The sequence below is a fragment of the Butyrivibrio sp. genome, assembly GCF_015056685.1.
Classification (GTDB): Bacteria; Bacillota; Clostridia; order Lachnospirales; family Lachnospiraceae; genus Butyrivibrio.
The window spans coordinates 1-49,800 of record NZ_SVFW01000029.1; the positions used below are offsets into that span (position 1 = coordinate 1).

Genomic DNA, 49,800 nt, shown 5'->3' on the forward strand with positions numbered 1-49,800 from the left:
AATTAATAAAAGTCCCGTAATCCGCTACCAGAGCGGGATACAGGACTTTTTTCTTTAAAAAGCTGTCAAAGACAGGATTTAAAGTGCAAGAGCAAAATTCATTTTTATTTTTTTTTATTACAGTTAGCTAATATATGTCGCAATCAGCCTTACTCCCCGCCTTCATCAGAGCTTTCATCTGAGTTTTCCTCCGAGTTTTCATCTGAATTCTCCTCCGATTCATCTGAGTTTTCTTCAGATTCTTCTGATTCATCAGAATTCTCCTCATTTTCAGATTCCGAAGATGATTCGCTTTCTTGATTATCGGAGCTGTCATCGGAGTTTTCTGTTTCCTCGACTTCCTGCTCTTCTTCCTCTTCTTTCTCTTTTACTATCCAGCGATAGAAGAATGCATGATTACCAATCATCTCATATTCAGCAATTCCATAATAATCTGCCCAGTATCTGGTCATGAAAAAGAGATAGTCACCTACACGGGCTCCATCCAAAACTTCCTGAGCCGCGCGGATACAAGTGGAATTAGGACCATTTGATATGATAAGTTCAACCTTACCGGAACGATAAGAAGCAAACTGCATATTCTGCGTTATTACGCCCACAACTGTGCTCGGGAAAGCAGAACTCTTAACTCTGTTCATGATAACAGAGCCTACAGCAAGCTTACCTGTATATGACTCTCCATCTGCCTCAGCCTGTATTGTTGCCGCCAGCCAGGTAAGTTCATCTGCACTTGCAGCATATGAGCCTGATGTATCTTCCTTAGTCATAGCAAGTCTCTCTGCTATCTGTTTAGCAAGAGCTGCCTGTGCCGCTGCCGTTTTAGCTTCCAGGGCTTTCATCTTGGAATCGAGTTCAGTAAGCTGTTTGTCATAATCAGCAAGTTTATTCTTTTCAGAAGAAAGAGTACTCTTGGTATTGCTAAGCTGTCCTCTTACCGTATCTGTAAGATCAGCCAGTTCATCATGCTTCTCATCGAGCTGTATCTGATACTGATCAAGTTCTGCCTCTTTCTCTTCCACCACAGCTTTTTTACTCTCAATATCAGCCTGCAATTCCTGATACTCACTGATCTTTCTCTGATCATATTCAATGATGGCATTCAAATATTCAAATTTAGTAAGAAATTCCTGAATCGAACCTGATTCCAAAAGGATTTGAAGAAGTCCTGCACCTGACCCTTTTTCGTAGGTGGACTTAAGTCGTTTCTTTAAAAGATTATATCTGTCCTGTTCCTCAGCCTTTGCCTGCTGAAGTTCAGAATTTAGCTTAACGATTTCTGAAGACACTTCAGCCATTGCGACTTCTGCTTCAGAAATCTCTTCGTTAAGCGAATTAAGTTTATTAGAATATCCATTAATTGTACTCTGCAGCGCACTGCTCTGGGTCTCCAGATTGGTTACGTTGCTTTGAGTCTGAGCTTTCTGTCCCTGAAGAGCGCTGATAGCATCCTTAGTTTCCTTAGTCTGCTTTTCAAGATCAGAAATTTCCGCCTGAGTTTGTGCTTCCTGCTGCTGCATTGCAGCAATAGTATCATCATATTCATCAGCATAACTGACAAATGGAATGTTTCCCGCTATTATTGCTATGAGCAAAATTCCCAATAAATACTTCTTTCGCATAAACTCCTCGTCTTACTCTTCTACAGCCCCGCATTCTCATCCTGTGCATTTTCAGAAATTCCCTCATTTTCTTCTGACACACTAACCGTTTCATTCTGTATTTCTTCAGTATCGTTTTTATTCTCTTCCGTACTTACTACGTCTGCCTGAACAACTTCAGCCTTCAAAACATCCCCAGTCTCGTTTTCCTGCATTTGTTCCAGGCAATTTTCATTTTTCTCTATAGGAAATACTATTCCATTAGTCTTTCTGATAAAATCCATCATATTAAGGATCTTAAGGCTCTCAGAATGCGGCATTTCAGGACACTCAATCCACTTCTCATTAAGCGCTCTCACACATGCCTCAACCTCATACTCATAACCAGTCTTCTGCTTAGGCCGTTTATAATAAGCAGTCTTTTTGTGGTCAGAGTCGTAAACCGTGATTCCCTCAAAATTATTTATATTATCTACAACAATATATCCTTTTGTTCCATAGATAACACCGCTTCTGTCACTTACAGAAAGACCTGACGCATTAAGCACGGCCATTTTGCCATCTCTGTATCTAAGCGTAATACTGTCGTGAAGGTCCATCCCTAAATTGTTAAAAGAGCACATGGAAACAATATCTGTCACATCATTTCCAAATACCATTGACGCAAAATTAAGAACATATACTCCAAGATCAAGTAGAACACCACCACCAAGCTCAGGTTTGGCAATTCTCTCTTTGTGCGCAATGTTATATCCAAGATTTGCTGTAAGCATCGTAGGCTCGCCAATAACACCTCCGGCCAGAACCTCCATGAGCTTATTTCTCATAGGCATAAATCTTACCCACATAGCTTCTACTACAAGGAGATTTTTCTCTTCAGCCAGATCAAATATGGTTTTAGCCTGCTGTTCATTCAGCATAAAGGCTTTTTCACATAATACATGCTTTCCATTTAAAAGAGCCAGCTTCACATTCTCAAAATGCTCAGAATGTGGAGTCGCAACATAAACAAGGTCAACCTTCGGATCCGCTACAAGACTTTCATATGATCCATAATATCTTTTTATTCCATATTTGGATGCAAATGCTTTCGCCTTTTCTTCAGTTCTGGAACCCACAGCATAACAGGTAACTCCCTTGGCATTCTTAAGGGTTTTGGCCATGATCTCTGCAATTTTGCCAGTACCCATGATAGCAACTCTTGTTCGTCCAAACATATAGCTTGCCTCCTTATTCGGGTCTAATTACTCCAAAAACTCAGATTTGATATATCCTGTATTTCCATTATACTCTACTTTTGCCCAGCCATTAGCGTATTGTTCCACTACGTTGACAGTTGAACCGGAATAGATCATCGCTAAGATATCAGCCTCAGTGCTCTCAGACTTACGAAGCCTTACTGATTCCTTAACAGTCATCTTACCAGTTTTGGCAGAAGTATCCTTTGTGGAGGTTGTCTCCTCAGTTTCTGTTTCAGTCTCAGTATTATCAGCTGCAACTGTTTCTTCACTTACAACCTCAAAAAACTCGGTCTTTACATAAGCTACTCCGCCATTATATTCTATCTTGCTCCATCCGTTTGCAAGAGCTTCAAGTTCCTTAAACTCCTGTCCCTTTGAAGTCTTGGCAAGAACATCCGCTGTTTCACTATCAGACTTTCTGATGTTTATGACATCTGTTGCCTTGATAGTGCGAACCGTCGTTGTCTCAGGCTCTGTCTCCTGTGCTGCCTCGCTGACTTCTTCTGAGCTCTCATCACTTGCCTCTGCATCATCTGCAGTTGATGAGCTCGCCTCAGAAGATGCAAGAGCCTCTCCTACTGATACCTGGATACCTGATCTCATCTTGGTCAAAAGCTCTGCAAGCGCTTCATCAGAATTGACCATCTCATTATAGCTTGATGCTACCTTGTTGTTTAAGTCAATAACATCAGCCTGTACATTCACGTTCTTTATATATTCGATCTCGTTGGCATCAGCAATGTCTCCATTGATATAAAGATTACCATCCTCATCAGTACAGATATACATAGTCTCAAGTCCGGGAATGGCTTTTTCATACTCATAGAGCTTAACCTCGTTATATACGTAAGCCACATAGCTTCCGGTCAAAGGACCGGGTTTTGTATATACGACAATGTTCTCGAAATCCTCTATATAATCTGCAGCTGCAACTGCCTTAAGAGCTTCTGTCTCATCAAGTCCCTTGTAGATAGACTTGATAGTCTCTGAATCACCCTCAGCCATTGCAGTGTAATAAGTATCAACAAGAGCATTCACATCAGGATATGCATTCTCTTCCATAGTTACATTCTGAATCTCAAAAGTCGCTGCCACGTCAGAATCGGCCGGAGCTTCAGCAAGCATCGCAGCCCTGCGGTTTGCACTGATAGCAATGCCAACAGTAATAGCAACAGCAAGCACCAAGATAACAGGCATGAGAATCTTTTTATTGTCGCCTAGAATTGCAAATATATCCTTTTTTTCATTTCTCCATGAATTAAAGTCATTTTTCTTTTTCATTATAAAACCTCTGAATAAGTAATAGTCCCCACTATACTAGTAAACATGCACCCGACTGGACTCGAACCAGCAACAAAGGCGTCGGAGGCCTACGTTTTATCCATTAGACTACGGGTGCATACATACCCGAATATAATATCATATGCGCACTCTAAAGTCCAATTTAAATAGCCATTTCCTCTTGCAAAACCCCCATTTTGCCAGTGTTTTTGTCATAAAAATAAACGTTGTCACTTAGCACTTCTCCATCCTCCACAACAGTACAATTTACTTCTTTTACCATCTTGTAAAGATAGCCTGGATCTACTGCCATTTTTTCAGAAGGAATAACTATCACCTCATGTACAGATGAGGGGATCACGATCAAACTGCTTTGCAGAGCTTTTGAAGTTGCCTCCATTACCCCCGGATACAAAAAGACTCCTGCTCCGTTGATCTTTGAACTGTTTGAGAAGACAAACATTTCAGGAAGGACTCCATCAAGGGGCATTTCTTTCAGAGCAGGCACATACTCTGCCATATTACCGAAAGTAAGTGGCAGAATTTTGGGTGCATTCTCATAGACATTCTCCCATAGCTCGTCAAATGATACCTCCCACTCCTTCAAGTGCTCATTTTTTATAGTAATGATCCCCCTTCCAAGCCTTTCATCATGAACAAGGCAAAACGGAACCAGGGCAAGATCTGCAAATCTCTTATGCGGGATATCTCTAAGGATTTCTTCATTTTTGTAGAAATTTATGACCTTAAACGCTAAAAGACCTGCCACTTTCGAAAAGTCGGTAAAAAATGACACATCAACGCTCTCCCCCGGGGCATACTGGTTATACAGCTCTACAATCTCATTCACAATACTCATGATCACCTTCCCATCCTTAAATTTATCATAGAGATCATCGATGTAGATTGTAGGAGCTACATTTTCTGCCTGTTTTCTGATAATAAGTGCGTGATTGACTATACCATTATTCTTGGTAATCTCCTTAAATTCCACATCTACAGCATTTCCAAGCGCATCCTTTACTTCCTCTGTCATTATCTTTCCAAATTCTAATATATTCATTTTCATATCCTCTCCATTTCAATTTTTTGATAAAAGTAAAAAAATAAGACAATAGCTCAAATAAACTATTGTCTTACATTCGTTTCTATAAAATTATGATCTAAATGAATCAGATACGGTTGTATACAGATTAAACTCTTGAAAGGTACTCACCTGTTCTAGTATCAATCTTGATAACATCTCCTTCGTTAACAAAGAGAGGAACATAAACTGTAGCACCAGTCTCAACCTTAGCAGGTTTTGTAGCACCTGTAGCTGTGTCGCCCTTGAATCCAGGCTCTGTCTCAGAGATTGCAAGCTCTACGAACATTGGAGGCTCAACTGCGAATACGCTTCCATTGTAAGAATTGATCTTGCATACTTCATTCTCTTTAACGAACTTAAGAGAATCTCCAACCTGCTCAGATGTAAGTCCGATCTGCTCATAAGTCTCTGAATCCATGAAGTTGTAGATATCGCCATCCTGATAGAGATACTGCATATCTTTTCTGTCGATACGAGCTGCTGGGAACTTCTCAGTAGGACGGAATGTTGTCTCTTTAACACCGCCATTGATGATATCCTTAAGCTTTGTTCTTACGAAAGCAGCGCCCTTACCAGGCTTAACGTGCTGGAATTCAATAATCTGACATACGTTGCCATCGATTTCGATGGTCATACCATTTCTGAAATCACTTGCAGAAATCATAAAAAATCCTCCTAAAAAACGTCACTATCTGCGTTTAAGAAAGTAACAATATAAATTTTTACATCAAACAACTAGTATAGTTTAAACTATAGACTTGTTTTTTTCAACTATTTTTTTACGGGATAGTCTATCTAATTATAATATGTCAATATGTTCTCCAGCAAGTGCTTTGTTCATGCTCCTGACAGCGCAGAATTTACCGCACATAGAGCAGGTATCATCAAATTCAGGTGCTCTGTCGGCTCTTATAGCCTTCGCAGTTTCAGGGTCGATGGCACACTCCCACTGTTTATCCCAGTCAAAATTCTTTCTGGCATCAGCCATTTCATTGTCGATGTCCATGGCATGCGGGATCTTTTTTGCTATATCAGCAGCATGTGCTGCAATCTTAGAAGCGATTATACCCTGTTTAACATCATCTACGTTTGGAAGTGCAAGGTGTTCTGCCGGTGTCACATAGCAAAGGAAAGCTGCGCCTGCTGCCCCTGCGATAGCACCACCGATTGCAGATGTGATATGGTCATATCCGGGAGCAATATCTGTAACAAGTGGTCCAAGTACATAGAAAGGAGCTCCCATGCAGATTGTCTGCTGCATCTTCATATTTGCCTCGATCTGATCCATTGGCACATGTCCCGGTCCTTCAACCATGACCTGAACATCTTTTTCCCAGGCTCTCTTTGTCAGTTCTCCAAGTCTTACCAGCTCTTCAATCTGGCATACATCGCTGGCATCCGCAAGGCATCCCGGTCTGCAGGCATCTCCCAGGGAGATTGTCACATCATGTTCTCTGCATATTTCAAGGATCTCATCAAAGTATTCATAGAAGGGATTTTCTTCTCCTGTCATGCTCATCCATGCAAAAACAAGGGAGCCGCCCCTTGACACAATATTCATTTTTCTCTTATGTCTTTTTATCTGATCAATGGTCTTTCTGGTTATTCCGCAGTGAAGTGTCACGAAATCAACACCATCCTCAGCATGAAGCCTTATAACATCGATAAAATCTTTGGCTGTCAGTTCGGAAAGATCCATCTGATAGTGGATAACACTGTCATAAACCGGCACTGTTCCCAGCATTACAGGGCATTCTTCAACAAGCTTTTTTCTAAAGGGCTGTGTGTTTCCGTGAGAAGATAAGTCCATAATGGCGTCAGCACCCATGTTTACAGCCGCCATCACTTTTTCCATCTCAACATCATAATCCTTGCAGTCCCTTGAAACTCCAAGATTTACATTTATCTTTGTTTTTAGCATAGAGCCTACTCCCTTAGGTTTTAGGCACTTATGGTTCTTGTTAGCACAGATTGCTACCTGTCCCCTTGCTACAAGATCTCTTATTTCTTCTGCTGATCTGTACTCGTCCTTTGCAACAGCCTCCATCTGAGGTGTTATGATCCCCTTTCTTGCAGCATCCATCTGTGTTGTGTAATTTGTCATACCTTTTCTCCTCAAGTTTTTATTTTGTAAATATTCAGAGTCAAGCGAAAACATTTATGTTTCCGAGTCCTAGCTCTGAACAGTCACCTCAAATTATGTAAAAGAGGTCCCCTGCCTCTACCGATATCAAGTCCCGCTGATATGCACTTTCCAATGTATTCTTTAGCTCTTTTTACTGACTCTTCCATGGTAAGGCCGCAAGCCAGATTGCAGGCAATAGCACTTGATAACGTGCATCCCGTACCATGTGTGTTAGGATTATTTATCCGCTTTCCTTCTATAAAGATAGAATTTCTATGATACAGACAGTCACAAGCTTCATTCTCACTGTCAAAAGAGCTGTGTCCGCCTTTTACTAAAAAGCTGCAGCCATATTCTTCCGACAAAGATCTGGCAACATCTTCCATATCTTTCTTTGAGTCTATTTTTCTCTCGCTGAGTATTTCAGCTTCCGGAATATTAGGGGTTACCAGATCACACAGGCAAAAGAGCTCGTTTTTAAGGAACTCTCTCGCTTCCTTTTTGGAGAGCTCTGTCCCTGATGTTGATCCAAGTACCGGGTCAAGTACGATATTTGATGCCTTGTTTGCAACAAGCACATCCCGTACAACCTTCATAACATCTGCATCGGGAAGCATACCTATTTTCACTGCATCTGGCCTTATGTCATCAAATATTGCCTCAAGCTGCATTTTTACAAATTCAGCTCCCACCACCATGATTCCGCTTATTCCAAGTGTGTTTTGTGCAGTCAAAGCCGTGATAACGCTCATGCCATACAATCCATGAGCTTCAATCGTTTTAAGATCTGCCTGGATCCCGGCTCCGCCTGAACAGTCGCTTCCCGCTATTGTAAGTACTGTCTTTATTTTTTTTGATCCACCGTTCATAACACTACTCCGTTTTCAGGGCTGTATAGGCTTCAAACAATTCTTTTGCCGCCATATATGGATTTTCTGACTTCATAATGGCTGAAACAACGCATATACCGGATATTGGAGCATTTTTAAGGACACTTATGTTATCTTTATTAAGACCTCCTATGGCATTTACCGGGATTGGAACGCTTCTGCAGATTTCTTTTAACGTATCAACAGAAGTTATAACTGTCTTAACATGGGTTGTTGTGGGATAAATAGCTCCAACTCCCAGATAATCCGCGCCGCTTTTGTATGCCTCAAGGGCCTGTGGAACTGTCTTTGTGGTGGCACCTATTATTTTCTTTTCACCAAGGATTTTCCTTGCTTTATCCACCTGCATATCGCTCTGTCCAAGGTGCACGCCCTCGGCATCTACAGCCATGGCAACATCCACTCTGTCATCGATAATAAGCGGAACATTGTATTTTTTAGCTATTTCATGAGTTTTTGCGGCAAGTTCAATGTAATCTCTTGTAGTCTTGTCTTTTTCCCTTATCTGAAGCATGGTCACTCCGCCTCGCAAGGCATCTTCTACCTTCTTTAAAAAAATCTCTTCAGGCAGGTTAGTACTATCTGTCACCAGATACAGCTTCATTTGCGCTCTGTCTATTCTGCTCATTTAACTTTTCCTGCTTCTTTCACTTTTTTATATTTTTTGGAGTTTAATCCGTTTTTCAATGATATCTTCGTTTACAACTGATAGTTCATCCAACAGTTTTATAAGGAAGCTTCCGCAGCCTATTGGGCTGCGCCCTTCATTCATATCCTTCTGATTCTTTAATAGTTCTTCCCTTGCCAGCTCGCCTGCAATTCCAAAAAACGCGCAGGCTTTTACAACCTGATCAAGACTTTTATCATGGGCCAAAAAGCTTGCGCATATCGCTCCAAGCATGCAGCCTGTTCCGGTTATTTTCCCCATTTCCGAGACTCCGTTCGATAGAAGGAATGTCTCTTTTCCATCAGTTATCACATCCGTCTCGCCACTGCACAAAACAGTTGCATTAAGACTTGCTGCGAGCTTCTTTGCTGCACTCAAAGTCTCATCTGCTTCCAAAGCTGCATCAGCATCAACGCCTATTCCCCTGTATTTTTCATCGAGAAGTGCCTTTATCTCTGAATTGTTGCCCTTTATCAAAAAGAATCCTTTGAAGTCCCTGCTCTCATCGCGCATTAGAGTTTCTCTTTCTTTTATAAGTTCCAAAGCAAATTTCCTTCTAAGCTCTGAACACGCAACACCAACCGCATCAAGCACAATAGGCAGCTCTTTAAAAAGAGCTGCCTCAAATGATATTTTCATGGCTTCCATCCTGGAATCAGATATATTACCAAGATTTAATAAAAGCGCTGATGCATCATCTGTTATTTCTTTTACCTCCAATGGATGCTCAGCCATTATGGGCTTATCACCGAGAGCCAAAACCGCATTGGCACACTGCATCATAGATATTGGATTTGTAATACAATGGATCAAATCAGCCATTATGCCGCCTTTTCCTTTGTTTCAATGTCTTTTAAACTGTTCTGGATCTTTGAAAGAGCACCTGCCGCCTCCAATCTGTTAAGAAGCAAAAATGCTATGCTTCCTCCAATGAGGGTTCCGCAGATAAATGATGGTACATAAAAGAACCATGTAAGTCCCTGTTTTCCCCAGATATATGTCATTACCGGGTAAGAAACGATTGCGCCTATGATTCCTGTTCCAATGATTTCCCCAAGAACAGCTGCGATGATCTTTCCTTTGGAAAGTTTGTAGAAAATACCGGAAAGTGCTGCCCCAAACACAGCTCCTGTAAGAGCAAGCGGAGGGATGCCCATAATCATCATTCTGATAACTCCGATCAGAACAGCGCACAAAAATGCATAGGCAGGTCCCATAAACACAGCACAGGTGATGTTGATAAGATGCGCCATTGGGCACATTCCCTCAATCCTCAAAATTGGTGATATTACCACCCCCAGCGCAACGAACATTGCAAGCATTACCATCCTTAATAACCAGTTACTTTTTTTCATACCTTTTCTCCTTTTCTCAGACGGTTTTGCTCATAATATTCACAAGGTTCCTATCCGCTCTGCGTTTTTCCCATAAACGCACGAAGCGGAAGTAACCTTGTTTGGTTGCTTCCGCGAATATTCTCCTAGTATCAGGCATCCCTACGTTGGCATTATCCAAATCAGGTTCTCGGTCGAAGGTCACACCTTCCTCTCAGCCTGTAATACAAGCTCCCGTCTGTTAAATTTTCCTTTCTCTTTATACACCAATTCAATAGCAGGTGCAAGGGGAATTTTGTTTTTTCTGATAAACATTATTTTTTCCTTTTATTCTGCCTTCTCATTATTTATAATCTTTTTTAACATGATAAATTTGGAAACAGGAGCAGAAAAAACATGAAAATTCTTGTGATCAACGGACCAAATCTCAATTTTCTTGGAATAAGAGAAAAAGCCATATATGGAAATCAGGATTATGCATATCTCTGCAATATGATAAAAGAAAAAGCTGCTGCAGACGGGGATGAAGTCACATTATTCCAGTCAAATCATGAAGGCGCAATCATTGACAGAATACAGGAAGCCTATAGCGATGGCACTCAGGGAATTGTAATAAACCCAGGAGCTTACACTCATTACAGCTACGCTATCCACGATGCATTAAAAAGCGTTGAACAGATCATAAAGGTAGAAGTACATATTTCAGATATCCAGTCCAGAGAAGAATTCCGCAAGATTTCTGTAACTGCTCCGGCCTGCGATAAACAGATTTATGGCCATGGGCTTAACGGATACCTTGAAGCCATGGATTATATAAAAGAAACTCTTTCAAAATAATACTAATTGGGGATTAAACATGGGAACACTTGAAGATGCAAGAGAAGTTTTTTCAAAAGATTTATATGCCACAGAACTTTCCGGTGCAGTAATAGATGAAATTGGTGACAACTACGCCAAATGCAGCATGGCTCTTACTCCAAAGCACAAAAACGCCTACGGCGGAATTATGGGCGGCGCCATCTATACTTTGGCTGATTTTGCCTTCGCAGTAGCATCCAATTATGGAAAAGAGTGCGCAACAGTTAGCCTTGTAGGTCAGGCAAGCTTCATGTCTGCATCTAAAGGCACGAAGCTGTACGCAGAAGCCAGACTCTTAAAAGATGGCAAAAGAAACAGCTTCTTCGAAGTCACTGTGACAGATGACCTCGACAAACTGATTGCAGTAGTCTCCTTCACAGGAGCACATGTGCCATTTTAATCTCGTCTTGTCGTTTTCCTATTCCTTTCACTTTGTCAGTTTTTTAATTGTTCCAATCTTCGCTCCTATAGTGCCTCCCTTATCGTCGCTGGACTTGCTTCGAGCAAATGCCATAATCGTCAAAAACAAAAGGTCAAGATTCTGCTCTTTTGTCCAAATGCGGAAAAATCCTTCAATAGGAACTGCACTGGCCAATTTGTGCTCAGCAGCATCATCTTCATGGGGATACTGACTTGTCATCTCAGCAACTGCAACTTCTGCACCATCCCTAAATATGTGGTACTTCATCCCAACCAAAGTAGATTCACCAGCCGTATAATTTGTTTCAACGCTGATTCCGTTTTCCTTTAAATGCTTCCATACGTCCACGCCATCAAACTCGAAGGTAAGATGGTCATCCAGCAAAATTGATCCCCACTGAGTTTCCTCTGCATGCCCAACCATATGAGGTATGGTAGTGCCATGCTCATGGTCTATAAAATCGAACTTATATGCGCCAAACATTGTTAGCTCAGTCATTTTTGCCTCATAGAGAACCTTCCTATTGGCATCCTCGATACGGTGTCCAGCCTTCAAGGTTCCCAGGTCTGTCAGGAAATAAAGCTCTCTTTCCTCTCCCTCCATATGGGGAGCATATTTGGTATTGCCACTTTCCCTGATAGTTTCTTTGGTCTCTTTTAACCCCCTATGCTCTCTTACACTGGAAACTATAACGATAGCCAGAATAACCACACTTGCAATCATGAAATAAATGCCAATTCCCTTGCCACCATGAATTATCTCTGGATTTTCCGGGTTATAATAAATTGTGATTGTATCTCCGACAGAGTATGAGCCACTTCCCTGATCCACCCTGCCTGTGTAAGATACGCCATCTACTGTGTAATCCACGATAGGATAGTAGGTGACATCCTCACCGGTCTGATCTGCCTCAAGATCCACGATTGTTGCCGAGGTCTTTTCAAATCCCCTGGACTGAAAAAACGTAAAATACACTCCTCCAAACAGGCAAATTACAGCTAGTATAGCGGCAAAATATTTAAGCTTAGGTCCACGTACTGAAAACATATTACAACCTCCATTTCATTGCAAGTAACTTGTTTTTCACTTATTAGTATAGCCGCTTTTTTATGGTATAACAATTAATTCAATTCAAAAAAGCATTGATATGGGAAAAGTATTTATTCAAGGGGAACCTTGGAAAAGTCCATGTCAGAGGCATAATAATAGCTGGTATAGCAGGTCTGATTATAGCAGTTATTCTGCCATGCTATACCTGTTCTGTACATTGGATCATCCATAGGTGTATAAAGCTTATGTTCTGTTATCTCAGCATTTGTATATATTCTAAGGGCACTATTATCTTCAAGCCTAAGTACTATTTCTTCTCTAAAATCCCCAAACAGGTCCGCCACAAGACAGGGATTACCTTTGGTTCCGTTGTTTGTAAGTGTTCCTTTGGGCTCAAGCATCACCCCATGGGTAATATCATTAATAACGCCTCTGTGCACACCTTTAAGGTAATCAGCTCCGTCAATAACCTGAGTAGAAAGATCTGCTGCCCATCTGATGGCCTGATTGGTAGATGGTGCCTTGTGGGAAAGCTTTTGTCCTTTGCAGGAATAGACATCATTTACCCAGCACTGAAGTCCCCTTACATTCGGATCAATGTCACCTATCATGCATCTTCCAAGGTCAGTTGTTGCAAAAACCCCAAACTTACCTGTGTCATTACCATCTGCGTCTACACCTCGTATAACTTCACCTGTAGCAGCATCTCTGAGGGCATATCCATAAGGAGCGACCTCTGCCCCCTCAAACACGTTAAATATCTGGAATCCCTCTCTGTCGGGATCAATGTGGGCTACATGCATAGAGTCTCCATGCCCCATCTTGGCATAGGTTCCATCGGGAAGATAATCATAGCTTGAGTACAGTACACTTCCGTCATCATCAATGCAGGCCGCACCGTAGATAATCTCCTGCCTGCCATCACCATCCACATCCGCAACAGCAAGGGAATGATTTCCCTGTCCTGCCAATACTCCGTAGACAGGATCTGTTCCGACTCCCGCATGAGGATTGTCATTAAATGGATTCTTCATAGGAACGTGTCCCGAATCAATCTGCCATAAAGGAATAAAATTCCTGCCATCAAAGTTGTATGCCGCAAGTGTTGTTCTGGTGTAATATCCCCTGCACATAACAAGGCTCGGGCGCTTCCCGTCAAGGAAGGCAACTCCTGCCAAAAAGCGGTCTACACGGTTGCAGGGTTCAATCCTTGGCATACAGTAGTCTCCCCACATAAGTCCGTCATCACCTCTTTTAAAAGGGTAATCAATTGTGGAAAGTTCTCTTCCATCTCCTGAAAACATGGTAAGATACTCAGGTCCCTCATAAATGAAGCCTTCAAACTTATCAAGCTCGTTCTTTTGACTTCTCTTCCTTGCATAATCATTGATAAAAAAGTCTACAAGTTCTGCGGCATCATCTTTAGAAAGAGGGTACTCATACTTTACGGGAATATCAAAGCATTCTTCCAATGTTCCGGGCCAGTTTCCTTTTTTTACTTCCGTATGCTCTTTCCAACCCATAAACATTTTTACCAGATGCTCTCTGTAATCTGATGCAGATGCCACATAATTGTCCTGATTTGTGACGCCTTTTTTCACATCTTTATCAGGAAGCGTAATGTAAGACGAAGAAATCTCTTTTCCCCCGCTGTATCTTGTCATCTTCGTTCCCGGAGCGGTTTTGACAGCCATCTCGGCCTTTCCGTCCCCATCAAAGTCAAAAACCATAAACTGGGTGTAATGAGCGCCCGCTCTGATATTGGGTCCCATATCAAGTCTCCAGAGAAGCTCTCCGTCAAGCCTGTAGCAATCCAAAATACATCTTCCGGTATAACCTTTTATTGATACGTCATGTGAGTTGGTCGGATCCCACTTAACGATGTACTCATACTCTCCATCACCGTCCACATCTCCTACACTCATATCATTTAAAGTATATTCAAACTTTTCGCCTGCAGGTGTAACACCCCCTTGGGGTCTCATAACAGGGATATCAATATAATTTTCCCCGCTTTTAAAAGCAGATACTTCTTCAGATTTTCCATAAGCTCTGGTATTTAAAGCTTTTACTTTTTCCTCAAGGCTTTCATCCTCATAGTAGCTTTCCACATAATATCTGCTGTTTTCATCACCCTTGGTATCAAGATAGTTTGAGGAGTCTTTTACCGTAGCTATAAGCTCTCCGTCTCTGTATACCTTAAAGTCAGCGCCGCTAAGGCCGGTTTTGGTATAACCGTTTACCTCAGACTTAAACAATCTCCATGATAAAAAAATCCCGGTATTAGTCTTAACTGCCACAAGGCCGCGCTTTAAATCTTCACTCTTTCCCATATTTTTATCTCCAAATCACAAAAGCTTTTTTAGTTCTTCATAAACAAAACCGGCATAAATAAAAGCTCCCTCTGCCCGAAGATGAGCGTTATCCCCTTTTCCTTCAGAACTTGCAGGATACATCAAAGGGCGTAGATTCATATAAATCTCTCTGCAGGCATCTTCCCCGATTGCTGTATTATAATCTGCGGTTTTTTTACCCAAATCTATTACACCTGTTCCAAGTTCACTTCCGATTTCAAGACACTTTTCTCTATACTCAGGAAAAGAAATCCTGCACCTGCCCTTATCATCAAAATCTTTCATGGCTATGGCTGTAACAAGCACGGGATGTGCCTTTTTCTCCAAAACAGGATTTATGTAATCATTTATAAGTTTATCCTTGTAGGCATCCGGGGTAATGTACCTCTCTTCCTTTTCCTTGTTGGCATCATTGTGAGCAAACTGATACAAAACATAGTCTCCTTCACTCACATTTTTTAACAGATCAGCCCATCTGCCCTCGTCAAAAAAGCTTCTGCAGCTTCTTCCTGCCATTGCCCTGTTATCAATTACCAGATCAGCCATTTCATACCTTGTGACATTATCAAATTCCGTGTCCCCAGGATGAGCTACTACTACATCCTTATCACTAAAATACTTCCAGAGCATGGCGCCCCAGCCGCACTGGGGAAAATCCTTTGTTTTATAGGTTTGAACTGTAGAATCACCAGCCAGAAAAATTGTTGTCTTTTTCATTCTTATTTCCTTTTTATAAAAATTTATTGCGCACTTATCATTTAAAAGCTCTCAGGTAAGTACTCTTTTGCAAATTCAAGTGCCACTATAACATTGAGACACCACTGTGCAAAAACATTGGTTGAAACTTTGGGGATTTCATTTAAAACAGCCTGATTTCCCGCATTTTTAACCTCGATGGTCTCTATACAGTTTTGTCCCAGCTCTGTATCAAGGCTATCTTTAATGATTTCCCACACCTTTTTTCCAAGTCTTTCATCCTTGTAGTAATGAGCACCATAGGCAATTACTCCTGCTGCCATAAAGGGATATGAAAACTGCCTGCTTCCGATAAGTCCACCAGTTATCCTGTTTTGCTCCTCATTACTTAGCGGATAAAAGCATCCATAATCCGCAAGCATTTTATCCCAATCAGGATCATCCAAAAGAAGTGTCATTTCAAGCCATGTCTGCTCGGATCCCTGACATATTGAAAGATGGCTTCCGCCGGTAGCCCTGTCTCCGATGTAGCGAAGGTGGCTGCTTTTTGGATCATACTCAAAATCAGTTCCTGACAAAAGCTTTAACTTTGTCTTTTTAAGATCTTCTATACCTGTGCAAATCTTTTCACGATATTTTTCATCCCTGCTAACCTCCCACCAGGTAAGCCAGTTCGAGCAAAAGCTGCTCCAATCCGGACCTGTACGGGCATGGGTTGGGTAAACCATATCTTTTTTGTCAAAGAAAAATCTAAGGGGATCCGTCTCAATAGTTGCAAAATCCGCGTCCTTAACCTCTTCAAAAATATCAAGTATCCTTGGATCACCTGTGAGATAATAATACATCCTGTCATGGCCTGCCATGGCTATTCTGGGCTCCTTACAAGGGCATCCCCAATGTCTTACATTGTGTCTCGAACCAAGTCCCTTATATTTGCCAAAGTGATATACATCAACTTCAGAACAGTGCCTTGTCATGGCTTCGCACAGAATAAATGCGTCTACTCTCTGTGTTCTTAAAAAATAAAACCACAGCCAGAATGTTGGCACAAGTTCGGTATTCTGCCACGCATAGCCGCCCATATCATAGCGCCATGAATGCCTTTCGCTATCATAGGTATGCATAAAATCCCCGTAGTTGAACATTCCGTACCACTTCCTGACTTCAACCTCATTTTTGTAAAACTCAAAAGCTGCATCCAGCTGATTCTCCAGCCAATTTTCAGCCTCGGTATTTCTTGACCTAAGGCTCCAGAATCCAAAGGCTCTAAGCTCATGGTAATATTCAGGATCAGCCATATAAAGCGCCCTGTACTGAGCTTCATTGTATGCCTTATCCAAGGCTTCATCGTCAGGAATAATTTCATCTGAAAATCCTATGCTATATTCACAAGTATTGGCTATCCCAATGGCACTTGCTCCAAATACATCAAATCCCTCATAGTAAGTCTGGGAATAGCCCCTTGTGTCATAGTGCCTAAAATCCATTGCCTTTGCATCCGGCGGAATCAGCCAGATCGTACCGGTTGTTTTTTCCTTTGAAAGTCCCTTTACAGCCAGTGTAGACGGATACTTTTGCCAGAAATCTTTAAGAGCAAGTGTTATGGAACCCGATTCACTTCCGTAAGCCAACACTCCTTTTGCTCTGTGACCATGAAGTCCGTCAATATAACAGACATTTTCCTTTCCTGTTTTTTTGCATATCAAAAAGTGTTCACTGCTATCCTGAAAAAGGCGCCACTCATCCCATACAGGCATTTCCATTGAAGCTTTTAAGGCATCGCGCCCTTCCTGGGATCCGTCATCAAACTTCAGCTCTTTTCCCAAAATCTGGTCATGGTATATCTGCGGTGCAACTCTTGGATGCCAGCAAAGCAGCATAGCTCCCGCTTCATGAAAAACTCCGTTATCAACAAGTGCTTTAACATGCCTGTTGTATTGTGGGCCTTTAGTTTCTGAAACAAAGTTAATCCCAACTCCTTTAATAGCCTCTTTTTCCTCATCAATATCTATGAAAAGAGTATGTGTAAACTTAAAAGAACTACTATCCCTATAAACTTCCATGTAAATTGAAAATGGAAGCTTTGTTACTTCAGGATCCTTTTCTAAAACATGCACCCCTTCAATCTTAATTACAGCTTTAAGACTTCCCTTTTCAACCACTTTGGCACTTTTAATAAGCCCTATATACTTTTCCACATGCACATTAAGATCGTCGATTCTGCTTTCAATCAAAGCCTCGCAGGTTGCTTCATTTAGCACTCTTTTACCATCTAAATAAACATCTTTAAAAAGGTAATTTCCTTTTTTGCAGACACATAACTTTAACTTTCCTGCCTCAATGCATATTTTTTCATTATCTTCACTTATAAGAATTTCTTCTTCAAGTCCTTGATTCAAAGCAATATCCAGTGAGACTTTTTCTCCCATTAAATCTGAAAGAGCTGTATGGCAAGCCCATTTCACGCTTCCATCCGGCCAGTAGGATAATACTTTTGACTGAACAGGCACGTCCCCCTTTTCACCTTTTAATGAGAAAAAAGCTTTGTCAGAAGATACTTTTCCCTTTTCCCACATACTTCCAAAGTTTGTATATCCTGACTTTGCAAGTCCCTCTAATCTCTTAAGTTCCATGCTACTCCCCTTTAAAATTTGAGCCGCCGCATAAATATGCGACGGCCCGCCTTTGCAATCTTAATTATTTGTACTGTGCATTAACTTCATCAATGATTGTTGAATATCCACGATTTAATACATCATCCCATGCTGCCTTAAGGCCTGCTTCATCAATCTCACCACAGATGTACTGTGTACGAGCCTGTGAAATCTTGTCATCAAGGTCTTTACCCTGTGAAGCATATGTTGTTGAGTTGATAAGGTAAGGAAGTGCAGGATTGAGAACAGCGTACTGCTCTGCATCAGCCTTAACTTCAGCTTCAAGAAGCTGACGCTCTGTCTTTTCCTCTGAAAGCTCTGACTCAAGGTTAGGAATGTAAGCTACAAGCTGGTTAAGTCCGTTGTAGTTAGCCTTAAGTGCATCATCTCCATTGTCAAGTCTTACAACGTTTCCATCTGCGTTAATTTCATAGTTTACGCCTTCGAGACCAAAATTTGTAAGAACAAGCATCTCTTCATCACACATCTTGTCGAGGAATGTAAGGGCTGCTTCTACCTTTTCAGGTGTGTCACATGTTGAAGCAGAAAGTGTGAAGTATCCGTTGTAGCCTGATGTAGCCATTGTCTTGCCATTGATATTGCTAAGAAGGTTCATGGAAGCAAACTGAGAAGCATCTGTAACAGAAGGAATCTCATTGTTTACAAAGTAATCCCATACACGTCTTCCACCATCAAGAACGTCGATGTAAACACCGTTTTCGCCGTTCTTACATCCGTCTGACCATGTGTCTGTTGTACGGGAAGCCCAGTCTGAAGGCATAAGTCCTTCTTCATAGAGTTTCTTGAACCAATTAAGAGCCTCAAGGTACTCAGGCTGCTGCCATACAGGAATGAGTTTGCCATCAACCTCAGCCCAACCGTTACCTACGCCAAACCATGTCTGCATGATATCAAAAGGACCTGTGTATGATGTCATTTCAAGACCGATTGTATCGTCCTTGCCGTTTCCGTCAGGATCGCCATATGTGAACTGATAGAGCATATTGTAAATGTCATCAATTGTCTTTGGCTCAGATATTCCAAGAGCATCTGCCCAGTCCTGACGATAGGATACGCCATATCTTCCAAGTACACGAGCTCTGTAAATACCGATCTGCTTGCCGTCAACTGTAAGTGACTCTGCCACTCCTGCATTCTGTTTTGAAAGATTTGGATATTTCTCAGTATCTTTTAAGTACTCTGTAAGATCAACAAAAGCACCCTGCTTGGCTGCTGTTACAACAGTACCTGTAACTGAGCCGTTCCATGTCATGATCATAGGCATTGAACTTGGATCCTGCATTGCAAGTGTAGCCTTTTCTTCGAGTACATCACTCTGTACCCACTGGATATCTACATCTATGCCGGTATGTGACTCAAGAGCCTCCATAGTCTGTTCTGCATAATCACCTGTATTAGAAGCACCGGAGTTAAAATCGATTGTCATAAATGTTACTGTAGGGTACTCAACAGGAGTCTCAGCAGCTGCTGTTTCTGAAGCAGCTGAAGTAGCTGTACTTTCTGTCTGCTGTGCATTGTCAGTAGTTGTCTGCTGTGTGTCTGTGCCGGTTGTAGTGGATGCACCGGATCCACAAGCTGCAATCCCCAAAACCATGCTTGCACTAAGTAATGTTGCTAATAGTTTCTTTTTCATTTGGTTCCTCCTTAAGAAAGAAAATGTTATCTGAATCTCACTAAATGAGAGTTCATTCTTTACAGAAGTGCTAAGTTAAATGTCTGAAAAGGATATTGTTGCATAAGCAATTTTGCGAGCCTTTGCACTCGTCGGTACTTGATGACGTTTTTCGTCATCTTAGTACCGCTACGAAGCGCAACGGAGCGAAAACGTCCGCAAAATGATTATGTAAAATATCCGCTCTCAGCCTTTCACAGCACCCACCATCACACCCTTTGTAAAGAATTTCTGTACAAAAGGATATACTACAAGGATCGGCACTGTGGCGATAACCGTAGTAGCCATCTTTACTGCCTTATCAGGCGGTGCACCGTTTGAGTCATAATAATCCATCATAACATCTGTTATAGCACTTGCCTTCAGGACAATATTTCTAAGCATAATCTGAACTGTGTACTTATCTGCCGATGAAAGGTAGATCATGGCGTTAAAGTAATCATTCCAATATCCTACCGCATAAAACAGAGATATTGAAGCCAGAACCGGTTTTGAAAGAGGCAGTACTATTGTAATAAATGTCTTTATCTCACTGGCTCCGTCAATATAAGCCGCTTCCTCAAGTTCAAGCGGAAGCTCCTGGAAAAAGTTCTTTATGATGATCATGTTAAAGGGGCTTATGGCGCCGATAAGTATAAGTGCTGCATATGAATCATAAAGTCCGTATGCTCTCAGTACCATGAATGTGGGTATCATTCCGCCTGAAAAAAGCATTGTAACGATTACCATGTTCAAAACAAAATTTCTGCCCCTGAAGTGCTTTTTAGAAAGAGGATAAGCAAAAGTTGTGGACAAAAACATGTTAACAATTGTTCCAAAAAAGGTAAGTATAACTGAATTCTTAAGTCCCAAAAGAATGTTTCCGTTGTTTATCGCATACTTATATGCATTCAAAGACCAAACTCTTGGAATAATGAAAAACGCTCTTTCTGTAAGCTCTCTGTCTGTGGCAAATGAACCAGCCGCAATATAAAGGAAAGGAAGAAGTGTGATTACTCCAACGAGTCCCATAAAAGTATATATGATAACGTCGGTTATTCTGTAACCAAGGCTCATTTTTATACCGTGTGAGCCTGTTTTTAACGCTTTAGTATTTGCTGCCATTAGTATTTCTTCCTCCTTTCTTAATAGATTCCTGATTCGCCGGCTTTTTTAGCTGTCCAGTTAGCACCCAGAACCATTATCATTCCGACTATGGATTTAAACATACCTGCTGCGGTAGAGAATGAATACTGCGCATTCTGAATACCTCTTGTGTAAATGAAAGTGTCAAATACCTCAGCAAATGCAACGTTAAGGTCATTTCTCATAAGGAATATCTGCTCATATCCTGTATTTAAAATTGAACCTACTCTCAAAATAAGCATGATGATAACCGTTCCCTTGATTGCAGGAAGTGTGATATTCCACATCATCTGCCATCTGCCGGCACCATCAACCCTTGCAGCTTCATACATTTCCTGATCTACGCCTGCAAGCGCTGCAAGATAAATGATAGTTCCATAACCTGTCTCTTTCCAGATATCCTGTCCTACTATAAGTCCCCAGAAATATTTACCACTTGTAAGAATAGGAACTGAAGAGCCTCCAATAGCTTGAATCAACATATTGATAAGACCATCGTTGGTGTTGAAAAGCTGATAAGATAGACTGGCTACTATAACCCATGATACAAAGTGTGGAATATAGATAAATGTCTGTACTGTCCTCTTATACCAGCTGTGTCTTATTTCATTAAGTAAAAGCGCCAATATAATTGGTGCCGGGAAATAAAATACCAACTGCAGTAATGAAATTCCCAACGTATTTCTAAGTAGTATCAAAAAATCCTGATTGGAAAAGAACTGCTTGAAATTGTCCAGTCCCACCCATGGGCTTCCCCATATTCCCTGGAATGGAGAATAATTTTTAAATGCAATGACCAGTCCTCCCATGGGCACATATCTAAACATTATAAAGTAGATAAGTCCAGGAAGAAGCATAAGGTATAATCCCTTATGTCTCATCATATATGCTAAAAATCCAGGATCTTTAGTATAAAAGACTTTGCCCTCTGAAGTGACGATCTTGCGATAGCCTTTACGCTTTTTAGTGCTATCAGCCATGTCAACCTCCCGTTTTCGTAAATTTGACAGGTTTCGTTTTATTTTTCTCCTGTCGCATGAGCAAATTATATAAAAGCGGAAATAATGACGTCTATAATCATTTTCTTGCATAATAAAAACGCCCAAACAATAGGGCGTTTTTACACGTATGTTTTGTGCATAATGCTGTGTCAATAAAATGATTATGCCTGTTAAAGTCAGTAATTTACTGATCATTTTTGATGGCCTGTCTGTATTTACCGGGAGTAGTTCCTTCCATCTTGTTAAAAAACCTGATGAAATTCTGAGCATTGGTATAGTTTAGCCGCTCCGCTATGGCTCCTACTGTCATATCAGTGTCTTTTAAAAGTTTTTTGGCCATATCAAGCTTATACTGCTCAATATACTCAGTAAACGTCATTCCCTTTTCTTCTTTTAGGATTCTCCAGATATATGAAGTATGGTAACTTAATATTTCAGAGCATTCATTAAGTGTAATATTGCCCTCTTTTTCCTCCACAAGCTGTTCGATAGCCATCATAATGTTACCGGACTGACTGTCAATAACTTCATTCTGATAATGAATAAGAGGATCTATCATATTAAACTTTATATATTTCCTGACTCTGTTGAGATCTCGGTAATCAATTATAGCAGAATATATCTGTCCCGGAGTTTCCCTGAATACACCTGTTCCGGCGCCTGAGCCTTGAGCTTCAAAAATAATGTCATTTACAAGCTGCATCAGTACGGGAATTGCGCTTTCTCTTTTTAAGTCTTTTTCGATAAGGCTTTTAAAGAACTCATCTATTATTTCATATGCTTTTTCTTTATCACCTTTTCTAAGGCTCTTTTGGAGAACTTTCGCACTTTCTTCATCGTACTTTAATTCTCCCATCCCAGCGTCCTGTCTGTAGTGACTAAGATAACTTCCATTATCTATTTTTCCAAAATGAAGGGCCTGAACACTCTCCATATATGCCTTGTTAACAAGATGAATGTCCTCGTATGTAGAACTTATGCCAACTCCAATGTTCATGTGATACTTTTCATACACAAACTGAGTCATTGTATTGTAAATTCTGTAGACTTTTTCCCTCTCTGTTTCATTATCCTCACCGGGAAGGAATGCTACAACGCCTTTGGCATAGTAAACAGGAGGAAGAACTTCTTCATTTACAAATAATCCCCTGAATTCATCGATTATCTCATTGCATATGCGCTTATCCTCTTCAGAAGAAATTGTAGTTTCCTCTCCAAGAGATTTTAAAACATAGGTAAGAACCCTGAACTTTGCAGGAACCTTGTCCATGAGAGATAGTCTGTACAAATATTGATCGATTTCTTTTTCAGTAAGTTCATCCCTGTAAAGCCTTGTGGCAAATAAAACAGATGTCTGATTTATAAGCTCAGTATTTTTACTATCCAGCTTCTTTATGCTGTTTGTCAGATACTTAAGCTCGTCTTCGCCGGGCTTTAGATTCTGATCATTATTCCTCGAAACTTCCAAAGCTGCCGTTTTGATAGGTTTATAGATGCTTCTGAAAACAAATGCAGCTACCAGAAGAAGTAAAAGTATTATGACAACAAACATCATAAGATAGGTCCATTCAAAGGCAATTGACGCATCCGCATCATACGAGACAATAAGCCTAAGTCCTCCAATATCAGACTTCCTACTGCTTACATATAGTTTTCTTCCGTCAAGTGACTTCACATGGTCATATCCGCCTTGTTCAGCAAAAAGTAAAGCATCATTGATACTACTGTCAGTTGAAAAGATTATTTCGCCATCCGATGATAAAAGCAGTGCATCCTCATTTTCATGGAGCTGATTATTAAGGTCATTTGTTATTTGATTTAAATTAATATTAACTATAATAAGTGAATATGGAATGACTTCAGAAAATGGTGCAAAAAGCACAAGATCAAGGCCACTTACAGGAACAGTCATTCGGTACTGCCTTGAATTCTTATCAGGCGCCTCTCCGCCAACATATACCCAAAGGTTTTTGGTGTAGGTTTCTCTGTAAGTATCGTAAAGCTGGGTAAGAACGTCCAGATTTACAACCTCTGTAGTAGAGTATCTTCCTCTGCTGCCCAAAACAGTTCCTGTTTTAAAATTAACCAGCGTATAGGCAGATACATAATCAGAAACTATATTTTTCCCGGCAAGAGTCTCTGTTCCCTTTGTAATGGCACTTACCTGGCTGTAATCCACATCGTTTTCCACAAGAAATCTTACTTCATCGTTGGATTCTGTGGACAAATAATATTTATGTACAGTCATAAGACTGTTTTCTATACTTGCCATGATATTTTCTGTATCTTTTGCAAGCTCAGAGCTTTTTAGCTGAGAATTTCTGTCAAGCTGCCCCTTAAAAAATACAATACCAAAAGATAACACTACTACAATCATGAGTAGTGTTATCGCTATTAAAACCCTATATTTATAGCCAATGTTTTTTAGCATAAGAAAATAACTATTCCCCTTTTAATCCAATATGGAGACCTTTTTTCCATTATTCCTTTGTCCCCAAAAAACTCTAAAGCGTTCTATATTTTGCAACGATATCTTCGATTGCATCAATCTCAGTATTAGGAGCAGACGGTTTCTGTCCCGATACTATGTATTTTAGCATTTCCTGAAGTTTTTTACTATGTTCATGGGAAAGATTGATAGCGCTATCATGCGCATCAAAATTAGGTCTGCCATTACAGTACAGAAAAATATGGCTGATGCCATCATCATAACCTATATCAGGATGTGTTGTGAGAATTGTACTGGCTTCATAGTACATATCAATCTTTTGAAGTCCACCTACTACTTATAGATTTTCTCCTTTTCATCCCATCGTACGGATAACTTCAGCACTATTCTTTATTTTTATCCGTACAATATGGTCATTTTTTGCTCAATGATCTTTCCTTTTACGGATAAGATTGCATGTTGTATGCTGTCTTATCCGTACGTCACGCGGGAAATGAAGTGTCTACTGACAGATTGTACGGATAAGATTGCATGTTGTATGCTGTCTTATCCGTATGTCACGCGAAAAATGAACTATCTACTGACAGATTGTACGGATAAGATTGCACTTTATCAGCATTTTTATCCGTACATCGCCAAAAGTACCGGAATTTTCTATACATACATCTTTATTCGATGTTTTCTCCCCAAAAGATATCAGCAAAAAGATACAGAACATATAATTGTATAAAAATGTTGATCTGGGCATATAGCTCTACACATCCTTGAAAGTAGCCATCCCTACTGTTCTCGGATTCAGAGCCAGAGGCCCTTGTACGCAGGCAATTACATACTCTTATACAAAAAAGAAGCACGCATGTTCAGCGAACAGCCAAACATGCGTGCATTTATTTATAAATACTTGAATATAATTTTATTAGATTGTTTCACCGCCAAGTACTGCAAGGAGTCTTAAGAATCCGCAATAGCCATTTTTATCAAGAAGGCTCTTCATATCATATCCTGCAGGAATAACAACTTTGTATCTCTTGCCGCCATAATTAAATACTACGTTTACATCAATATCACTTCTGGCTGAAAGAGCTTCTACCATCTTGTAATCAATTACTGAAGGCTTGTCTGTAACAAGGTTAAGAGCACCGTTTGCAGGAACTGACGCTACATTATTTATAACAGCTTCCTTGTACTGCTGTGGTGTAACCTTTCCAACGCTGAATGATATTGTCTGAGCTGGCTTTTCTCCACTGATTGCTGCTACAAGCGCTGCCTGCTCAGGGTTAGATGCTGCATTTGCCTGACCGGATGTACTTGTAATAACTAGTGCACCAGGCTGAGTAAGAGTAGGAGCAGTCTGAGTAACTTCCTCAACTACTACTTCATAGTCATTACCGCCTGATGAAGAATTATCACCAGTTGAAACAGGTCTAAGTACTGCCATAAGGTTGATTCCACCCTTTACATTATTCAGTGTAAGTGAGAAGGTTCCATTTCCGTTATCAACAACTGTTACATTTTCTCCACCACTGATTGTGTAACCTTCAGGGAGCTTTGCAGCTACTGCAAATGCCTGGTTGATCTTTGTTGTAAAGTATTCCTTACCGTTAATTTCCTGCTTGGATGTATCTTTATCCACAGTAATGCTGTAATCTGCGTTAGACTTATCATCCTGTTTGATTATGTAGTTGATAGCACTTACTACTGAATCGTAAACATTTTTAAAGCCTTCATAGCACTCAACACGATAAGGTATTTCACCGATACCCTCAACGTAGCGGGTACCAAGTTTTCCATCACTTATTGCCTTTGCACCCTCAACAGCATAGACTGTTATCTGAGGCATTTCTTTTAACATTTCTTCAGCGACTTTCTTATTTCCCTCTTCATTGTATTTAACATCAAGATCCTCATAATACTTGTACATTTGAAGCTGATCATCAATATTGATTCCATACTCTTCACCTTTAATTGTTCCAAGTACAACAATAGATCCGGCCTTTCCGTCTCTGTCATTGTCGATCAGGATACCATTTTTCTTACCGGTAACATCGCCTTCTACAACAATTGTTCCGTTACCGTCTGTATTAATACCATTGCTGCTAAACTCGTTCCAAACTGAAGGCTTTCCTGTAGAGCCTTCATCGACAATATAGTATTCCTTCTCTTTACCATTTACTATTTCTGTTTTCTTTGTAAAAGAAGCTCCTTCTCCATTTACATATTCTGTTCCGGAATGAGTTATTTCTTTTCCATTAGATACCACATTGCCGCCGACATTTAATGTGCTATTTCCTTTTACAACAGCACCATTTTCTCCTGCTGTAATAGTTCCTTTAACTGTAACTGTCGCTCCATCCTCAACATATACTCCGGCATCTGCTCCACCGGTACCTGTTGTAGTATCATACTCAACAACTGAAGAAGGAGCCTCTCCATCATTGTCAGGATGGCGATACATCTCATGCGTTACCCCAGTATCAGTCCTTTCTGTTATCAGCTTTGATGCATCCACATCACCCTCTACTGTAACTGAGGTGCCCTCACCACTGGCTGTAACCACTCCTATACCATTTCCGCTTTTCTCAGGTGATAAAAGATATTCATCCTCATTTGATGTAACGTCACCTTTTACGGTAATATCTCCACCCCAATAAGCATTGACATTTCCTGTAACGTCTCCATTTACTGTTACTTCTCCATTTTCTGCATATACAGCTGTTCCCTCATCTACTGTAACATCGCCATTAACAACTTTATCCATGTCGCTGCTTGCACCGACTGGAGTTGTCTGATCACCTTTGAGCACTTCTTCAGCTGCAAAAGATGTAAAACCAAAAGTTGCAACCATTGTAATAACCATTGCCGTAGCAGTAACCTTAGCTAAAAGCTTCTTGTACATAACACTATGTCCTCCAAAACATATATAATTCATAATTCACAACGAAGTCATGTTAGCATAAACCAAACTCGGCAAACCATTAAAACATTATAAAATTAATGGTTTTTAGAATATGTTTTTCACTATTTCTTTTCCCTGATGAAAATCATATTCAGATAAAAAAGAATGTCGCTTGCGACATTCTCGCGCCGAGCGCGGTTGCATTTATGCAACATCTTCCAATCGCGCGAGTGCGCTTCCTTAGCGGAGCGATTTTTTAAATCATAGGAAGCTATGATTTAAAAAAACTAAGGTCCAAACCACCTACCCATCTGCTATAATAGGCAATGTAGTGTATTAAACATTATTTTTTGGGGGTTACAAAATGAGCAAGTTAATTTATGAAAATCCGCTTGCATGTGAGGAGGACATTTCAAAGTTCATTCTTGAAGGCAGTGCCAGGATCAGTTTTCCAAATGGGGCTATGAGGCTTGAGAATGCCTTGTCTGCCAGTGAAGGGCAAAAAGCGAACTACGTTTTATGGTGTCCTGAAGCGTTTCCTTCTGATGTGAAGATTGAATGGGAATTTCGTCCGTTAAAAGAGCCGGGCCTGGCCATTATGTTCTTTGCTGCGAAAGCCAGAAGTGGCGGAAGTATATTTGATGAGAGTTTAAGCAAAAGAACCGGTGAATATAAGCAGTATCACAGTGGCGACATCAATGCTTTTCATGTTTCTTATTTCAGAAGAAAAGAGCCCGATGAAAGGGCCTTCCACACCTGCAATCTAAGAAAAAGCTACGGCTTCCACCTTGTAACTCAGGGGGCAGATCCTATTCCTGATGCATCACCGGAATCTGAATGGTACAAAATAAAGGTTATAAAGAATAAGAACAAAGTCACTTTCCATGTTAACGACTTACAGATATTTGAATTTGTTGATGACGGTCACACATATGGCGACCTATTGACAGGCGGACACATAGGTTTCAGGCAATTGGCTCCTATGGTCGCAGAATACAGAAATCTTCGGGTAACATGGCTTTGAAAAAAATAGACTAAGGGACGGGGTTGTAGGTCAACCCCGTCCCTTAGTTCTTTGCCTTTTACAGTTTTGCAATATCTACAAGTTCAAGATTCTCTTCAGTTGCCTTTGTCTCAAGACTTGTTACAAGCGCTCTTGCTGTATCAAGTGCTGTAATGACATTAACACCTGTCTCTATGGCAGTTCTGCGGATAAGGAATCCGTCTCTTGATTTATCTCTTCCCTGTGTAGGAGTATCGATTACAAGGTCAATCTTGTGACCAAGGATAAGGTCGATAACTGTAGGAGATTCCTGGTTGATACGATTTATCTTTCTGGCCCTAACGCCGTTCTCATTGAGCGTATCGGCTGTTGAACGTGTTGCATAGATAATGTATCCAAGTTTCTCATAGCGGCGTGCTATCTCAATAACTTCTCCCTTATCTGAATCCTTAACAGTAATGATCATCTGCTTGTACTTAGGAAGGTTTACACCTGCTCCAAGGAAGGCCTTGTAAAGTGCTTCATTGAAGCTCTTGCTGATTCCAAGGCACTCGCCTGTACTCTTCATTTCAGGTCCAAGGCTGATCTCAGCTCCTCTGATCTTTTCAAAAGAGAATACCGGCATCTTGATAGCAACGTAGCCCGCCTCAGGCTGAAGTCCCGGTGTATATCCAAGGTCTTTTAGCTTATGTCCCATCATGACCTTAGCTGCAAGATCAACAATAGGAATACCTGTAACCTTACTGATGTAAGGAACAGTTCTTGAAGATCTTGGGTTGGCCTCGATGATGTAAACCTCATCACCTACAGCGATAAACTGAACATTGATAAGGCCTATTACATGAAGGGCCTTTGCAAGCCTCTTTGTATATTCAGCAATTGTCTCTTTTACCTTATCAGAAAGAGACTGTGAAGGATAAACGGAGATTGAGTCTCCTGAATGGATACCTGATCTCTCAATGTGCTCCATGATTCCGGGGATTACAATGTCATCGCCGTCACATACAGCATCAACTTCTGTCTCAATTCCCTGAAGATACTTATCAACAAGGATCGGGTGGTCCTGAGCATATCTGTTGATGATGTTCATGAACTCCTCGATTTCCTGGTCAGAAAGAGCTATCTGCATGCCCTGTCCGCCGAGAACGTAAGAAGGACGAACAAGTACAGGATATCCGAGACGGTTAGCAACCTCTTTTGCCTCTTCTGCTGTATAAACTGTTGCTCCCTGAGCACGCTTAATCTGGGTCTCTTCAAGGATCTGATCAAAGATCTCTCTATCCTCTGCAGCGTCTACATCCTTAGCATCTGTTCCGTAAATCTTAACACCCATCTTCATCAGATCCTGAGTGAGCTTGATGGCAGTCTGTCCACCAAACTGAACTACTGCTCCATCAGGCTTTTCGAGCTTAACGATGTTCTCAACGTCTTCAGGAGTAAGTGGCTCAAAATAGAGCTTATCAGCAATATCAAAGTCAGTACTTACTGTCTCAGGGTTGTTATTTATGATGATTGTCTCAAATCCGGCTTTCTTAAACGCCCATGTAGCATGAACTGAGCAGTAGTCGAACTCGATACCCTGACCGATCCTGATAGGACCGGAACCAAGTACAAGAATTTTCTTTGCTGAGAAGTCCTGACGAGGTTCTTTCGAGTCTGGACTGAACGTGTCATGGCGAGCATCGCGAGAGCATGACTTCATCTGTGCGCTTATTGCAGCTTCATCCTCAGAGTCAGGGCCGTTGTAAACCGAGTAGTAATATGGTGTTGCAGCTTCAAACTCAGCGGCGCAGGTATCAACAATCTTAAATGTGGCCTTGATGCCAAGTTCTTCACGGAGCTGTTTTAAAACATCAACTGAGAATCTTGTAAGTCTGCTGATAACTGTGTCAGGATACTCAAGGCGCTTAGCTTCAAGGAGTGTGTCAAAAGAAATGATCTTTTTAGCATCTTCTACTGTTCCCTGCTTACCTTCTGTATTCTTTTCACCTATTCTAAGAAGCTTAAGTTCCATCTTTACAAGGGTGTGGAGCTTATCTATAAACCAAAGATCGATCTTTGTGATGTCATGGATCTGATCATGGCTTATGCCGCGGCGAAGAGCCTCAGCAATTACCCATATTCTCTGGTCATCTACTACTTTGAGTCTCTCTAAAAGCTCATCGTCATCAAGCTCTGAAAAATCGTAGCTTGTAAGGCAATCAACGTGCTGTTCAAGAGATCTGATAGCCTTCATCATTGCGCCTTCAAAGTTAGTGCAGATGCTCATAACTTCGCCGGTGGCCTTCATTTGTGTTGTAAGTGTTCTCTTGGCTGTGATGAATTTATCAAATGGAAGCCTTGGGAACTTAACTACGCAATAGTCCAAAGTAGGCTCAAAGCTTGCATAGGTCTTTCCTGTGATTGCATTCTTTATCTCGTCGAGGGTATATCCAAGGGCAATCTTTGCTGCAACTTTTGCTATAGGATATCCTGTAGCCTTTGATGCAAGCGCAGAAGAACGGCTTACACGTGGGTTAACCTCAATTACGCAGTACTCAAAGCTTGTTGGATGAAGGGCGAACTGTACGTTACAGCCACCTGTGATTTGAAGCTCATCAATAATGCTAAGGGCTGCGCTTCTGAGCATCTGGTATTCTTTATCAGAAAGAGTCTGTGATGGAGCCACAACTATTGAGTCACCAGTGTGAACACCAACAGGGTCGATGTTTTCCATGTTGCAGACTGTGATGCAGTTTCCTGCACTGTCACGCATTACTTCGTACTCGATTTCTTTCCAACCGGCGATACATCTTTCAACCAAAACCTCGCTGGCTCTTGAAAGTCTGAGTCCGTTCTCGAGGATTTCTTCGCACTGTACCTGGTTGTAGGCTATTCCGCCGCCTGAACCTCCCAGAGTATAAGCCGGACGAAGTACTACAGGATATCCGATCTTACTCGCGAATTCAACACCGTCTTTTACGTTATGAACAACAAGTGAAGCAGCAACAGGCTGTCCGAGCTTTTCCATTGTGTCCTTGAATTCCTGGCGGTCCTCAGCTTTTCTGATTGTCTCTGCTGTAGTTCCGAGAAGCTTTACATTGTTAGATTTTAAAAATCCTGATTCATCAAGCTCCATTCCAAGATTAAGTCCGGCCTGTCCACCAAGAGTTGGAAGGATTGAATCCGGCTTTTCTTTTTCAATGATCTGCTCAAGAGTCTTCACTGTAAGAGGCTCAATATAAACCTCATCAGCAATGTCCTTATCAGTCATGATCGTAGCAGGGTTTGAGTTTACAAGTACAACCTCAATTCCCTCTTCTTTAAGTGAGCGGCAGGCCTGAGTTCCGGCATAGTCAAACTCTGCAGCCTGACCAATTACTATAGGACCGGAGCCGATGACCAGTACCTTTTTTACATCTTTATTCTTTGGCATTAGTCTCTGCCTCCTTCCCTTATCATTGAAATGAATCTGTCAAACAGATAGCTGCTGTCCTGTGGTCCAGGGCATGCTTCGGGATGGAACTGAACTGTAAAGATATTCTTTCCAACATAGGCAAGTCCCTCGTTTGTTCCATCGTTAACATTTATAAATGCAGGCTTTGCCACATTTGGATCGAGCTTATCCATATCAACCACATATCCATGGTTCTGTGATGAGATATAAACCCTGTTATTTGACAGGTCTTTTACCGGGTGGTTACCACCTCTGTGTCCATACTTCATCTTGAAGGTATCAGCTCCTGTTGCAAGTGCCATGAGCTGATGTCCAAGACAGATGGCAAAAATAGGCAACTCTGAATCATAGAGTTTTTTGATCTCTTTAATGATCTGTGTGCACTCTTTTGGATCTCCGGGGCCGTTGGAAAGCATGATTCCATCCGGCGCATCCTTAAGAATTTCTTCTGCTGTTGTATCTGAAGGATAGATTGTGACATCGCACCCTCTGGAGGCAAGTGATGCTGCAATATTTCTTTTTGCACCAAAGTCAAGAAGGGCGATCTTAAGGCCTTTTCCATTAAGCTCTTTTACAATTGCAGGCTTCTTTTCTCTCTTTGAAAGGTCACCTTTAAGGCTCTCCTTGTAATCATCCTCGTTAAAAGAAGCACTGCCTGAAAGAGGTCCGTTCTCAGAAATATCTGTCACTCCCTTAAGGAACTTCTTTTCCTTGCAGGATACTTTGCTTACCACATCTCCTGTTGTATAGGCGTGGAGCTTATCTTTTACATCCTCATACTTGAGACTTTCGTTGGTTGTAATAAAGCCGTTCATGGTTCCTTTTTCTCTAAGGATCCTTACAAGCTTTCTGGTATCTATACCTTCAATTCCTGGAATGTCGTACTTTTCAAGAAATTCCTGAATTGACATATCACATCTGAAATTAGAAGGAATATGAGAAAGCTCTCTTACTATAACTGCGTCAACCCAGATTTTATCCGATTCCATGTCATCCAGGCACACGCCATAATTTCCTATAAGAGGATATGTCATACAAACAGACTGTCCTGCGTAGGATGGGTCTGTAAATACTTCTGTATATCCTGCCATTGATGTGTTAAAAACGATCTCGCTTACTACATCTTTATCAGCACCAATATGCTTTCCTTCAAAGACGGTTCCGTCTTCCAATATCAAAAAAGCTTTCATCTGAAGTATTCTACCCCGCTTTCAAAAATCTTAAGATCCTGCTCGCCGTAGATGTTGATTGCTACGCCGTCGCCACGTCTCTCTGAGTGAGCCATCTTACCAAGGCATCTTCCATCAGGTGAAAGGATACCTTCAACTGCCCTGTAGGAGCCGTTGATGTTCCACTCGTCATCCATTGTGATGTTTCCATCAAGGTCGCAGTACTGTGTTGCAATCTGACCGTTTGCAAAGAGCTTATCAAGTACATCTTCAGGTGCAACAAATCTTCCTTCACCGTGTGAAGCAGGGTTTGTGTATACTCCGCCAAGCTTTGCATTTTTAAGCCAAGGTGAATTGTTGGAAACAACCTTTATTGTAGCCATCTTGGAAATGTGTCTTCCAATTGTGTTAAATGTCAGTGTAGGTGCGTTTTCATCCTGTCCTGTAATTCTGCCGTTTGGTACAAGGCCAAGCTTGATCATGGCCTGGAAACCGTTACAAATACCAAGTGCAAGTCCGTCTCTGTTCTGTAAGAGGTCCTCTACTGCTGCCTTGATCTCCTCATTCTGGAAGGCTGTAGCAAAGAACTTAGCACTTCCGTCAGGTTCGTCACCGGCTGAGAATCCGCCAGGGAACATGATGATCTGAGCCTGCTCGATAGCTTTTCTGAACTCTTCAACAGATTCTTTGATATCCTGAGCATCTCTGTTTCTGAATATCTTGATGTTAGTATTTGCACCGGCTCTTTCGAAAGCCTGAGCGCTGTCATACTCGCAGTTTGTTCCTGGGAATACAGGAATAAATACTGTAGGCTTTGCTACCTTATTCTTGCATACATATACGCTCTCAGCCTTGAAAAGACCTGTGTCTACAGCTTTTTTCTCCTCGTTAACTGTTGAGTGGAATACCTTCTCAAGTTTATCCTTCCAGCTCTCAAGGGCCTCTTCTTCTGAGAAGCTTACGCTGCAAGCTGTGAATGTGCTATCATCTGTAACTTCACCGATAACTCTTGCTCCTGCATTTACTGCATCTGAAACAAACTCTGTAGGAACTTCTGCGATGATATCTGCAATATCGTTTGTAAAGAGCTCTTTTGCACTGATGCTGTCATCAATCTTAACTCCAAGACCATTACCAAAGGCCATCTTGGAAACTGAAGCAGCGATTCCGTATGCGTCCTCAGCATATGCTGAAACGATTGCTTTCTTCTTCATAAGAGCATTAATCTTCTCATAAAGAGCCATGATCTTTTCATAATCAGGAAGATCGTAGCCATCTCTTGGAAGCTTGAACTGAACAAGCTTATTTCCTGCCTTCTTAAGTTCAGGTGTTACTACATCTGAAAGCTGTGCAACATCTACTGCAAAAGAAACAAGTGTAGGTGGTACGTTTATCTCGTTAAATGAACCTGACATAGAGTCTTTTCCACCGATAGAAGCAAGGCCAAACTTCATCTGAGCTTCAAAAGCGCCCAAAAGAGCTGTGAAAGGCTGGCTCCAACGGCTAGCATCTTCTGTCATTCTCTTAAAGTACTCCTGGAATGTGAAGTGGAGCTTTTTGTAATCTCCGCCGCTTGCAACAATCCTTGATACAGACTCTGTAACAGCAAAGGCAGCACCGTGGTATGGACTCCAGCTTGAAAGATATGGATCAAAGCCATAGCTCATCATTGTTACTGTATCTGTTTTTCCTGATAAAACAGGAAGCTTAGCGATCATAGTCTGTGTCTCAGAGAGCTGTTTTTTACCACCATAAGGCATAAGTACTGAGCCGGCACCGATTGATGAGTCGAACATCTCAACAAGGCCCTTCTGAGAACATACATTGAGGTCATTTAATACTGAAAGCCATGCTTTCTTTACATCTCCCTTTGAAAGAGCTTCTTTTACGCCCTCTGAAGCTGTCTGGTCAAGATAGTTATCAGCCTTTGAAGGGATCTCAACCTTAACGTTTGTCTCCTGGTGAGCTCCATTGGTATCAAGGAATGCTCTCTTAAGATTTACGATTTTCTTGCCTCTCCAGTTAAGTACAAGTCTCGGCTCCTCAGTAACTACTGCAACCTTAACAGCCTCAAGATTTTCTTCTCCTGCATACTCAAGGAACTTGTCCACATCCTTAGGAGCTACAACTACTGCCATTCTCTCCTGTGACTCTGAGATGGCAAGCTCTGTTCCATCAAGACCTGCATACTTTTTAGGTACAAGGTCAAGATTGATATCAAGACCAGGTGCAAGCTCACCGATAGCAACTGAAACTCCGCCTGCTCCAAAGTCGTTACATTTCTTTATAAGTTCACTGACTTCAGGACGTCTAAAGAGTCTCTGAAGCTTTCTCTCTGTAGGTGCATTACCCTTCTGAACTTCTGCTCCGCAGCTTGTAAGAGATTTTGAATCATGAGCCTTGGATGAACCTGTTGCTCCGCCGCAGCCGTCTCTTCCTGTTCTTCCGCCAAGAAGCACAATGATGTCTCCGGGATCAGCGCTCTCACGGATAACATGCTCCTGAGGAGCAGCTCCCATAACCGCACCAATTTCCATTCTCTTAGCCACATAGCCCGGATGATAGATTTCTTTTACATAACCTGTAGCAAGTCCGATCTGGTTACCGTATGATGAATATCCTGAAGCAGCTCCTCTTACGAGCTTTTTCTGTGAAAGCTTGCCCTTCATTGTCTCAGCTACAGGAACTGTAGGATCTGCGGCACCTGTTACACGCATAGCCTGGTAAACGTAGCCTCTTCCTGATAGAGGATCTCTGATAGCACCGCCAAGACATGTTGCAGCGCCACCGAATGGCTCGATCTCTGTAGGATGGTTGTGAGTCTCATTCTTGAAGAACACAAGCCAGTTCTCTCTCTTTACGCCCTCGCCATAGTCCACATCGATAGGAACTACAACTGTGCAGGCATTGTTCTCCTCTGACTCCTCCATATCTGTGAGTTTTCCGTCTTTTTTAAGCTTTTTCATTCCCATAAGAGCGATATCCATGAGGGAAATGAATTTCTCTTTCTTTTTATCTTCTGTCTGATAAAGTGAATCTCTCGCAGCAAGGTAGTCTTTATAAGCATTCTCGATAGGTGCTCTGTAGTCGCCCTCGCCAAACTCAACGTTCTTGAGCTCTGTTCCGAATGTTGTATGACGGCAGTGGTCTGACCAGTATGTATCAAGAACTCTGATCTCAGTCATTGTAGGATTTCTATGCTCGTCATCATTAAAGTACTGTCTGATCCACTTGAAATCATTAAGTGTCATAGCAAGACCAAGTGACTTGTAAAGGTTTTCAAAGTCCTCTTCTGACATTGTGCAGAAGTTATCGAGAACTGCCACATCTTCTGGCTCATCATAATTTGTTACCAAAGTCTCAGGCTTGGTCTCATCTGCGATCCTTGAATCCACAGGGTTCATTGTGTATTCCTTGATCTTTGAAACTTCCTCAGAAGTCATATTTCCAATGAGCATATAGGTAACTGCTGTCTTGATAACAGGCTCTTCATCACCTTTTATAAAACGAACGCACTGTTCTGCGGAATCAGCTCTCTGATCAAACTGTCCCGGAAGTGCTTCGATGCTGAATACTACAGCTCCACTTGGCACTTCAATATTCTCTCTGTATAAAATATCTACAGGAGGCTCTGAGAAAACAGTTCTGCAGGCCTTCTCAAAAACCTCATCAGAAATATTCTCTACATCATAGCGGATGAAGATTCTTACATCTGATACGCTTTCAATTCCAAGATAACTCTTAATCTCATGCCTGAGTTCTCTTGCTTTTCCAGCAAAGGGCTGCTTTTTCTCAACATAGATTCGTCTTACACTGCTCATAATATCTCCTCGTTCAAAAAAATATTGTTTATTGTTTAAAAATAAAGAGTGCTAAGGAAAGCACTCTTTATTTAAAACTAACTATTTAATTCATCAGACACTAATCCCTCAAGAACGTACATTAATTCTCTATCAATGGCTTCTTCGGAAATACCAATAGTCTTGGAAGAAATCTTAAGACCTTCCACCACGTACATAAGATTGCGAGCACAGCCTAAAGGGTTCTCACAAACAAATTCACCATTTTCAACGCCATTTTCAATGAGCTTTTCAACAATTCTTACAGATGTATCAAACTTAACTTTCAAAGGATTATCTTTTGCCGACTGTTTCTTAACGGAAAAATACTCATATGTAGCGACAGTCAGATTGTTCTTTTTTCTAAGGATGTCTTTTTTCTGTTCCTTGAGGAAAAGAGCAAGCATATCACCTGCAGATGCATCACCCGATAACGCTGCACCAATAGCCTCGTCATCGTCCTCATCGGACTCAGTTGAAAGAACTTCAAGAAAAATATCTTCGGTACTGGAAAAATAGAGATAAAGACCCCCACGACTTATGTCACAGGCATCTACAATGTCTTTCATAGTTACATTCTTAAAACCTTTTTCAGAAAAAACCACTCTGGCTTTGTCAAGAATATACTGTTTCTTCTTGGCAGACTTCTCTCCCATTCTCCACTCCTACCAACATTTAATAAAGTAGTTCAGCTATCAGGCCTTGGAAGACCAATAATTCAAAAGCTCGTCCATTTTGCTGACTACCTGGAACAGTACTCCGTTGTAGACTCCCTCTGCCCACACTGTTCCTTTTGTCATTCCAGTAAGAATGTACTTGGAAAGAATACCTGCAAGGTCATCCATATCCATTATCTGAGCTTCCCTGATAAACATAAGCTCATCTTTAGCACTATTTAAATGATTCCTGGAATAAACATAGACATAATTGCGGTCAAGAAGATTAGTACTCTGAGCCGCTTTTACAAACATAAGCAAATTTGAATCGTAAACTGGAAATGGCATAGATTTAAGGTCGCTATTAGAATAGCTCTGGGCAACCTCTGACTTAGCATTGTCCTGCAGCCATCTGACATATGGTAATAACTTATCCACTTCTGGACGATATCTGGAAACGATGTCCTCAACACTGTTCTCATTGACACTTCCGTCATTTTGAATACTCATTGAAAGGCGCTCCTTTAAAGGCTTTGAAGGTCATCCCTCTGCCTAGACTCAATAATCTTTTACCAAATTCCTTGATAAATTATAGCAAGGCTGTCATAAAAAGTACAGAATATTTTATGAGAATTTATTATGAAAATAAAAGATGATATAATATCTCGTGATATAAGCAATACTTATGAAGGAGCATACCATGATAAGTAATCTCGAATACTACAAAGTCTTTTACTATGTAGGCAAATATAATGGTATAACCGCTGCGGCAAAAGAGCTGTCAATATCGCAACCTGCCGTGAGTCAGTCCATACATCAGCTGGAATCCATCCTTGGATGTACGCTGTTCCAAAGGACTTCAAAGGGAATGAAACTCACCTCTGAGGGAAGTCTTCTATATAGATATGTAGAAAAAGGTTATGAACAGATTGACCTTGGAGAACAAAGATTAAAGCAGCTCCTTCATCTTGATGCAGGAGAGGTAAGAATCGGCGCCAGTGACATGACCCTCAGATTCTTTCTTTTGCCCTATCTTGAAAAATTCCATGAGCTCTACCCAGGTATCAAAGTAACTGTAACAAATGGCCCGACCCCTGAGACGCTCTCTTACTTAAGAGATGATCGAATTGATTTTGGCGTGGTTTCAAGCCCATTTACAGAAGATAGCAATCTGTCTTTTTTCCCTGTCGCAGACATTCAGGACACCTTTGTGGCGGGAAGAAAGTTTATCCCCTATAAGAACAGGATGCTTGATTTTTCAGACCTACAATCAATGCCCCTGATCTTCCTTGAAGGAAAAACCAGCACAACGGACTATATCCACTCCTTCCTTGAAAAGAACAACACCACTCTTCATCCTGAATTCGAGCTCGCAACCAGCGATATGATTGTCCAGTTCGCCCTTAGAAGCCTTGGTGTTGGCTGCGTTGTAAGAGACTTTGCAAAAGAGTATTTGGACAGCGGCGTCCTCTTTGAACTTCGTTTTAACAAAATGATTCCCAAGCGCCAGATCTGCGTCGTCACCGACACTTCACGCTCACTGTCCATTGCCTCAACTAAGCTTCTGGACCTGATAAAGAACGGCATTAACTGAGCATATAAGTCACAAAGGGACGGTTCTTTTGACTTGTTGTTCACAATAAGTCAAAAGAACCGTCCCTGTGACTTTTTATCAGAACTTCACACCAAGAGTTGCAAGTTCATCAACTACCTGATTGTAATCACGGTAGATTATTCCTTTCCATCCGAGGTTACGGGCTGCCTCGATGTTGACCGGTGTATCGTCGATAAATACTGTTTTTGATGGAGTCAGATTGTAGCGGCTTACAAGGAGGTTGTAGATTGCCGGGTCAGGCTTTACTACATGCTCACGAAAGCTTAAGATTCCGCCGTCTGTTTCATCTAAGAAGGCCATTGCATCAGGACATCCTTCAAGAGCCTGTTTTGAGAAGTTTGAAAGATACAAAACCTTGTACCCTGCTGCCTTTAAGGCTCTTATCCATGGAATTGTCTTTTCACGCTTTAAGATGATTCCGTCGATGTTCTTGAAAGAATCCTCTATTTCTGACCTGATCTCAGGATCATTTTCCACAAATCTTGCGATTATCTCTTCGTTAGTAAGGTTTCCCTTGTCGTATTCCACCCAGTCATCACTGTAAACAGTTGCCTTGGCAATACGCTCTACCATTTTGTCATCATAGCCTTTGAATACAAGGAACTTATCCCAAGCAAAATCTGTAAGGACATTTCCTATATCAAATACTACTGTGTCAATTTCGCCGTCAGGAATAACATTTCCGTATTTGTCGTGCTTTTTATTGCTGCTCATAGCATCAAGTGAAGCAATTGTATGTCTACCTGTGATAGCTCCGATCGACCATATCAAAAGCCAGGTCAAAATCGGCACCGCTACTACAGCTCCGGCAAGGCCCATAAAAAGATCTTTTGACTCAGGACCGCCAAACAAAGCCACAAGTAAAAATGCCACTATCAAAACAGCAATCAGAACAAGTGCTGCAAGTGCAAGAACTCTCTTAAACTTAGGAGTTTTTTCCATAATAAATATCATCCTTTTTTACGATATATTATATCTGTTCTTGCAGGACCGTTGCTGACCATAGTGATCGGATATCCGATGTGCTCCTCGATAAACTCAATGTATTTTCTGCAGTTCTCAGGAAGGTCTTCGTAGTTCTTTATTCCTCTGATATCGCACTTCCAGCCAGGAAGTACCTCGTATACAGGCTTAGCCTTTTCAAGAAGGTGTGTAACAGGGAACTCCGTTGTCACTTCACCATCAATGTCATATCCTACGCAAACAGGTATTTCATCAAGGTATCCTAACACATCAAGTACTGTGAATGCAACATCAGTTGTACCCTGAAGTCTGCAGCCATATTTACTTGCTACGCAGTCATACCAGCCAACTCTTCTAGGTCTTCCTGTAGTAGCGCCGTACTCGCCGCCGTCACCGCCGCGTCTTCTGAGTTCTTCTGCTTCATCTCCAAAGAGCTCTGAAACAAATGCACCTGCTCCTACTGCTGATGAGTAAGCTTTGGATACTGTAACGATCTGCTTGATCTCATATGGAGGAATACCTGCTCCGATAGCACCGTAAGCAGCAAGAGGCGATGAAGATGTAACCATAGGATATATACCATGATCAGGATCCTTCATGGTTCCAAGCTGTCCCTCTAAGAGAATTGTCTTTTCTTCCTTAATTGCCTGATCAAGATAAAGAGCTACATTTCCAATATATGGCTTAACCTGCTCTCTCCAGCTTACGATCTGCTCAAAGAGCGCTTCCTGATCGATTGGATCTGTGTGATAAAGATTTTTTAAGATCACGTCTTTTATCTCAGCTATTCTGGCGATCTTTTCCTTAATAACCTCATCATCCTGGTAAAACTCGTTGATCTGCCAGCCAATCTTGGCAAACTTATCTGAATAGAAAGGAGCAATACCTGACTTTGTTGAGCCAAAGCTCTTTCCTGCAAGACGAGCTTCCTCAAGAGTATCGAAAAGCACATGATAAGGCATCATTACCTGAACTCTGTCTGAGATCATTATCTGTGGCATTGGAACACCCTTTGAAGTGATCTCACCCAGTTCTTTCATGAACTTTGTTATATCAAAAGCAACACCATTTCCGATGATGTTCATTATATGTGAATGAAAAACACCTGATGGCATAGTGTGAAGTGCAAACTTGCCATAATCATTAACAATAGTGTGGCCTGCGTTAGCGCCTCCCTGAAAGCGAATAACAACATCGGCATTATCTGCAAGAGTATCTGTGATCTTGCCTTTTCCTTCGTCTCCCCAGTTTGCGCCTACTACTGCTTTAACCATTTTTTAACCCTCACTTTTTTCTTAATAGCATTTTCAATGCATATTCATAGTACTCTTGTAACAAATATAAGTAAAATCGATATTTTTTATGGTTGTCATAAGCCACGCTTATATCTGAAAAAAATATAAATTCACGTATATATATGTATTTTTTTGCGTCTAAATACTAAAATATTATATATATCTTGTCGATAAAACATTCAGAATAAGGTTTGTGCCTTTTTAGGTATGGAAAATGATAGGAGGTTATCATGGCTAAGAAAGCAGCAGTTAACAATGAATTTACGTCTGGCTCATTTAAGAAGCTTCCCGTAGCTGACAAATTCAAAAAGGTTTTTAATAAATTCCAGACTAATCTTATCGTAATATTCGTAGTTATCATTCTGATCGATGTTGTTGCTCTGTTTAACCTGCATAACATATATGCGGTTTACTACGAGCAGAACACTCAACAGGGTGAAGTACGAATAACTATTCAGGCTCTGGCGAAATATTATCTGTGGGCACTTGCTGCTAAGGATGCTGATGACATCCAGACACAGATTGAAGGTGCTCAGGAAAAGATTCAGGAGCTGAATGATGGTCTTGATACACTTAGTAAAGTATATAAAGGTGATCTGTCCACTGCTTATCAGCATATAAGTGATATAGACAAGGCCGATGATACCCTTATTCAGATGTTCTCAGACGGTGCATCAGACCAGGATCTGTATGACTACTATGTAGGCACTGTAAATGAGGCCATAAAAGTCGTTGTAAAAGACTTTAAGGAAATTGGAATCTCAGCAAAAGCTCAGGCATCTTCCGCATACATCCTCGCTCTTGTCAGCGTACTTGTAATGACTTTAATCTCTCTCATAGTTGTTATTTATGCGATTATGTACTCATCAAAAGCAAGGAAAGCTCTTACAAAGAGCATACTTGATCCTATAAATGCCATTACAGAAGCTGCTGGCAAAATGGCCAAAGGTGAAATTGAGATCAAAGTTGAAACAGATTCAGAAGATGAACTGGGAAGACTTGCTGATGATATCACAGAAGCCACAGACGTTATTGAGAATATTGTTAGAGATATTGATGAAACTCTTAAGAGAATGTCAGCAGGTGATTTCTCTTCAGGTTCACAGAACGAAAAGCTTTATATAGGCGACTATGAAGCAATCAGAAGAGCTTTTGCTGATATTTCCGACAACCTTTCAAGTACTCTTTCTGAAGTTAAAAACTCTTCACAGCAGGTTTCACAGGGCGCTGTTAACATGTCACAGGGCGCTAACGACCTTGCAGAAGGTTCTACAGATCAGGCAGCTGCAGTTGAGGAGCTCACAGCTTCAGTTAATTCCATTAACGAGCAGACCAAGCAGCTTGCAGAAGTTGCTGAAAAGAGTAAAGAAATGGCTACAGAAGTCAGAGATAACGCTGAAGCAAGTGCCAGAAAGATGCATCTTGTTACAGACGCCATGACAAGGATCACAGAGGCTTCCGCTGAAATTGAGCAGGTAACGAACTCCATCGAAGCCATTGCAAAACAGACATCGCTCCTTGCCCTCAACGCTTCTATCGAAGCTGCAAGAGCAGGTGAAACAGGAAAAGGCTTTGCAGTCGTAGCCGATCAGATTGGAAAGCTTGCAGATCAGTCAAGTGAAGCTGCCAAGAACACTCACCAGCTTATTGCTGATACTATGGATGAGATCAACAATGGTAACTCAGTAGTTGCTGAAACAACAGAAGCTCTTGACGCTATGCAGAACAGCGTAGAAGAGATCACAGAGATGATCATCCAGACCGGCGACCTTGCTGAACAGCAGGCTCAGAGCATGGATGAGATAGATAAGGGAATCGAGATGATATCCAATGTAGTTCAGAACAACTCCGCTACTGCCGAGGAATCAAGTGCTGTTTCCCAGGAGCTTTCGGAGCAGTCTGAATCACTTAATAATCTCATTGGACAGTTTACAATTAACGAGTAATATAATTTAGCCAATAAGCCCTTTGCGTAGGCAAGATCCTGCGTGAGGGGCTTTATATTTTGCCAAAATGAACCCCCGTCCACCTAGCTCACCGACACAAGAAGGTTTCAACCTCCTCTTTTGAAGGCATTACTGAAAGTGCACCTTTACGTGTTGTGATTATTGAAGCTGCAGCATTTGCAAAATCAAGGCACTCAAAAAGATCCTCTTTAGTAAGACTGTTTATACCCTTTTTGTGTACATAGTCAATTGCACAGGCACAGAAGGTATCACCGGCACCTGTAGTTTCTATTGTGTCAGGATTCAGATATCCTTCTTTTTTAACAACCATATCTTTATACAGAGCCATACTGCCATTGGGCCCAAGAGTTGCAAAGACAAGAGAAATGCCAAAATCTCTTTTTATCTTCTCAGCACCAGCCTGAATATCAGATATTCCCGTTACAAGTTCCACTTCATTATCTGATATTTTAAGGATATCGCAGTTACTTAGTCCGTATTCAATGGCTTCAAGAGCCTTTTCTTCCGACTCCCACAGGGGTGCTCTGTAATTTGGGTCAAAAGAAATGAGGCATCCCGCTTTTTTTGCTATATCAACAGCAAGCTCTGTTGCCTTTCTAACAGTCTCATCTGTCATTGAAAGAGTTCCAAAATGGAATACATCTGCGCTCTCAATAAGCGCTCTGTTTGCCAGGACATCATCAATACTCAGCATCATGTCTGCACCTGGTTTTCTGTAAAAAGAAAAATCTCTGTCACCATTTGGAAGCTTATTTACAAAGGCAAGTGTAGTGTGTATTTCCTTATCAAAGGTGAGTCCCTTTGTGCTTATGCCCTGTTTACTGATTCTTTCAGCAAGAAGTCTTCCAAAGAAGTCATCTCCAACTTTTCCTATAAAAGCAGTACTGTTTCCAAGGTTCTGAAGCATTGAAAGGACATTGCATGGCGCTCCGCCAGGGTTGGCCTCAAATAAAGGATTTCCCTGACCGCTCTCTCCACTGCCTGTAAAATCTATCAAAAGTTCTCCAAGAGCAACAACATCTATTTTTTTATTCATCTTTTCCCCTCACAAGTTCATGCATTATAACGTCCATCAAAAGCTCTCCCTGAGCTTTGAAACTGATCCCTTCAGCCTTCACATCAGTAAGAATGACCATTGACATAGCCTGCTCACCGTCATTTATGAACAGTTCCATGCTGTATCTGTCAAGGACAAGGCGCAGTGTGATCTGTCCCTTATTATTAGCCACTTTACATCTTCTCTGATGAACTATAGCTCTTCTGCTGCCGGAATGTTTTCTGTCGATCTTAACAATGTTCATCTCCGGATCGTATTCAATGGTTGAAAAAGCTTTGCCATTATCTGCAAATCTTATCTCAAACTTTTTATATGAAAGATCATCTCCTGTTGGTCTGACCTTTACTGTCATATCTATGCATCTTCCCTCAATGCTTGAAAGTGATGCGCTGTCAGATATAAGAACATTCTGTCTGCTTATTCTTTTTCCGTAGTAATTCTCTATTTCTCTAGCAGGCTTCTGCATAAGTTTGTTGTTCTCAAGCCAGATTTCCCTTGGGAAGCTCATCTGTCCAAACCATGGGAAATCATCGCGTCTGATACCGCATGTATCCCAGTTCTGCATCCAGCCGATCATGATCCTTCTGCCATCAGCAGCAAGAATTGTCTGTGGTGCATAAAAATCAATTCCATAGTCTATTGCCTGAAAATTTTCTTCGCAGTAATCGCCATCATCATCCAAATGGCCAATTACGCACAAAGTCCCATTACCATTGTGGAATTCAAGTTCCTCAGGAAGCATATCCTGTGGGCTTGTCATAAGAAGTTGTTTGCCATCAAGTTCAAAATAGTCAGGGCATTCCCACATTACACCGAATCTGCGGTTGTTCTTTATGACAAGTTTGTCATATTCCCAATGGATTCCATCCTCACTCACATACTTGAGGATCTGTCCATCTTTATCTTCTGTCTTATTACCTACTACAAGGTAGTACTTACCATTTTCTCTCCAAACCTTAGGATCTCTGAAATCATACTTTCCTGCACCCTCAGGCAAGGTGGTGCTGTCAATAACAGGGTTGTTTTCATACTTTTTGTAGTCTGTTCCATCACCAAGAGCAATGCACTGAGTCTGAACTTCTCTGATATTGCCCTCTTCATCTTCTTTCTTTTCAACACCTGTATAGACAAGGAGTTGCTTGCCATCTTCCATCTCAATAGCACTTCCTGAAAAGCATCCATCTTTATCATGCTGCTCATCCGGTGCCATTGCACAAGGAAGGTACTGCCACGTTATAAGGTCAGCACTCTTTGCATGTCCCCAGTGCATAGGTCCCCATACTGTATCATATGGATAATACTGGTAAAAGAGATGGTACTCCCCTTTATAAAAGCTAAAACCGTTTGGATCATTCATCCAGCCACATCTGGGAGTAAGATGGAAAAGAGGCCTTTGCTCCTCCGGGATCATCTTTTCCTTCTTTGCTTCATATTCTCTGGCTTTGTTTAATTTATCACTCATTCTTTATTCCTCACTTAAATAAATCCTGTATTTCTTTTTCCGGCTGATGAAAGATCTGGTCGACAGTTTTTTTCCATAAAAGAGGGAGGATAAATTATCTCTCCTCCCCCTCGCCTTTCATAATGTAAAAAACATTCTTAATTACTTGTAGAACTCATCAAAATACTTCTGATAGATTGAAAGGTACTCATCAAGACCATATGCGTTGACCTGCTTGAGGTACTCATCCCAGTCAGCATCTGTAAGGCCGTTCATTACGAAGTTACTTCTGCTTGAGTTGATGTAGCTGATAAGATCTGTCTGGATAGTTGTAAGCTTTTCTGTGTCATCTGCTGTCATGAATACGTTAGGATATACATACTTGCAGTGCATGTCATCTGTGTAGTACTCTTTTATCCAGTCAAGACGATACTGTGCATCATCAGGACATGTTACGTATACGCCATAGTACTCATCAAGGATTGCAAGAGGTCCGCCTACGCACTCAGCTTCACGAACTTCTACAGGTGATGCATCTCCAAGAGGTGCGTGCTTAAGCATCTTTTCACCATTTGCATTTGTTGAAAGCTCGAAGATATCGAATTCATCATCCTCGCCGTATGTTCCCCAGTTGTTCTGTGGTGACTGGAATGGATCATACATAAGATCAAGCCAAGCACATACGAATGCAGGATTAGCGCACTTTGATGTTACAACGCATCTGCCGCGGTCAAAACCTGATGTGAATGAAGCATTTAAAGGTGTTACGTTCTTGGTATCTGCCTTAAGAGCTGCAAGTGGAACGAAGTCTTCAAGGTTATCGATGTTGGCAACATCCCATGTGAAGCATACGCCGTATCTGTGAGATTTTCCTTTTGCTACATATGTAGACCAGTCCTGTGTAAAGCACTCAGGATCGATAAGGCCCTCTTCATAGAGCTTATGGAGCCACTGCATACCAGACTTAAAGCCTTCCTGAGTAGCTGTGCAGATGACCTTCTTGTCATCAGTAACTGCAATGTGCTGTCCTATGTCGTTATCGCCGTAGCCTTCGCCAAAACCGTTGATAAGAAGGCTTGGATCCTGATCGTTCATGATGCATGACATAGGAATGATATCGCCTTCGATACCAAATTCTTTCTGAAGGTCTGCTGCGTGATCCTTAAATGCCTTAAGTACTTCTTCAAACTCATCAACTGTTGTAGGTGTCTGAAGTCCAAGGAAATCAAGCCATTTCTTGTTGATGTATGTGAAGTTATTACCTACTGTCTGGATAGCTGTCTTGTTTGAACCAAGCTGCTCGATCCAAGGAAGTGCCCAGATATGTCCCTCTGAATCCTCACACATTGTGCGGTATTCAGGATACTTATCAAATACAGCCTTAAGATTAGGCATATAGTTATCGATGTACTCTTCTACAGGAATGATAACGCCCTGATCTGCATATCTGATAAGGTCTGAGTTGCTGAATCCTGCGTTGAAAACGAAATCTGTAAGAGTGTTCTTGTTTGCCATGTTGAGCTGAATCTTATCGCCCCACTGATCGCTTGAAATAGCCGTCCAGTCAACATGCACATTTGTTTCTTCTTCAAGTCTTTTGAAGATTGTTCTGTTGTTAGGTTCTGACTCAGTTCCTGATGGATAGCTGATCATACCTGTGATCGTAACTTTGTTCTCAAGCGGGAAGCTAAGATCATCTGCTGAAACGCTGGCTGTTCCGCTGCCTGATGCCCCGTTGCCACAACCTGTAGCTATGCCTGCAGTCAGTGCAAGTACAAGTGCAGCACTTAAAAATTTTGATGCTTTCTTTTTCATTTTTCCTCTCCTTTTCCCTCTAACATTACATTATTTAAAACTTCTTTTTGTAAGGAAGTTCTGATCTCATAAGGAAGTTCTGCTCTCGCTACGCTCGCCAGAACACGTTCGAACTAGGCTCGAAAAAACCTCGCCAAGTTCTCTCAGCCTTTTACCGAACCAACCATAATTCCTGAGTCAAAGTATTTCTGGAAGAATGGGTACATAACTATAAGTGGTAAGCTTGAAACTATGATGGTTGCATATTTTAAAAGTTCTGCAAGCTGTGCTCTCTGGGCTGTACTCTGCATATCTGCGATCATTCCCGGATCAGGTTCATTCTGGATAAGGATTGCTCTAAGTACCAGCTGAAGCGGCTGCTTGTTTGCAGAATTAAGATAGATCATTGCGTCAAAGTAGCTGTTCCACATTCCAACGAACTGCCAAAGGATAAGCACTGCAATAAGTGGTGTGCAGACAGGAAGAAGTATTCTGAAGAAGAATACAAGCTCATTGGCTCCGTCAACGTCTGCTGCCTCTCTGAGTTCACTTGGAATTCCTTTGTAATAGGTTCTTGCAATTATCATGTTCCAAACACTAAATGATCCCGGAAGGATTACTGCCCACATACTGTCAAGAAGACCTAAGTTGCTGACAAGAAGGTATGTAGGAATAAGTCCGCCTCCAAAAAACATCGTTATGATAAAAATTGTGTTGAATAATTTTTTGCCCTTAAAATCATCTCGTGACATTGGATACGCACACAGCAGTGTAACGAAAACTGATATGAATGCGAACAATACTGAATAAAGTACTGCGTTGAAGAATCCTGTCCAGATCTGAGGGTTTGTCATTACTCGCTCGTAAGCCGTGAGTGTCCACTTGCTAAGATCAAAGACTATTCCTTTATTCTGAAGTGTTATGGGATCCATGAATGAAGCAATTATGATATAGATCATGGGTCCTATAATAGCCAGTACAAATGCTGCAAGAATAATATATCCAACAAGAAGAAATGTCTTATCTCCAAGAGATGCCCTTGCGAACTCGCTTTTTTTCTTGATTGAAAGTGATTTTTCCATTTCGTAATCTCCTTATAAGCCCTGTCCGTCATTGAGCTTCTCTACTACCTTATTTACTGTAATGAGAAGTATGACATTTACAATAGTATTGAAAAGACCTACCGCAGTTGAATAACTGTAATCACCATTCAAAAGACCTTTTTTGTAAACGTAGGTTGCAATAATCTCTGATGCTGAAAGGTTCATATCTGACTGTAATGCATAAGCTTTCTCAAAGCCTATGCTCATGATGTTTCCGGCCTGAAGTATGAACTGGATAACAACCATGTCCTTTATAGCAGGCCACTCAACTGTCTTTATCTGCTGCCAGATATTCGCTCCATCGATCTGAGCTGCCTCTTTAAGTTCCTTGCTGGCATTGGATAAAGCCGCTGTGTACATGATCGATGCCCAACCTGCTCCCTGCCAGATTCCGCTTATGATGTAGATCGGTCTGAAAGCTGCCGGGATTGTAAGGAAGTTTATGCTTGTTCCAAGTAGCAGATTAAGAGGTCCTGTTACTGAAAGAAGTATTCTGACCATACCACAGAGAACGATGACTGAAATAAAGTTTGGCATGTAAAGAACCAGCTGGATTTTCTGCTTGAGTTTACTGCTTGTCACTCTGTTTAGCAAAAGAGCAAGGATGATTGGCATCGGGAATCCCCATAAAAGGCCGAATATACTGAGTTTTAAAGTATTTACAAGATATTGGAAAAAATCAGGTGATGATAGGAACTGCTGGAAGTACTTAAACCCTACCCACTCGCTTCCAAGTATTCCCTTAAAAGGATTATATTTTTGGAATGCGATCAAAATTCCACCCATCGGAATATATCTGAATACGATAGTAAGAATCAGTGCAGGTCCTAAAAAGAATACGTACAGCTGCCAATGCTGCTTAATGTATATGAATGTATTATGTAAGCTGTTATCCTTTGCTTTTGCATTCATAACGCCCCTCCTTAAACATTTTACAAATGTAACATTTTCTTTTGCGTATGTAAAATATAACATAAGCAAAATATGGTGTCAACATAATTATTTTACATTTGCATCATTTTATTTTTACATTTGACACCTT

37 protein-coding genes, 1 tRNA gene and 1 riboswitch are annotated in these 49,800 nt (G+C 41.2%); of the genes, 5 read left to right on the forward strand and 33 right to left on the reverse strand.

Going from position 1 to position 49,800, the window contains the following annotated elements; all coding sequences use genetic code 11:
* Nucleotides 1-149 precede the first annotated feature (149 nt).
* The 11 genes from E7303_RS11235 to thiW form a co-directional block, all read right to left on the reverse strand.
* Nucleotides 150-1,619 (reverse strand): cell wall hydrolase, encoded by a 1,470-nt coding sequence (locus E7303_RS11235; RefSeq protein WP_292145383.1) that lies wholly within the window; start codon nt 1,617-1,619, stop codon nt 150-152.
* 20 nt (nt 1,620-1,639) lie between these two features.
* Nucleotides 1,640-2,815, reverse strand: a complete 1,176-nt coding sequence (locus E7303_RS11240) for a Gfo/Idh/MocA family protein (RefSeq protein ID WP_292145384.1) — start codon at nt 2,813-2,815, stop codon at nt 1,640-1,642.
* Nucleotides 2,816-2,842: 27 nt separating this feature from the next.
* Nucleotides 2,843-4,120 carry an SH3 domain-containing protein gene (locus E7303_RS11245; protein ID WP_292145385.1) on the reverse strand — a complete coding sequence of 426 codons (1,278 nt, stop codon included), beginning with the start codon at nt 4,118-4,120 and terminating at the stop codon, nt 2,843-2,845.
* A gap of 46 nt (nt 4,121-4,166) precedes the next feature.
* Nucleotides 4,167-4,238: transfer RNA gene (locus tag E7303_RS11250), tRNA-Arg, on the reverse strand.
* A gap of 45 nt (nt 4,239-4,283) precedes the next feature.
* Nucleotides 4,284-5,183, reverse strand: a complete 900-nt coding sequence (locus E7303_RS11255; protein WP_292145386.1) for a DUF5688 family protein — start codon at nt 5,181-5,183, stop codon at nt 4,284-4,286.
* 130 nt (nt 5,184-5,313) lie between these two features.
* The gene (gene efp / locus E7303_RS11260) at nt 5,314-5,871 is read right to left on the reverse strand and encodes an elongation factor P (protein WP_292145387.1); all 558 of its coding nucleotides are present in this window, start codon (nt 5,869-5,871) and stop codon (nt 5,314-5,316) included.
* A gap of 135 nt (nt 5,872-6,006) precedes the next feature.
* Nucleotides 6,007-7,311, reverse strand: a complete 1,305-nt coding sequence (gene thiC, locus E7303_RS11265) for a phosphomethylpyrimidine synthase ThiC (protein WP_292145388.1) — start codon at nt 7,309-7,311, stop codon at nt 6,007-6,009.
* An 83-nt stretch (nt 7,312-7,394) separates the two neighbouring features.
* Complete coding sequence (gene thiD / locus E7303_RS11270) at nt 7,395-8,180, reverse strand: bifunctional hydroxymethylpyrimidine kinase/phosphomethylpyrimidine kinase (RefSeq protein WP_292145424.1); 786 nt, start codon at nt 8,178-8,180, stop codon at nt 7,395-7,397.
* Between the two features lie 25 nt (nt 8,181-8,205).
* Entirely contained in the window at nt 8,206-8,850 is a 645-nt protein-coding gene (gene thiE, locus E7303_RS11275; protein ID WP_292145390.1) for a thiamine phosphate synthase, read from the reverse strand.
* A gap of 27 nt (nt 8,851-8,877) precedes the next feature.
* Entirely contained in the window at nt 8,878-9,711 is an 834-nt protein-coding gene (gene thiM / locus E7303_RS11280; protein WP_292145391.1) for a hydroxyethylthiazole kinase, read from the reverse strand.
* Nucleotides 9,711-10,244, reverse strand: a complete 534-nt coding sequence (gene thiW / locus E7303_RS11285) for an energy coupling factor transporter S component ThiW (RefSeq protein ID WP_103869103.1) — start codon at nt 10,242-10,244, stop codon at nt 9,711-9,713. Before thiW ends, thiM begins: the two co-directional genes overlap by 1 nt.
* Nucleotides 10,245-10,364: 120 nt before the next feature.
* A riboswitch (TPP riboswitch) is annotated at nt 10,365-10,469 on the reverse strand.
* Between the two features lie 150 nt (nt 10,470-10,619).
* On the opposite strand from thiW, the gene E7303_RS11290 reads away from it, so the two are divergent.
* Together E7303_RS11290 and E7303_RS11295 are read left to right on the forward strand one after the other, a co-directional pair.
* Nucleotides 10,620-11,060 (forward strand): type II 3-dehydroquinate dehydratase, encoded by a 441-nt coding sequence (locus E7303_RS11290; RefSeq protein ID WP_292145392.1) that lies wholly within the window; start codon nt 10,620-10,622, stop codon nt 11,058-11,060.
* A 19-nt stretch (nt 11,061-11,079) separates the two neighbouring features.
* Nucleotides 11,080-11,481, forward strand: coding sequence for a PaaI family thioesterase (locus E7303_RS11295; RefSeq protein WP_292145393.1), 402 nt, complete (start codon nt 11,080-11,082; stop codon nt 11,479-11,481).
* Between the two features lie 27 nt (nt 11,482-11,508).
* On the opposite strand, the gene E7303_RS11300 is transcribed toward E7303_RS11295, so the two are convergent.
* From E7303_RS11300 to E7303_RS11345, 10 genes are all read right to left on the reverse strand, one after another.
* Nucleotides 11,509-12,549: a DUF3592 domain-containing protein gene (locus tag E7303_RS11300; protein WP_292145394.1), complete on the reverse strand. Its 1,041-nt coding sequence runs from the start codon at nt 12,547-12,549 to the stop codon at nt 11,509-11,511.
* A gap of 113 nt (nt 12,550-12,662) precedes the next feature.
* The gene (locus E7303_RS11305) at nt 12,663-14,885 is read right to left on the reverse strand and encodes a rhamnogalacturonan lyase (RefSeq protein ID WP_292145395.1); all 2,223 of its coding nucleotides are present in this window, start codon (nt 14,883-14,885) and stop codon (nt 12,663-12,665) included.
* Nucleotides 14,886-14,900: 15 nt separating this feature from the next.
* Nucleotides 14,901-15,623: a rhamnogalacturonan acetylesterase gene (locus E7303_RS11310; protein ID WP_292145396.1), complete on the reverse strand. Its 723-nt coding sequence runs from the start codon at nt 15,621-15,623 to the stop codon at nt 14,901-14,903.
* Between the two features lie 41 nt (nt 15,624-15,664).
* The gene (locus tag E7303_RS11315) at nt 15,665-18,235 is read right to left on the reverse strand and encodes an exo-rhamnogalacturonan lyase family protein (RefSeq protein ID WP_292145397.1); all 2,571 of its coding nucleotides are present in this window, start codon (nt 18,233-18,235) and stop codon (nt 15,665-15,667) included.
* Between the two features lie 64 nt (nt 18,236-18,299).
* Nucleotides 18,300-19,910 carry an extracellular solute-binding protein gene (locus tag E7303_RS11320; RefSeq protein WP_292145398.1) on the reverse strand — a complete coding sequence of 537 codons (1,611 nt, stop codon included), beginning with the start codon at nt 19,908-19,910 and terminating at the stop codon, nt 18,300-18,302.
* 225 nt (nt 19,911-20,135) lie between these two features.
* Nucleotides 20,136-21,053 carry a carbohydrate ABC transporter permease gene (locus E7303_RS11325; RefSeq protein ID WP_292145399.1) on the reverse strand — a complete coding sequence of 306 codons (918 nt, stop codon included), beginning with the start codon at nt 21,051-21,053 and terminating at the stop codon, nt 20,136-20,138.
* 20 nt (nt 21,054-21,073) lie between these two features.
* A complete protein-coding gene (locus E7303_RS11330; protein WP_292145400.1) occupies nt 21,074-22,054 on the reverse strand; it encodes an ABC transporter permease in 981 nt (326 codons plus the stop codon).
* Nucleotides 22,055-22,259: 205 nt separating this feature from the next.
* Nucleotides 22,260-24,506, reverse strand: coding sequence for an AraC family transcriptional regulator (locus tag E7303_RS11335; protein WP_292145402.1), 2,247 nt, complete (start codon nt 24,504-24,506; stop codon nt 22,260-22,262).
* Nucleotides 24,507-24,579: 73 nt separating this feature from the next.
* On the reverse strand, nt 24,580-24,834 hold the full coding sequence (locus E7303_RS11340; protein WP_292145403.1) for a hypothetical protein: 255 nt from the start codon (nt 24,832-24,834) through the stop codon (nt 24,580-24,582).
* 606 nt (nt 24,835-25,440) lie between these two features.
* The gene (locus E7303_RS11345) at nt 25,441-27,420 is read right to left on the reverse strand and encodes a hypothetical protein (protein ID WP_292145404.1); all 1,980 of its coding nucleotides are present in this window, start codon (nt 27,418-27,420) and stop codon (nt 25,441-25,443) included.
* Nucleotides 27,421-27,784: 364 nt separating this feature from the next.
* Here E7303_RS11345 and E7303_RS11350 point away from each other — a divergent pair, with 364 nt between their 5' ends.
* Nucleotides 27,785-28,444 carry a DUF1961 family protein gene (locus E7303_RS11350; RefSeq protein WP_292145405.1) on the forward strand — a complete coding sequence of 220 codons (660 nt, stop codon included), beginning with the start codon at nt 27,785-27,787 and terminating at the stop codon, nt 28,442-28,444.
* Nucleotides 28,445-28,502: 58 nt separating this feature from the next.
* Here E7303_RS11350 and carB read toward each other — a convergent pair whose 3' ends face one another.
* The 5 genes from carB to E7303_RS11375 all read right to left on the reverse strand — a co-directional run bounded on the left by carB (nt 28,503) and on the right by E7303_RS11375 (nt 38,033).
* Nucleotides 28,503-31,838: a carbamoyl-phosphate synthase large subunit gene (gene carB, locus E7303_RS11355; protein WP_292145406.1), complete on the reverse strand. Its 3,336-nt coding sequence runs from the start codon at nt 31,836-31,838 to the stop codon at nt 28,503-28,505.
* Entirely contained in the window at nt 31,838-33,049 is a 1,212-nt protein-coding gene (locus E7303_RS11360) for a carbamoyl phosphate synthase small subunit (RefSeq protein WP_292145408.1), read from the reverse strand. Before E7303_RS11360 ends, carB begins: the two co-directional genes overlap by 1 nt.
* Nucleotides 33,046-36,849, reverse strand: a complete 3,804-nt coding sequence (locus E7303_RS11365; RefSeq protein ID WP_292145409.1) for a phosphoribosylformylglycinamidine synthase — start codon at nt 36,847-36,849, stop codon at nt 33,046-33,048. Before E7303_RS11365 ends, E7303_RS11360 begins: the two co-directional genes overlap by 4 nt.
* Nucleotides 36,850-36,926: 77 nt before the next feature.
* Entirely contained in the window at nt 36,927-37,523 is a 597-nt protein-coding gene (locus E7303_RS11370; protein WP_022773005.1) for a TetR/AcrR family transcriptional regulator, read from the reverse strand.
* A 39-nt stretch (nt 37,524-37,562) separates the two neighbouring features.
* On the reverse strand, nt 37,563-38,033 hold the full coding sequence (locus E7303_RS11375) for a hypothetical protein (RefSeq protein ID WP_292145410.1): 471 nt from the start codon (nt 38,031-38,033) through the stop codon (nt 37,563-37,565).
* 190 nt (nt 38,034-38,223) lie between these two features.
* Here E7303_RS11375 and E7303_RS11380 point away from each other — a divergent pair, with 190 nt between their 5' ends.
* Nucleotides 38,224-39,117, forward strand: a complete 894-nt coding sequence (locus E7303_RS11380) for a LysR family transcriptional regulator (RefSeq protein ID WP_292145412.1) — start codon at nt 38,224-38,226, stop codon at nt 39,115-39,117.
* Between the two features lie 78 nt (nt 39,118-39,195).
* Here E7303_RS11380 and E7303_RS11385 read toward each other — a convergent pair whose 3' ends face one another.
* Nucleotides 39,196-40,080, reverse strand: coding sequence for an HAD family hydrolase (locus tag E7303_RS11385; protein WP_292145413.1), 885 nt, complete (start codon nt 40,078-40,080; stop codon nt 39,196-39,198).
* An 8-nt stretch (nt 40,081-40,088) separates the two neighbouring features.
* Complete coding sequence (locus tag E7303_RS11390) at nt 40,089-41,375, reverse strand: adenylosuccinate synthase (RefSeq protein ID WP_292145414.1); 1,287 nt, start codon at nt 41,373-41,375, stop codon at nt 40,089-40,091.
* Nucleotides 41,376-41,626: 251 nt separating this feature from the next.
* Between E7303_RS11390 and E7303_RS11395 the strand changes: the two genes are divergently transcribed.
* Complete coding sequence (locus E7303_RS11395) at nt 41,627-43,342, forward strand: methyl-accepting chemotaxis protein (RefSeq protein WP_292145415.1); 1,716 nt, start codon at nt 41,627-41,629, stop codon at nt 43,340-43,342.
* A gap of 88 nt (nt 43,343-43,430) precedes the next feature.
* Here the strand turns inward: E7303_RS11395 and E7303_RS11400 are convergent, their stop codons facing one another.
* From E7303_RS11400 to E7303_RS11420, 5 genes are all read right to left on the reverse strand, one after another.
* Nucleotides 43,431-44,399, reverse strand: a complete 969-nt coding sequence (locus E7303_RS11400) for a carbohydrate kinase family protein (RefSeq protein ID WP_292145416.1) — start codon at nt 44,397-44,399, stop codon at nt 43,431-43,433.
* Nucleotides 44,392-45,882 (reverse strand): glycoside hydrolase family 32 protein, encoded by a 1,491-nt coding sequence (locus E7303_RS11405; protein WP_292145417.1) that lies wholly within the window; start codon nt 45,880-45,882, stop codon nt 44,392-44,394. Before E7303_RS11405 ends, E7303_RS11400 begins: the two co-directional genes overlap by 8 nt.
* A gap of 141 nt (nt 45,883-46,023) precedes the next feature.
* The gene (locus tag E7303_RS11410; protein ID WP_292145418.1) at nt 46,024-47,676 is read right to left on the reverse strand and encodes an ABC transporter substrate-binding protein; all 1,653 of its coding nucleotides are present in this window, start codon (nt 47,674-47,676) and stop codon (nt 46,024-46,026) included.
* A 143-nt stretch (nt 47,677-47,819) separates the two neighbouring features.
* A complete protein-coding gene (locus E7303_RS11415) occupies nt 47,820-48,737 on the reverse strand; it encodes a carbohydrate ABC transporter permease (protein ID WP_292145420.1) in 918 nt (305 codons plus the stop codon).
* Between the two features lie 12 nt (nt 48,738-48,749).
* On the reverse strand, nt 48,750-49,670 hold the full coding sequence (locus E7303_RS11420; protein WP_292145422.1) for an ABC transporter permease: 921 nt from the start codon (nt 49,668-49,670) through the stop codon (nt 48,750-48,752).
* Between the last annotated feature and the right edge of the window lie 130 nt (nt 49,671-49,800).

Coding starts and splice junctions, on each gene's coding strand:
- thiW (WP_103869103.1), bottom strand. CDS start 10,244: ATGAAAAAAAGTAACTGGTTATTAAGGATGGTAATGCTTGCAATGTTC.
- E7303_RS11310 (WP_292145396.1), bottom strand. CDS start 15,623: ATGAAAAAGACAACAATTTTTCTGGCTGGTGATTCTACAGTTCAAACC.
- E7303_RS11360 (WP_292145408.1), bottom strand. CDS start 33,049: ATGAAAGCTTTTTTGATATTGGAAGACGGAACCGTCTTTGAAGGAAAG.
- E7303_RS11385 (WP_292145413.1), bottom strand. CDS start 40,080: ATGGAAAAAACTCCTAAGTTTAAGAGAGTTCTTGCACTTGCAGCACTT.
- E7303_RS11375 (WP_292145410.1), bottom strand. CDS start 38,033: ATGAGTATTCAAAATGACGGAAGTGTCAATGAGAACAGTGTTGAGGAC.
- E7303_RS11340 (WP_292145403.1), bottom strand. CDS start 24,834: ATGTACTATGAAGCCAGTACAATTCTCACAACACATCCTGATATAGGT.
- E7303_RS11315 (WP_292145397.1), bottom strand. CDS start 18,235: ATGGAACTTAAGAGATTAGAGGGACTTGCAAAGTCAGGATATACAAAC.
- E7303_RS11365 (WP_292145409.1), bottom strand. CDS start 36,849: ATGAGCAGTGTAAGACGAATCTATGTTGAGAAAAAGCAGCCCTTTGCT.
- E7303_RS11305 (WP_292145395.1), bottom strand. CDS start 14,885: ATGGGAAAGAGTGAAGATTTAAAGCGCGGCCTTGTGGCAGTTAAGACT.
- efp (WP_292145387.1), bottom strand. CDS start 5,871: ATGATTTCTGCAAGTGATTTCAGAAATGGTATGACCATCGAAATCGAT.
- E7303_RS11395 (WP_292145415.1), top strand. CDS start 41,627: ATGGCTAAGAAAGCAGCAGTTAACAATGAATTTACGTCTGGCTCATTT.
- E7303_RS11380 (WP_292145412.1), top strand. CDS start 38,224: ATGATAAGTAATCTCGAATACTACAAAGTCTTTTACTATGTAGGCAAA.
- E7303_RS11390 (WP_292145414.1), bottom strand. CDS start 41,375: ATGGTTAAAGCAGTAGTAGGCGCAAACTGGGGAGACGAAGGAAAAGGC.
- E7303_RS11245 (WP_292145385.1), bottom strand. CDS start 4,120: ATGAAAAAGAAAAATGACTTTAATTCATGGAGAAATGAAAAAAAGGAT.
- thiC (WP_292145388.1), bottom strand. CDS start 7,311: ATGACAAATTACACAACACAGATGGATGCTGCAAGAAAGGGGATCATA.
- E7303_RS11330 (WP_292145400.1), bottom strand. CDS start 22,054: ATGGCTGATAGCACTAAAAAGCGTAAAGGCTATCGCAAGATCGTCACT.
- E7303_RS11410 (WP_292145418.1), bottom strand. CDS start 47,676: ATGAAAAAGAAAGCATCAAAATTTTTAAGTGCTGCACTTGTACTTGCA.
- E7303_RS11300 (WP_292145394.1), bottom strand. CDS start 12,549: ATGTTTTCAGTACGTGGACCTAAGCTTAAATATTTTGCCGCTATACTA.
- E7303_RS11400 (WP_292145416.1), bottom strand. CDS start 44,399: ATGAATAAAAAAATAGATGTTGTTGCTCTTGGAGAACTTTTGATAGAT.
- E7303_RS11345 (WP_292145404.1), bottom strand. CDS start 27,420: ATGTACAAGAAGCTTTTAGCTAAGGTTACTGCTACGGCAATGGTTATT.
- E7303_RS11420 (WP_292145422.1), bottom strand. CDS start 49,670: ATGAATGCAAAAGCAAAGGATAACAGCTTACATAATACATTCATATAC.
- E7303_RS11235 (WP_292145383.1), bottom strand. CDS start 1,619: ATGCGAAAGAAGTATTTATTGGGAATTTTGCTCATAGCAATAATAGCG.
- thiM (WP_292145391.1), bottom strand. CDS start 9,711: ATGGCTGATTTGATCCATTGTATTACAAATCCAATATCTATGATGCAG.
- E7303_RS11335 (WP_292145402.1), bottom strand. CDS start 24,506: ATGCTAAAAAACATTGGCTATAAATATAGGGTTTTAATAGCGATAACA.
- E7303_RS11295 (WP_292145393.1), top strand. CDS start 11,080: ATGGGAACACTTGAAGATGCAAGAGAAGTTTTTTCAAAAGATTTATAT.
- E7303_RS11240 (WP_292145384.1), bottom strand. CDS start 2,815: ATGTTTGGACGAACAAGAGTTGCTATCATGGGTACTGGCAAAATTGCA.
- E7303_RS11405 (WP_292145417.1), bottom strand. CDS start 45,882: ATGAGTGATAAATTAAACAAAGCCAGAGAATATGAAGCAAAGAAGGAA.
- thiE (WP_292145390.1), bottom strand. CDS start 8,850: ATGAGCAGAATAGACAGAGCGCAAATGAAGCTGTATCTGGTGACAGAT.
- carB (WP_292145406.1), bottom strand. CDS start 31,838: ATGCCAAAGAATAAAGATGTAAAAAAGGTACTGGTCATCGGCTCCGGT.
- E7303_RS11290 (WP_292145392.1), top strand. CDS start 10,620: ATGAAAATTCTTGTGATCAACGGACCAAATCTCAATTTTCTTGGAATA.
- E7303_RS11370 (WP_022773005.1), bottom strand. CDS start 37,523: ATGGGAGAGAAGTCTGCCAAGAAGAAACAGTATATTCTTGACAAAGCC.
- E7303_RS11320 (WP_292145398.1), bottom strand. CDS start 19,910: ATGAAAAAGAAACTATTAGCAACATTACTTAGTGCAAGCATGGTTTTG.
- E7303_RS11350 (WP_292145405.1), top strand. CDS start 27,785: ATGAGCAAGTTAATTTATGAAAATCCGCTTGCATGTGAGGAGGACATT.
- E7303_RS11415 (WP_292145420.1), bottom strand. CDS start 48,737: ATGGAAAAATCACTTTCAATCAAGAAAAAAAGCGAGTTCGCAAGGGCA.
- E7303_RS11255 (WP_292145386.1), bottom strand. CDS start 5,183: ATGAATATATTAGAATTTGGAAAGATAATGACAGAGGAAGTAAAGGAT.
- E7303_RS11325 (WP_292145399.1), bottom strand. CDS start 21,053: ATGGCAGCAAATACTAAAGCGTTAAAAACAGGCTCACACGGTATAAAA.